The sequence below is a fragment of the Desulfatiglans anilini DSM 4660 genome (assembly GCF_000422285.1).
GTDB lineage: Bacteria > Desulfobacterota > DSM-4660 > Desulfatiglandales > Desulfatiglandaceae > Desulfatiglans > Desulfatiglans anilini.
The window spans coordinates 1-57,671 of record NZ_AULM01000001.1; the positions used below are offsets into that span (position 1 = coordinate 1).

The window sequence follows — 57,671 nt, forward strand, 5'->3', positions numbered from 1 at the left end:
TTGATTTCCTTGATATTGGCCAAACCGGGACCCGCCCCGCAGGGGTGGGACTGAGCACCCGAAGGGTGTGAAGAAACCGGGACCCGCCGCGAAGCGGTGGGACTGAGCACCCGAAGGGTGTGAAGAAATATCCTCATTTCCGGATTGGAAACCGGGTTCTACCGGGAAATCATTTCCGGATAGATACAAGTTAACGTCCGTAATATTTTTGCATAACCACCATGTAAAGGCGAAAATGCGCCGGCTTTTTCGATGCGATCCATAGATCCGATCGTGCAGGCCGTAAACGCAAGGCGTTTCATGAACCAAATTCGGTTGCGTAGTCTCCAGGCCTCCCATCCTGGATTGTCTGTCAACCCGTTAACTGAACCCCTTAGGAGTCTCTCATGTCGACCATCCTTCATCCCGCCGCATCCCATTACTTGGGGATACCGGGCGTCGTTTTCGGCTGGATCATCGTCGTTCTCGCCGTCGGTCTTTTCGGCTATACGATCTACAAACGCCTCGTCCTGCTGAAAAGCGCCCAGGCCGATCCACGTTTCTCGAACATCGGGGAGCGCCTCAAGGGCCTTTTGACGTTTGGGATCCTTCAGAAGCGGCAGCCTCGTTACCTCTGGGCGGGGATCCTGCACATCGTGATCTTCTGGGGATTCGTGGTCCTGGGGCTTCGATCCCTGGAACTGGTGATGCAGGCCCTGGGGATCCCCTTTTTGGATCCCTTGATGAAAGGACCTTTCGGCGGCTTTTACGGCTTCTTGAAAGACCTGTTCGAACTCCTGGTTCTGGCCGCCTGCATCTTTTCCATCCTGCGGCGCGCCATCGCACGGCCGGCCCGCTATGCCGGCAGCCATCAGTTCGAGGCCTACCTCGTCCTCGGGCTCATCTCTTTCCTGATGGTCACGGATATGCTCTACGAAGGGAGTCTGCTGCACATCGAATCCGATGCACGCGGCTGGCTGCCCGCTGCACAAATCGCCGCCGTGTTTCTGCCGCAAGGAAACCCCTCGGCGCTCAAGGCCATCCTGCAGTCCAGCTATTGGCTGCACATCCTGGCGCTTTTCTGCTTCCTGAACCTGCTGCCTCTCTCGAAGCACTTTCACATCATCACGGCCCTTCCGAATGTCTTTTTCCGCAAGCTCAAGAAGGGCGCGATCAAACCCCTCCGCTGGGATGTGGAAGACATCGACGAACTCGAAAGCTCAGGGGCCGGAAAACTCGAGGATTTCACCTGGAAGCACGTCCTCGATTTCTACACGTGCACCGAATGCGGCCGCTGCTCCGACAACTGCCCGGCCTACGCCGTCGGAAGGCCGCTCTCCCCCAAGATGATCACCATCAAACTGCGGGACTACGCCTACAGCCGCTATCCGGTTTTCGGCCCGGGTAGTCCGTCGGCGAACGACGCTGGCAAAGATGACAATGAATCCGGGGCCATCATCGGAGCGATCATCGAACCCGACGAGGTCTGGTCCTGCACAACCTGTGGGGCTTGCGAAGAAGAATGCCCGGTCTTCATCGAATATATCGACAAGATGATCGACATGCGCCGCTATATGGTCGAAACCGGACAGGCCCCCAAGACCTTCAATCAGATCCTGATGCAGTTTGAAAAGACCGGCAATCCCTTCGGGAAGCCGGCCGCCAAACGGGCGGAGTGGACCCAGGAGCTGGCGGACATCCCGGTGAAGATCCTGAAGGACGGCGATGAGGTGGATGTCCTGTATTTCGTGGACAGCTACGGCTCATACGACCCGCGGGTTCAGGAGATCACCCGGGCGATCGCCAGCGGGCTTCATCGGGCGGGGGTGTCCTTCGGGGTGCTCGGGCGCCGTGAGAAGGATTCGGGCCACCAGGTGCGCCGAATGGGCGAAGAAGGCCTTTTTCAGATGCTGCTGGAGGAAAACGTCGAGACCTTCCAGGGCGTGACGTTCCGGACCATGGTCACCACCGACCCGCATGCCTTCAACACCATCCTGAAGGACTATCCAGTGTCTTTCCCGGTGATACACTATTCCGCCTATGTCGAGTCTCTCGTTCGCACCGGACGTCTGCAGCCCGTCAAACCGGTCGAACCCCACGTCTACACCTATCACGACCCCTGCTACCTGGGGCGCCACAACGGTCTGTATGACCCCCCGCGGAACCTCCTGCGGTCCCTGCCGGGCATGCGGCTGGTGGAGATGGAGCGCTCGAGGGACCGCAGTTTCTGCTGCGGGGGAGGGGACATCATCCTCTGGCACGAGATCGAACAGGAAGAGGTCCGGATGGCCGCCAAGCGGATCGAGATGGCCCGAAGCGCAGGCGCCGACTGCCTGGTCACCGCCTGCCCCTTCTGCCTGATCCATTTCGAAGACGCCATCAAGACCGCAGGACTTGAAAATGAGATGAAGGTCATCGATCTCATGGAATTAACCTTATCAACCCTTTAGGAGGTCTGGCAGATGGATATCGTTGTCTGCATCAAAAGGGTCCCCCTCACCCAGGAGGTGGATCTGGTCATCGACGCTGGGAAAAAGGACATACGCAAGGACGACCTGGCATATATCCTGAATGACTGGGACAATTATGCCATCGAAGAGGCGGTGCAACTGAAGGAGACATTCGACGGGTCGGTTACGGTCGTGACGGTCGGGGACGAAGAGGACGAGGAGATCCTCCGGCGCGCGCTCGCGATGGGCGCCGACCGCGCTGTTCGGGTCGATCCGGGCAGCCGGTTGCTGGACGGCTTCGTGCTGTCCGGCATCCTGGCCTCCGTGGTGAAAACCATTCCCCATGACCTCGTGCTGACCGGGGTACAGGCCGATGACGACAACGCCGGGGTGGTGGGCGTGATGCTGGCTGAAAGGCTGGGGCTCTCCCATGCCGCCGTGGTGACCCGCATCGAGAAGGAAAACGGGACCGCGCGTCTGCACCTCGAACTCGAAGGCGGCATGGACGCAGTCTGTCAGATCCGGTTCCCGGCCCTTCTTACGATCCAGACGGGCATCAACGAACCCCGCTACGTCTCGATCATGGGCATTCGCAAGGCCGGTAAGAAAGAGCTGAAGGTCATCGAACTGGGTGAACTCGGGCTTTCCGACGCGGATCTCCTGCCGCAAACCCAGGTCGAAGAGCTTTATCTGCCGCCCGAAGCCGAAGGGGCCGAAATCATCGAGGGCGATCCCGGAGCCATCGCGGAGACGCTGCTGCGCATCATCAGGGAAAAGGGGGTGAACGTTTAAATGAGCGACATCTATGTGGTGGCGGAACACCGCCAGGGAGAATTGAGGGATATCACGTTCGAGATGCTCACCAAGGCCCGCGCATTGTGCGAGGCGGGCGGACACAGCCTGACCGCGGTGCTGCTGGCGGACGAGGCGGGCGCGCTGCTCCCGCCGCTTGCCGAACGCGCCGACAAGATCCTCTTTTTCCAGGATGCGCGCCTCAAGGTCTTCGACCCGGACCTTTACCGCGATGTCCTGGCACACGCCATCGGCCAAGGAAAACCACTGCTGATCCTCATGGGCCACACGCCGAGCGGGCTCGAGTATGTACCGGCCCTCTCGATCCGGACCGGACTGCCGATCGCAACCGACTGCGTGGACATCCAGCTCGAGGGGTCCAAGCCCAAACTCACCCGGCAGATTTACAGCGGAAAACTCTTTGCCAGGGTCGTCTGCCGCGATGCCGATAGCTATCTGATCACGGTGCGCCCGAGCGCCTTTCAACCCGAGGAGTCCGCACCGGTTCAGGCCGAGGTGGTTCAACAGCCGCTTCCGGGCGGGGTCGGCGAGCCGCGGAGGACCTTCATTGAATACGAGGACACCAGCGCCGGCGCGGTGGACATCGCCCAGGCACCGTTTCTGGTTTCGATCGGCCGCGGTGTCGGGGAGGAAGAGAACATCTCCGTCATCCAGGAACTTGCCGAGAAGCTTGGGGCGACCCTTTCCTGCTCCCGGCCGGTCGTCGACAAAAATTGGCTGCCGAGGTACCACCAGGTCGGAACCTCCGGCAAGTCCGTCAAGCCCAAGGTCTACCTGGCCCTGGGGATCAGCGGCGCCTTCCAGCACGTCGCCGGGATCGCCGGCGCCGGAACCGTCATCGCCATCAACAAGGACAAGAAGGCGCCCATTTTTCGGGTGGCCGACTATGGGGTCGTCGAGGATCTTTTCAAGATCGCCGAGGCTCTGAAGGAAAAAATTAAAGCGTGAACCGAGAGGACATAGAGAATGGATTTTCAACTGAACAAAGAACAGAAAGACATCCAGAAGGCGGCGCGCGAGTTCGCGGAAGGTGAATTCAGAGACATCGCCCGGGAGTGTGATCTCAACGAAAGCGTACCGCGATCCCTGCTCAAGAAAGGGGCCGACCTCGGGTTCGTCGGGGTCTTCATCCCCGAAGAGTACGGCGGCGCCGGGCTCGGGTTCCTCGAACACGCTATTATCCTCGAGGAATTCTGGCGCGTGGACCCCGGGATCGGCCAGATGTTCTGCAGCCTGACCTTCGGCTCCGAAGAGCTGATCCTCTTCGGCACAGAGGAGCAGAAGAAGACCTACCTCCCGCAGCTGGTCCAGAACGAGGCCATCATGGGGTTCGCCATCACGGAACCCGGGGCGGGCAGCGATGCTGCCGCCGGCACGACCCAGGCCGTGCTGGACGGCGACGAATGGGTCATCAACGGCAACAAGGTCATGATCGGCGGCGGTACAGTCGGGGATTTCCTGGTGGTCTTTTGCCTCACGGACCCGGAGGCACCCTCCAAGTCCAAGCGGCACAGCATCATCCTTGTCGAGACCAACCGCAAGGGCTATGACGCGCAGAAGATCACCGGCAAGATGGGCCTGCGGGCATCGGACACGGCCAACATCTTCTTTTCGGATGTGCGCGTCCCGAAAACAAACCTGATCGGCACCCGGGGCGCCGGGTTCTTTCAGCTCATGAATTTTTTCGACCGCTCGCGCAGCTACGTCTCCGCCCACGGGGTAGGCCTCTCCCAGGGCGCCTTAGACATGGCCATCAAACATGTCAAAACGCGTGAGCAGTTCGGTCAGAAGCTGGCGGCCTTTCAGGTGACGCAGTTCAAGATCGCAGAAATGGCCACCAAGGTGGAGCTTGCACGCACCCTGGCGCATCGCGCGGCATCGCTCCTCGACAGCGGCATCATCGATACCAAGCTGATCGCCATGGCCAAGTGGAATGCCGGGCGGACCGCGGTCGAGGTCGTGGACGAGGCCCTGCAGCTTCACGGCGGCTACGGTTACATGGATGACCACGACGTCGAGCGCTTTTACCGTGCGGCCAAAGTGCTTGAAATCTACGAAGGAACCAAAGAGGTGGAAAAGATCATCATCGGCCGCCGCCTGTTGGGCCGCTATTAGTATCCCCCCGGAATCGATCCTGCTGCAGCCCTTGCCCGCACTGGGAAGGTGCTGCCGCGGATCGTGCCGGTTTCTTCACCACACCGACCGCCTGCGGCGCATCGGCGTTGCAGGCCCGGTCTCTTTGGAGGGAAGGGGAAGACATGACGCATTTTCGGATTCACCCGATCGTCATGGGGACCAAGATCTTCGACAAGAGCATGATGACCTACCAGTACGGAGCAGGGGAACGGTACACCATCCCCATCTACTGCTGGTATCTGGAAGGGGGAGAGCAGAAGATCCTCGTGGACACCGGCGAGATGAATCCTATTCAATCAGCTGACCGCGAGGCGGCGATCGGCGGAAAGATCTATACCTTCGAAGAGGGGCTGGGTCGCTGGGGTCTCAAGCCTGAAGAGATCGATATCGTCATCCACACGCATCTTCACAATGACCATTGCGAAAATGACTACAAGTGCGTCAACGCGCGCTTTTTCGTCCATGCGAAGGAATTGGAGACCATTCACAACCCTCATCCGCTGGACTTTCGCTATCTCGAGGACTATATCGCCGAGATCGAAGAGAACGATCAGATCGAACCTGTCTCCCAAGACCGCGAGATCGTCCCGGGGATCGAGGTGATCCATACACCGGCGCATACGGCCGGCGGCCTGACCGTTATGGTCACGACTGCCGCGGGTCAGGCCGCCATCACGGGGTTTTGCGTCATTATGGAAAATTTCGAACCGCCGAAGGAGATCCGCGCGATGGAGATGGACGTCATTCCCCCGGGGACGCTTATGAACGCCTACGCGGCCTATGACTGGATGGTGCGAGTGAAAGAAAGGGCGGATATCCTGATTCCGCTCCATGAACCGTGCTTCGCTGGAGTGGATAGCATCCCTTAGAACATTTTCGGATGGAAAGATTGCGATCGGCCCCGGGAGCGGCCTTGTCCAACCGTTTTGCGGCCTGGCGTTTTCCGTAATTTTCCTTGCCTTGCTTCTCCGATTTGCTAAAGTTTGAGAGAGATCCGGGCCTGTGCCAAAAGCACGCTGCGAACGAATTGTGAATCGAAGGCCGGTGGTTTGCGCCGTTTGCCTCTTCGCATGTGCATTACAGACCTCCGGATCCGCTCCGATTCGCCCCGGCATCGATGGGCGGGCAAAGAAAAGGCGGCTGGCACGCAGATCTTCTCCCCTGGAGGTTTTCGGGCCGATCGCCGGGGATCATGCCATCACTCCCCCTTGGAAGGAACTTCAGCTGCCGCCCTCTTCATGCAGTCAGGAAAGGAAGCCATATGACCGCAAAAGCCCAGGGACCCTCGATCGTTGAACTGGCCGACTTCGCCATGGACATCGCCCGCAAGGCGGGGAACGAAGCCTTGCCTTTTTACGGGGAAGGCGCCCCGCAGATCAAGTTCGATGAAAGCCTCGTCACCAAAGCCGAACTGCATCTCGAAAGCCTTCTTCGCTCCACCATTATCAAACAGTTTCCGCAACATCGCATCTTCAAGGGAGGCGCACCGGAAGAAGCCTATACCCACGATGAAAAACGATATGTCTGGGTCTACGACGCGCTTGACGGGATTTCCAATTTTCAGGCCGGCATCCCGATCTGGGCCGTATCCATCGCACTCTTGGAGAATTTCTGGCCCGTGCTCGGCGTTTGTTTCCTTCCTGCGACCGGGGACCTCTTCCATGCCGTCGCCGGGCAGGAGGCCTACCTGGGAAATCGGGCCCTCTCGAAAACGAAACCCTCTGAACTCAACGACGAGAGTGTCCTTTTCACCTATTCCCGCTTCCATCAGCACTATGTTTCGAGCTTTCCCGGAAAAATCCGCAATCTGGGCTGTACGGTCGCCCATATGTGTTATGTGGCCAACGGGCGGGCGGATGCGGCGCTGATCGCGCATGAAACCTATGCCAATCTGGCAGCTGCCCGGGTCATCGTCGAAGCCGCCGGGAAGAAGATCTTTCACATGGACGGCAGTTCCTTCGTCTTTGACGGGGGCCCGAAAGAAGAGTTGATCGGATCCCACCTCCTCGTAGCAGACCCGGAGATCGCCGCCGAGGTGCTTCAGCACCTGCAAAACAAGGCGGCATGAGGCGAGGATTCAGCTGCTCATGCTCCTCGACGCCCACACACACGCCTACGAGGAACGCGACATCCGTCTGATTCGTGAGAGGACAGCCCTTCTGGATCAGGAGCTCCCCGATTCCGATCCAAACAAGTGGCGGCTCTGTCAAGAAGGATCCCTCGCTTCCCTGCTGCAGGAGGAAGAGGCGGCGGGGATCGACGGTTTCGTCCTTTTGCCGGTATCGGCCAATCCTGCAAGGATCTCGGAACTCAACCGCTGGACCGCCAATCAGGCCGAAAAGGAGAAACGCATCATCCCGTTCGGCACCCTCCTGGCACAATCCCGGCAGATTGAAGACGATCTCCAGGAGATCCTCGACCTGGGCCTCAAAGGTGTCAAGATCCACCCCTTTCTCCAAAAGCTCGACATCCTCTCGTCCGAAGCCGCCGCCCTCTGGTCGCTGCTCGAGAGAAGCGGCCTTCCAATCATGCTCGATACCATGCACCTGGCCGGGCTGCTGCAGCAAAAACCCCATCTGCAAGCGTTTGTCGATGCCGCTCATCCTTATGATTGCGGCCCATCTCAGATTGCGGCTCTGATCCAAAGATATCCCGGTCTGACCCTGATCGCCGCCCATCTGGGTTCACTCTACGGGTGGGAGCACCTTGACCCCCTTTTTTCTTTGGAGCAGGTCTATTTCGATCTTTCGTTCATCGCACCTTTGTTGCCGGAGGGTCAGGTGATGTCTGTCATCCGCAGGAAAGGGGCCGATCGAATCCTTTTCGGAACCGATGCACCCTGGCGCAGGCCGGCCGATATCCGGGCATGGTTCGATGCTCTTCCCCTGACCCATGAAGAAAGGGACCTGATCGGTTCCGAAAATCTGGTGCGGCTGATCGGTCCTTGAGCCTCGAATCTTCCTTTGCCACCTCGAGCGGGCGCTTCCCCGGGTCTAGTCCACACACGATCCATGCCCCGTCTGGTTTCCTATCCGGAAATGCGGATATTTCTTCACACCCTTCGGGTGCTCAGTCCCACCGCTTCGCGGCGGGTCCCGGTTTCTTCACACCCTTCGGGTGCTCAGTCCCACCGCTATGGGAGGCCGGTATAACCCTTGACAAGGCCGGACGGCGTAGCTACAGTCTCCCTCAAACGAAATTGGACGGGGGTTATTGTAGGTCGTGAACATTCTGGAAGATTTGCTGGGCTCCCTCGACTGGGATGCGCCCGTAAGGGATATTCGGCAAGGCGTTTTCCACACCGGGGTTTTGACCCGGTCATGCGGTTTGGCCGCAACCCTTCCGAAAGACGCCCTCAAGCAGAAGCCGCCTTTGGTCCGGAATCCGGGTGAACTGCTGCACTGTTCGGCCAAAGAGTTGGCGCATCTGGCCTATTCGGAAAGCATCCTCGAGGCCGCCATCGGAATGGCAACCATCAATTCTCTGCTGGAAATCGACGAGACGGACTGCATCGAACAAAACGCGGCCGAGTTGATCCTCCAGAAAGGGGAAAACCGCCGAGTGGCCATCATCGGGCACTTTCCATTCATACCCCGTCTCCGTGAACGGGTTCGAAACCTCTGGGTCATCGAAAAAAACCCGCAGGAAGGCGACCTGAAAGAGGCCGCTGCAGAACAGGTCCTGCCCATGGCCGACGTGGTGGCGATCACAGGAACCGCGCTCACCAACCATACCCTGGAAGGCCTGCTGCAGTTGAGCACCAAGGCCTTCACCCTGCTGCTCGGCGACACCGTGCCGATGTCCCCGATCCTGTTCGAATACGGGGTTGACGCCCTGTGCGGCAGCAAGGTCATGGACCCGGCCCTCGCGCTGACCTGTCTCAGCCAGGGAGCCAATTTCCGGCAGATCAAAGGGTTGAAGCGTTTGACCAAGCTCAGGGCTTGACGTCCGCCCCCGCCGGAGCTTCTCATCGCTTGATGTGCCTGCGGGACTGTGGCGGGGCCGCCTGTCATGAATCCGTCGCGTTCGGCAGCGGTTCGAGACCTCCTGAAAGAATATTTCGGGTGATTGGAGCAAACGCGTCCCCCGGAAAAGCAACTTCTGAGCCAGGCGGGAGGAGGCAGGCATCAAACGAGTTTCAAGGGAACAGCGCAGCCATGAAAAAGATTGTCCGCATGCGTGAAATGGCCGACAACCAGAAAGGCCTGATCCAGAAGGTTACCGCCAGGGGCGAAATGGGCAGGAGGATCCGCGAAATGGGCCTCGTGCCCGGCAACGAGATCCAAATCCAGGGCCGTGCGCCCCTCAAGGATCCTGTGGCCGTGAGAATCAAAGACTATGTGCTTACCCTGCGTAACAACGAATCGGACCGCATCCTGGTGGAGGTTGAGGTCCCTGACCCTTGATTCAGGAATCAGGAATGTCGAAAAAGATCACCATCGCCCTATCGGGAAACCCCAATGCCGGTAAAACGACGGTCTTCAACGCCCTTACCGGAGCTCGCCAGCACATCGCCAATTATCCTGGCGTAACCGTCGAAAAAAAATTCGGTATCGTCAAGCACGGTGACTACGAAATCGAAGTCGTCGACCTGCCAGGCACCTATTCCCTCACGGCCTATTCCCTCGAAGAGATCGTCGCCCGTGATTTTCTGATCAACGAGCGGCCCGACCTGGTGGTCGATATCGTCGACGCCTCCAATCTCGACCGCAACCTCTACCTAACGGTGCAGTTCAGAGAACTGGGCATTCCGCTCATCGTCGCCTTGAATATGGTCGATGTCGCTGAATCGAGAGGGATTCGAATCGACCATGCCGCCCTTTCGAAGCTTCTCGAAGCCCCCGTCGTACCCATGGTGGCGCGTTCCAATCGAGGAATCCGGGCCCTTCTCGACCAGATCGTGTCCTCCGCCGAGGCGAGTCGCGAGTGGAAACCGGCTGCCATTTCATACGGCCTGGACATCGACCAGAGCATCGTTCAGATCACCGCGTTGATCGAAAAATCCGAGATTTACGACAAGAAGTATCCTGCGCGCTGGAGGGCCCTGAAATGCCTTGAAGGGGACAGTCAAATCACCGGCCTGCTGCAAAGGGACCCGGCGATCGGGACAGAGGTCCTGGAGATCTGCAAAAACACCCACAAACACATGATGGCGACGCTCGAAGATGAACCGGAGGGGGTGATCGCCGACCACCGGTACGGCTATATCAACGGGATCACCAAGCAGGTCCTGAAGCGCAAGATCGATCTGCGCCTGAACCTTTCCGATCAAGTAGACAAGGTGCTTACCAACCGGGCGCTCGGTCCGCTCTTTATGATCGCCATTCTTTACGGCATCTATTCGTTCACCTTCTGGGCCAGCGAAGTCCCGCTGGCTCTCCTGGAATCATTCTTCGACTGGATCAAGACCTTTCTTTCGAACACCTTGCCGGCCGGCAACCTTCAGTCCTTGATCGTCTCCGGCATCATCGACGGTGTCGGGGGTGTACTCGGCTTCGTTCCGCTCATCATGTTCATGTTCTTCGCCATCGCCATCATGGAAGACAGCGGCTACATGGCCCGGGTGGCCTATATGCTCGATCGGGTCCTGAGGTGGTTCGGCCTGCACGGCAATTCCGTGATGGCGCTGATCATCAGCGGCGGCATTTCCGGAGGCTGCGCTGTTCCAGGGGTCTTCGCCACCCGCACATTGAGGGACCCGAAAGAGCGGATCGCCACCCTGCTGGTAGTCCCATTCATGAACTGCGGCGCCAAGCTGCCCGTCTATGCCATCATCATAGCGGCCTTCTTCGCCAAACGGCAGGCGCAGATGCTTTTTCTGTTGACGCTGTTATCCTGGGCCTTTGCACTCTTCGCGGCCAAATTCTTGCGGATGACCGTCCTCAAAGGCCCCAAAACGCCTTTTGTCATGGAACTCCCGCCATACCGCATCCCAACGGTCAAAGGCCTTTTGATCCACACCTGGGAGAGAACCTGGCAGTATATCAAGAAGGCGGGCACCGTCATCCTTGGGTTTTCCGTTCTTATCTGGGCCATGATGACCTTTCCGGGTCTCGATGAACACCAGCTTCGATCCTTTGAAGAACGCCGCAACCAGTTGGTCGAAGACACCCTGGCTTCCCACGCGTTGAAAACCATCGCCCCGAACGGGGAAGTCCTTATGGAACTCGATGCGCTTTACACCTCATACCGTGCCGCGATCGAAAACTCCGACTCCGCCACCCTGGAGAGCATTGCGGAAAGCCCCTACGTCACGCTTCTCGCTGCCGCCGCACACCTGGAGGAAAACGCCCCGCCGCCCCCGGGAGCAACCGTCAAAAACCAATTGGCGGCGGCCGCGTTGCTGGACTTCCGCCGGGGAATGCAATCTTCTCGTTTCGAAGAGCAGCAGGCTCGTCTCAAGCATACCGTCGCCGGATGGCTCGGGGTTAAGCTCGAGGCCGTCACCAGCCCCGTCGGGTTCGATTATCGTCTGAACATCGCGCTTCTCGCCGGATTCGCCGCAAAAGAGATGGTGGTCTCGACGCTTGGAACGGCTTATTCGCTGGGCGATGTAGACCCCGAAGAGGCCAAGTCCCTGACGGAGCGTCTGCAGCAGGATCCCCGCTGGAATCCCCTCATGGCCTTCACCGTCCTGGTGTTCACCATGCTCTACGTGCCATGCTTCGTCACCGTGATCAGCATCCAGAGGGAAAGCAACTGGCGTTGGGCCGCCTTTTCCGTCGGGTTCAACCTCCTGGTGGCTTACGGCGTCAGTTTGTTGATCTATCAGATCGGTTCAGCTCTGACCGCCTGAAAGCGTGCCGTTCCTCGAAGCGGCTGTTTTAGGCGCGGACCGTGAACTTGAGCTGGTCCAGAAGGCTGAGATCCTGTTCGAGCGTCCGTCCTTTGGTTGTCAGGTAATTCCCGGTCATGATCCCGCTCGCTCCGGCATGAAAGATCAGGGGATGGAGGTCCTGCAGGTTCGCCTCGCGCCCGCCGCAGATGAGGATCTCCTTGTCCGGCAGGACATACCGAAAAATGGCAATGATCTTCAGGCAGCGCAGGGGCGTCAGATGGTGAGCATCCTGGAGCCGGGTGCCGGGGATGGGTGTCAGGAAATTGAGGGGAACGGCATCCACATTCAGGGCCTTCAAGGTAAGCGCCAGTTCGAGCACCTGCTGATCGGTTTCCCCGATTCCGAAAAGCCCGCCGGCGCAAACAGAAAGCCCGGCCTCTTTGGCGACCTGAATGGTTTGGAAGCGCTCGCGGAAGGAATGGGTCGTGCAAATCTGGTTGTAAAAGCTTTCACTGGACTCGAGATTGTGATGATACCGGCTGACACCGGCCTGTTTGAGCTTTGCACAATCTTCACGGTCCAGCGTGCCGAGGGAGGCGCAAAACCGCAGGCGATTCCCGCCAAGCTCGCTCAACCCCTCGCAAAGAGAGCTTAGTTCGGCCTTTGAGAGACGCTTGCCGCTCGTCACGATGGAAAATCGGTGGACCGGAGTTCGAGCCACCTGCCGGGCCGACGCTTGGACATGTTCCTTCCCCACAAACGGATAGACCGGCGCCGAGGTCCGCGCGAAGGCCGATTGTGCGCAGAAGGCGCAGTCTTCCGAACATCTCCCTGATTTGGCATTCAGGATCGTACACAAATGGACCGTACGCCCCGAGTGCTTCTCACGGAGAATATCCGCCCCTGGCAAAACATGCATGACCTCTTCATCGGGCGAGGCCGCCAAGGCCTGGTAGGCTTCGGGCCCCGGGTTCTCCCCTGCAAGGATCCGCTCCGCCAAATCGATCGACTGTCGTGTTTGCATGCCTCCTTATACTGATCTTGGCATCGGCGGTCAAACGCTTTTTTGTGGGGAATATCCCGATTTCGATGGAAAATCGGTTCTGAAGGTGTTAAAAGAACACGTTTGGGTTATCTTTCGCCCAAAGGTTTTGGAGGCAACCATAACCGTGTCCATCCGGAAAGGTTTTCCCGGCACCATCCAGCTTTCGACCTGGAAACGAGATTTTTTCTTCTTTCAATGACATGGAGCGCTTGAACGAAGACGTTTTGAGGGTCGCCGCCCAAGCAAGCGGGCCGATTGATGCCGACATTGGCTAGAAACACCCTTTCCGGATAGAGACAATTAAAGCGTGAGGTCGTATCGTTTCATGGAGAAAGTTCCCTTTACCAAAGAAGGCCTGGCCAAACTGAAACAGGAGTTGACGCATCTCGTCAATGTAGAGCGCCCTCAGAATATCCGCGCCATAGCAGAAGCCCGGAGCCACGGTGACCTGAGTGAAAATGCTGAATATCACGCCGCAAAAGAGAAACAGTCCTTTCTGGAGGGGAAGATCAACGAACTGACCGATGTCATCGCCAAGGCGGAAGTCATTTCTGCAGACAGCCATTCGGGTGACCGGGTCGTCTTCGGCAACGCTGTGCTGCTTTACAACCTGCAAACCGATGAAGAAATCCGGTACCAGTTGGTCGGCCCATACGAATCGGATCCTGAAAATGGTCGTATTTCCGTCACCTCGCCGCTCGGCCAGGCGCTGATCGGCAAGCGCATCGGCGACGAGATCCGCGTTCAGGTCCCTCGGGGTGTCCAGGAATACGAGATCTTGGAGATATCCTGAAACAGGGTTTTTCCTCGGCATTTCAGATAAATGACTGATCGAGGTCCGTCTTATGGAGCGAATCGAGCCTGAATCCATGGTGACCATCCGGTACACGATGGTCAGCCATTTGCCCGACGGCACCGACAAACCCAGGGCGGAGGAAACCACGTCGTTCATTTACCGGGTCGAACGTCAGGTGCCGTCTCTCGAATCGGCTTTGAGCGGCCGCAGGACCGGAGACCAGTTCATCGTTCATGTACCTGCCGAGGAACTCTATGGCGACCGTGATCCAGCCCTGATCCGTGAAATCCCGACCGAGGGGCTGATCAAACAACGCCTTCGTGAGGGGCAATACTATCGTCAGATCAGGCGATCCTGCCTCGTCTCCTTCAAGGTGCTCGAGCTGCGGCCGGATACGGTTCTGGCGGATTTCAACAAACCGATGGCCGGGATCAGGGTAACGCTGGAAGTCGAGGTCATCGCTGTCCGCCGGGCCGAGAAGGAAGAGATCTCGGCCGCCCTGGAAGCCGAACATAAGAAATCGATCGGCTGCGGGTAACGAGAGGTTTTTTGTGCCGCACGCTATCTTCATTCACGGCCTGGAGAGCGGAAATCAGGGGACAAAGGCTGTCTATTTCCGCGAGCGCTTTCCGAAGCTGCTGACCCCACAGTTCGACGGGGCGCTGGTGGAACGTATGGAGGTGCTCGAAGACATCCTTGAGCCTCTGGAGCACCTCACGCTGGTGGGGTCGAGTTTCGGCGGCCTCATGGCGGCCCTTTTCGCCATGCTTCACCCTGAAAAGGTTTGCCAACTCATCCTTCTTGCCCCCGCCATTCATCTCATCTCAGCATCCACCTATCCCGTCCGGCCGATCCCCACCCCCGCCATCCTTTTCCACGGGATCCAGGATGAGGTCATTCCTATCGACAAGGTGGAACCTCTCAGTCGGGAGCTTTTTCAGCATCTCTCCTTTCATCTTGTCGAAGACGACCATTTTCTGCATCGCACCTTCAGATCCATCCCCTGGCCGCTTTATCTCGCTCCCTTCCGAAAATAGCCGTTTTAAATCCGGAAACGCTCATGTTGGGCGACCACGATGCCCATCTGAACCTTTGCTGATGCGCTGCGACCTGTCACAGGCATCTCCACGGATACGCCGGAGTTCCCAGATAGGGTTGAGCTGGGGCCCGCCGCGAAGCGGTGTGACTGAAGACGCGAAGGGTGTGAAGAAACTGGGACCCGCCCCGAAGGGGCGGGCCTGAGCACCCGAAGGCTGTGAAGAAAAATCTTCATTTCCGAAAGGGAAGCCAGGTTGAACCGGAAAATCATTTGCGAACGGACAATCGTTGGATCGATCCCGACCGGACAGATGTTCCACGTGCAACATGCACCGATGGAAGCGGGATGAGGAGAGACGGCAGGCCGATCAGGGCCGGTGCATAGAAAAGGGCCCGGTGCAGCCGAACCTCAGTCTTTAGCAATGCGGCTTCAAGGCCAGCATCCCCAGAGGCGGGAGGGTGAGAGCGAGCGAATAGGGCTGCCCGTGCCAAGGGTGCGAATCCGCCAGGACCTCCGTTTCCTGTATGAAGCCCGATCCGCCGAACCGCGGATCGTCGGAATCGATCAGAATCCTGTACGGGCCGGGCTTGGGAGCACCGATTCGATATCCGGCCCGCGGCACCGGCGTGAAATTGAAGACAAAAAGCAGCATCTCCTCCGGATCCAGCGCCCGCCGTATAAACGAAACCGCCGCGGCGTCCGCATCCTTGAAATCGATCCACTCGAACCCGGCCGGATCGACGTCCCTCTGGTGAAGCGCCGGTTCCGCGACGTAGAGGCGGTTCAGTTCCCTGACAAACCGCTGCAACCCCCTATGGGGGGCATACTGCAGGAGCTCCCACTGGAGCGCTCCGTCGTGGTCCCATTCTTTGCGCTGCCCGAACTCTCCGCCCATAAAAATGATCTTTTTGCCCGGCTCGGCATACATATACCCGAACAGGAGCCGCAGGTTGGCGAACTTCTGCCAATCATCACCCGGCATCTTTTCAAGGAGCGAGGCCTTTCCGTGCACCACCTCATCATGGGACAAAGGCAGCATGAAATTCTCGTGAAACGCATAGAGCAGGGCAAAGGTCAGGTTGTTCATGTGGTAACGCCGGAAAACGGGGTCCGTCTGCATGAAGCTCAGCATATCGTGCATCCAGCCCATATTCCATTTGAACAGAAACCCGAGCCCTCCCAGATGCACCGGGCGTGTAACCGCCGGCCAGGCCGTGGATTCCTCTGCTATGGTGACAGCCCCCGGAAAGCGCTCATAAAAAAGGGCGTTGAACTCTTTCAGAAAATCGATCGCCTCCAGGTTCTCACGCCCACCGTAGCGATTCGGAATCCATTCCCCTTCCGAACGGGAGTAGTCGAGGTAGAGCATCGAAGCTACGGCGTCCACCCTCAAGCCGTCGAAATGAAAACGATCGAGCCAAAAGAGGGCGTTGGCCACCAGGAAATTACGCACTTCATTGCGGCCGTAGTTGAAGATGAGCGTGTCCCAATCCCGGTGGTGGCCCTTGCGCGGGTCTGCGTGCTCGTATAGGTGCGAGCCATCGAAAAATTCCAGGGCATGAGGATCCTTGGGAAAATGAGCGGGAACCCAATCGAGTAAAACCCCTATCTCCGCCCTGTGGCAAGCATCGACCAGGAACATCAAGTCTTCGGGGGCACCAAAGCGGGAGGTAGCCCCATAATAACCCGTCACCTGATAACCCCACGAACCGTCGAACGGATGTTCGGCCAAGGGGAGAAACTCGATATGGGTAAACCCCATATCTTTGACATAAGGAATGAGCTCATCGGCCAGTTCACGATACGTGAGCCAGCGCCCCCCTTCATCCTCACGCCGCCGCCATGAACCGGCGTGCACCTCGTAGATCGCCATCGGCTGCACGAGGGACTGGCTCCTGGACCGCCTTTCCATCCACGCCTGGTCCGACCAGACGAAACCGCCCAAGTCATGCACCACAGAAGCGGTCTTCGGGCGCTGCTCGAACCGGAAGCCATAGGGGTCGGACTTGAGGAGAAGGACGTTGCCTGCGGTGAGGATCTCGAACTTGTATAGAGCCCCGGAATTCACATGCGGAACGAACAACTCCCAGACGCCTGAGCTCCCCCGGTTCCTCAGCCGGAGCCGCCGCCCATCCCACTGGTTGAAATCCCCTACCAGACCGACCCTTTTGGCCGCCGGCGCCCAGACAGCGAAAAACGTCCCCCTGACGCCCTGATGCTCCATAACCTGGGCACCGAGTCTCATGTAGATATCGTGATGTCTGCCTTCGCTGAAAAGATAGAGATCATACTCGGTCAATACCGGCCAGAAGCCATAGGCATCATAAAAGGTGGACTCCATCCCGCCGGGGAAAACCGCCCTGATCCGATAGGGGTTGAGCGGCTGCCGGCCCGGCGTGACAAGCTCGAAAAAGCCGCGCTTGTCGCGCATCGGGACGTCGATCTTCCCGTTTCCCCAGCCGCCAAGCAGGGCCACCCTTTCCGCACCGGGCATGAGCACCCGGATCGCTACGGCTGGATCAGCGCCGGAACGAACCTCATGGACACCCAGCCAGACAAACGGGTCCGCCACATCGCCATGAATCAGCGACTCCAGTTCCTCCGGGCTCAATCGGCCCTTTTCCCGCACGTTTTTCATCCTGCGCCTTCGTTACGCCCAGCTCACCAGTCCAAACACAAAACGGTTTTCCAGCCGATTCATACTGGGGGTCACCCGCACCGTGTAGCCGAAGCGGCCGGTCCCGTCCGCCGCTATCCGTCCACTATAGACGTAACGATCCTCTTGCGTCTCGGCCACATCCAGCGGAATCGTCTGCCGTTCCGCAAATTCCCCATTATGGTCCAGCTTGCCGTAATAGGCCTCCACCGTAACGTCTTCGGGGCTCAGACTCCCCAGCCGGATACGAGCGGATACCTCGATGAAGTCCCCCACCTTCATCTCCCGTCCATCGGCGGACAAGACCTCTTCCACCGCAACCTCATGCCACCCTGTCATGAGTTTCTGCCGCCAGACCGCCAGGTCTTTCGCCCCGGCAAAATCACTTTCGATGAGTTCGGTATGCCGCTTCGAGCAAGGCACGTAAAACCGGTTCAGGTAGTCCTGCACCATCCGGTGCGCATTGAAAACCGGCACCAGGCGACGCAGGCCCGAGCGCATCTTCTCGACCCAGGCCCTGGGGATACCGTCATCACCCCGGTGGTAAAAAATCGGGATGACCTCCTTTTCAAGCAGGTTGTAGAGATCACGGCTTTCGATGTCGTCCTGGGCTTCGTAATCGGTGTAAACCTCCCCATGCCCTATGGCCCACCCGCTGTCCCGATCGTAGCCCTCATCCCACCAACCATCCAACACGCTCAGATTCAAGGAGCCGTTGGCCAGAGCCTTCATACCGCTGGTTCCACAGGCCTCGAGGGGCCTCCTGGGCGTATTCAACCAGACGTCGCTGCCGGAGACCAGATGCTGGGCGACGTGCATGTTGTAGTCTTCCAGGAAAACGATCCTTTTCCTGAACCGCTCCTGCCGGCTCAGATGGATGATCCGCTTGATGAACTCCTTGCCGGCGTTGTCCTGTGGATGCGCCTTGCCGGCGATGATGACCTGCACGGGCCGCTCGGGGTCGTTGAGGATCCTGGCAAGCCGGTCAGGGTCGCGGAAGAGAAGGGTGGCGCGCTTATACGTAGCAAAACGACGGGCAAATCCGATCGTCAGCGCGTCAGGGGTCAGAATTTCGGCCGTGCGCAGCACCTCCGCCTCCGAGGCGCCCCGCCGCTTCAGCTGCTCCGCCAGGCGGCGGCGGGTGAAACCTACGAGGCGCTCCCGGCTGCGTTCATGGGTCCGCCAAAGCTCCGTAGCCGGAATCTGCTCCACCTGCGACCACACCCGCTCGTTGTCCCGCTCCTCAGGCCAGTTGGGCCCGAAATAACGGTCCAGGAGGAAGCCCATCTCCTCCGAAATCCAGGTCGGGACATGGATCCCGTTGGTGATGTGGTCGATCGGGATGTCTTCGACGGGGTTGTGGGGCCACACGCGCTGCCACATCTGCCGCGCGACCCGCCCATGAAGCCGGCTTACGCCATTGCTGTAAGCAGAAAGCCTCAACGCAAGCGTCGTCATGCCAAAGGGTTCGGCGTTGTCCCGAGGATCCAGGCGCCCGTATCCGAGAAGCACCTTGAAGTTCAATCCCAGCTCTTTCGTGTATTCTTCGAAATAGGCCCGCACGAGCTCCGGATCGAAGACATCGTTTCCTGCAGGCACGGGGGTGTGGGTGGTGAAAACCGAGCTGGCCAGAACTACCTCCCGGGCGGCGTCGAAGGTGAGGCCATGTTCTCTGCGCAGGATGTTGATCCGTTCGAGGGCCGAGAAGGCGGAGTGACCTTCGTTCATGTGGATCACCGTCGGCTCGATCCCCAAGGCCTTCAAGGCCCGTACCCCTCCGATCCCGAGTACGATCTCCTGCCGGATCCGCATTTCCCGGTCACCGCCGTAAAGCTGGGCCGTCGTCTGGCGGACGTCCGGCGGGTTGGTCTCCAGGTTCGTATCCAGCAAATACAGCGGCACACGACCCACGTCCGCGCGCCAGACCGCGACATCCACCGGCTGTCCCTTGAAGTGAACCTTCACGTTGACCGGACGGTTTTCGGCATCGAAAACCCGCTTAATGGGGATATTGCCGAAATCGTTGACAGGGTAGGTCTCCATCTGCCAGCCGTCCGAACTCAGATACTGGCTGAAATATCCTTCCTGGTAAAGCAGACCGATTGCGACCAGTGGCAGATTCAAATCACTCGCGGATTTCAGGTGATCACCGGCCAGGACGCCAAGGCCGCCGGAATAGATGGGCAGACACACCGCCAGACCGAATTCCGCGGAGAAATAAGCGACCTGTACAGGCCCCTCGGCGGAATAGTCCATGGCTTGCACCCGCGGCTGCGAGAGGTATCGTTCGAAGTCTCCGCTCACCCGCTCCAGCTGGGCCACAAACCCCTGATCCCGGGCCAATTCTTCCAGGCGATCCTGACTGACCAAACCCAGCATCAAGACAGGATTCTCGCCGCAGAATCTCCACAACGCAGGATCGATCCGCTGGAAAATCCCTCTGATATCATCCTTCCAGCTGAAACACAGATTATAAGCCAGGCGCCTGAGACTCTCGAGCCTGCCGGGGAAACGAGGAACAACCTGATATTTGATCTTCGGCCGCATCTAATCCCATCCTCATTCCTTAGGTGTCGTTAACATCGCCCGGTTGCACTGCCTCCGGGGAACAAACACTCGGGACAACCTCCGTGCCGAGCGGCAATGGATCCACGCACCGCCTTGCGCACATTCTTGTATACCGGCGAACGGATACCGCAAATGATCCCTTTCGCAGGAGGCTCGTCACCGCATCGCTTTTCCTGTTTGAAAAATCCCTGCTCTCGAGCGGCGGTCCGCCTTGGAACCATGGAGGATGGCCTTGCACGGCAGGCCACAGGCACCGGGATCACAGAGGACCCTCCTCGGATTCGAGCCGAAGCCCCATAAAGGCATCTACGGAACGCCCGACCCCCTGCATTCGTTGGTATTCTAAAGGCAGGACCCCCAAAACGCAAGGCTCTTCCCTCAAAACAATTTTGTTGACTAAAAATTTGCGGGGTGTGTATTATTGTAGTTTTCATCATAGGGGTTTTCGGCTGAGGGAGGACGTGAAAAATCTCACAACGTTCTGTGCCATCCCTTTCACGTTGGTCCACAGCCCTTCGCAGGGAAGCATCTTTACCCGTCTTTGACAGAACCGATCTCCAAACGGGCCGTCAACCTCTCAGGCCAAAGGGGCGCTCGCCGTCCCCAGCTTGCTGAATCGTTCAGGATGTTTTTCCAACATCGTGAACCTGAAAGGCACAGACTGCCAGACAGAAATGTGAGAAAGGAAAAATCATTATGACTGTGACAAAAAAGACTGTTGAAGGAAACGAAGCCGCGGCTCATGTGGCCTACGCTATGAGCGATGTGGCGGCCATTTACCCCATAACCCCTTCGAGCACCATGGGGGAGTACTGTGATGAATGGGCCGCGCACGGGCGCAAGAACATCTTCGGCCAAGTGCTCAAGGTCGTGGAGATGCAGTCGGAAGCCGGCGCCGCCGGCGCCGTTCACGGTGCACTCTCGGCCGGGGCGCTGGCCACGACGTTCACCGCCTCTCAAGGCCTGCTCTTGATGGTCCCCAACATGTACAAGATCGCAGGGGAACTCATGCCCGGCGTCTTTCACGTGTCCGCCCGCGCCGTGGCCACCCATGCCCTGTCCATTTTCGGTGATCATTCGGACATCAACGCCGTCAAACAGACGGGTTTCGCGCTCCTCTCGTCGTCGTCCGTGCAGGGGGTCATGGATCTGGCCCTTATAGCCCATTTGGCCTCGATCCGTTCGAGTGTGCCTTTTCTCCATTTCTTCGACGGCTTCAGGACCTCCATGGAGATCCAGAAGATCGATGTCATCAATTACGCTGACATGGCGAAACTCGTGGACTGGGATGCCATCGAGGAGTTCCGCCGCGGCGCCATGAACCCGGAATACCCCCAGTTGAGAGGGACCGCCCAAAACCCGGATATCTTCTTTCAAAACCGCGAAGCGTGCAATCCCTTCTACCAGCAGGTCCCCTATATCGTCCAGGAAGAGATGGACAAGGTCGCGGACATCACCGGCCGGCATTTCCATCTTTTCGATTACATCGGCGACCCGGAAGCCGACCGGATCATCGTGGCCATGGCCTCGAGCTGCGATGTGATCGAGCAGACGGTCAACTACATGAACAAGCTCGGTGAGCGCGTCGGGCTGGTGAAGGTCCGGCTCTATCTGCCCTTTTCGAGGGAGCATTTCCTGAGGACCGTTCCCGCCACCGTCAACCGGATCGCCGTTCTAGACCGGACGAAATCCCCCGGTGCAATCGGCGAACCTTTGTACCAGGATATCTGCACCGCTTTCTGGGCCGAGAGCAAACGTCCGCTCGTCGTCGGAGGACGCTATGGCCTCGGGAGCAAGGAATTTACTCCCACCATGGTCAAGGCCGTTTTCGACAACCTGAAAGGTCACACCCCCAAGAACCATTTCACGGTGGGCATCAAGGACGACGTCAGCCATACGTCCCTGCCTCTGGAGGAATACGTGGATACCGCTCCCGAGGGGACGGTCCGATGCAAATTCTGGGGTCTGGGCGCTGACGGGACGGTCGGGGCCAACAAGAATGCCATCAAGATCATCGGGGAGAACACGGATCTCTACGCCCAGGCCTATTTCGCCTACGATGCGAAGAAGTCCGGCGGGATCACCGTGAGCCACCTGCGGTTTTCGCCTGAGCGCATCCGCTCTCCGTACCAGTTGACCAAGGCGGATTTCATCGCCTGCCACAACCCTGGTTTCGTCAAGCAGTACGATCTTCTCGAGGGCATCGGGGACGGCGGTTCGTTTCTGCTCAACTCCCCCTGGTCCGCCGAGGAGATGGAAACCCAGCTGCCGAATGACATGAAACGGACAATCGCGCGGAAGAAACTGGATTTTTACAATATCGACGCCGTCAAGATCGCTTCTGAGCTCGGGCTCGGCGGCAGGATCAATATGATCATGCAGGCGGCTTTCTTCAAGATAGCCAACGTCATCCCGCCGGAGGAGGCCTTGGGATACATCAAGGATGCGGTCAAGAAGACTTACGGCAAAAAAGGCGAAAAGGTCGTCCAGATGAACATCGATGCCGTCGACAAGGCGATCGGCGCCCTTCAGAAGATCGATGTTCCAGCATCTTGGGCCAACGCCGGTCAGGAACATTACGAGAAGCGGGATGAACCCGAATTCGTCGAGAAGATCATGCGGCCCATGCTGGCCCAGCAGGGCGACCGGCTGCCGGTGAGCGCCCTGCCGCCCGACGGCGTTTTTCCGACCGCTACGACGCAATACGAAAAAAGAGGCATCGCGATCCTTGTGCCCGAATGGCAACCGGAAAACTGCATCCAATGCAACCAGTGCTCCTTTGTCTGCCCTCATGCCGTCATCCGGCCCCTGCTCGCCCGTCCCGAAGACCTCGAGGACGCGCCAGAGCACTTCGTCACCGTCGAAGCCAAAGGTAAGGAGCTTAAGGGGTACCGCTACCGCATTCAGATCAGTCCGCTCGACTGCACGGGCTGCGGGAACTGTGCCCAGGTCTGTCCCGCCAAAAAGAAGGCCCTGGTCATGAAGCCGCTTGAAACACAAAGGGAGCAGGAGGTTCGGAATCACGCCTTCGCCGACGATCTGCCGAACCCGGGAGAACTCATGCCGGCTACATCCGTCAAAGGCAGCCAGTTCCGCAAACCTCTCTTCGAATTTTCGGGGGCCTGCGCGGGCTGCGGTGAAACCCCTTATCTCAAACTGGTCACCCAGCTGTTCGGCGACCGTATGATGATCGCCAACGCGACGGGCTGCTCCTCGATCTACGGGGGATCCGCCCCGAGCTGCCCCTACACGGTCAACGAGGAAGGCCACGGGCCTGCCTGGGCCAATTCCCTGTTCGAGGACAATGCCGAGTACGGTTTCGGTATGGAACTCGGCGTTTCGCAGCGCCGTGAAAAGCTGGCGGACATTGTCCGGGAGGCCGTAAGCCGCGATATCAACCCTGATTTGAAGGAATCTTTGAAGAACTGGCTGGAAAATATGAATGACGGTGACCAATCCAAGCAGTACGGCCGCGCCGTCATCGAAGGGATCGAGCGCGCCATGCTCGATTCGGAGGAGGAATTCGATCCGATCCTGTTGGAGATCCTGGAGCGCCGCGACTATCTCACCAAGAAATCCATCTGGATCATCGGCGGGGACGGATGGGCCTATGATATCGGCTACGGTGGCCTGGATCACGTCGTCGCCATGGGTCACGATGTCAACCTTCTCGTTCTCGACACCGAGGTCTATTCCAACACGGGCGGGCAGTCTTCGAAGGCGACGCCCACCGCCGCCGTCGCCAAATTCGCCGCCGGGGGAAAACCCTTACGCAAAAAAGACCTCGGCCGGATGGTCATGACCTATGGCTATGTCTATGTGGCTTCGGTCGCTATGGGCGCCAACAAGAACCAACTGCTCAAGGCCGTGCTCGAGGCCGAATCCTACCAGGGCCCCTCGCTCATCATCGCCTATTCTCCCTGCATCAACCACGGCATCAATATGGGACTGAGCCAGGAGGAAGAAAAGAAGGCCGTAGAAACCGGATACTGGCCCCTTTACCGGTTCGACCCCCGTCTGAAGGAGGAGGGCAAGAATCCCTTTATCCTAGATTCCAAGGATCCCGAAGGCGACTTCAAGGCGTTCCTGATGGGTGAGGTTCGTTATTCGAGCCTTATGCGGACATTCCCCGAAAACGCGGAAAAACTTTTCGAGAAGGCTGAAGAGGATATGAGGGACCGGTACGAGGCCCTCAAAAAGATGGCCGCCGAAGTCTGTTCTTAAGACAGCGTTCTGAAGAGTCTACTCGGCACAGGTTCCCTGCCACTTCTCAAACGGCTGGGGGCCTGTGCTTTTCAGTCTTTCAAGCTCGCTGTGGCAGGTCAGGTCGTACTGGATCGGGGTAATGGTAATGTAGTTGTTCTTCAACGCCATGCCATCCGTATCGGGATTCCCGCTCTCTACCGGCGTTTCGCCCGTCAGCCAGTAATATGTATGCCCCCGTGGATCGGTTCGTTTTTCGAAACGCTCGATGAACCTCGAAACCCCCTGCCGAGTCAAAACCACTCCTCTGATTTGCGCCTCGGGAACAGCCGGTATATTGACGTTGAGCGCTGTCCCGACACGCAGCTCCGCACCTCGAAGAAACCCGATGACCCGCCGGCTGAATCTCGCCGCAAACCGATAATCCGGATTTCTGAGCGTCGCCAGGGAAAAAGCGGCCGACGGCACACCAAGGAAAGCCCCTTCGGTCGCAGCTGAAACCGTCCCGGAATAGAGGACGTTGACCCCAACGTTGGCGCCGAGATTGATTCCCGAAAGGACCACATCCGGAGGACGTTCCAACAACTCCTGAATGGCAATCTTGACGCAATCGGCAGGCGTGCCGTTCACCGCGTAGCCATAAAAGCGCCGTGCCTTGCGGATACGCCGGACCCGGAGCGGCGTTGACAGGGTTATGGCATGCCCTACAGCGCTCATCTCGACCTCCGGAGCGACGATGGTCAGGTCGAAATCCCGCTTGAGCGATTCATGCAGGGCGTAGAGGCCCGGGGCGTGAATCCCGTCATCATTCGTCAATAGGACGTGAAGACGCGGACCGTTCATGAGGAACTCCTTCTTATCTATTTTATTGCTTCTCCTGTCCCGCTTCTGTATTCTTTGTATGAATAGAGTAAAATAGATTCGGCTTTCGGACCAAACCGACTATATGTAGCGCTCCAAATTATAAAAGTCAAATCGCGGGGGGCAGGAATGCGCCACATCGAGGCACAGGCTGTCACTGAAGCAGTCAAGGCTGCGGTCGTCAAGGCCAATTATGAGCTCGGGGAAGACGTGATACAGTCGTTCGAAAAAGCGCGTATCGATGAAGAATCCCCGGTAGGCCGTGAAATCCTCGAACGGTTGATTGAAAACGCCCGGATCGCCCGCACCGAGCGGATCCCGATCTGCCAGGACACCGGCCTGGTTGTCGTGTTTGCAGACGTCGGGCAGGAAGTGGTCGTGTCGAACGGCGGTTTTGCAGAGGCCGTTGAACAGGGCGTCAGGGACGGGTACGAGGAGGGATACCTGCGGAAGAGCGTCTGCCATCCTTTTACGCGCAAGAATACCGGCGACAATACCCCGGTGATCATCCACTTCAATCTGGTGAAAGGTTCCGGGATTCGGATGTGGGTGGTGCCTAAGGGAGGCGGCAGTGAGAATATGAGTCGTCTGTTTATGCTACCGCCATCCGCCGGCTGGACCGGCGTGAAAGAAAAGATCGTCCTGACGGTTGAAGAGGCCGGCCCCAATCCTTGTCCCCCGACTATCGTGGGGGTAGGGATAGGCGGCAACTTCGAGCAAAGCGCACTTATGGCGAAGAGATCTCTTCTCCGCCCTCTGGGGGAACCCAACCCCGACGACGAGTTGGCCAGGATGGAGCAAGAGGTCCTGGAGGCCATCAACCGGACCGGCGTCGGGCCTCAAGGGCTTGGTGGACGGATCACTTCTCTGGCAGTGCACATCCTCATGATGCCTTGCCATATCGCGAGTCTGCCACTCGCCGTCAATATTCAATGCCACGCGAGCCGTCACCTGGAGGTCACCCTTTAACAACAGGAGCTGCCCATGGATCGATCCATCCATCTCAAAACTCCCCTGACAGCCTCCGATGTCGCTGCCCTTCGGGCGGGTGACCGGGTCATCCTGAGCGGTGTTCTCTACACGGCAAGAGACGCAGCCCACAGACGCCTGATCGACTTGATCGAAGCGAAAGAACCCCTTCCCATTCCATTGACAGGCCAGGTGCTCTATTATGTTGGGCCTTCGCCGGCACCCCCGGGGCGTCCTATCGGGGCGGCCGGCCCTACCACAAGTTACCGGATGGACCCCTACACACCACAGCTCCTGGAAAAAGGTTTGAAAGGCATCATTGGAAAGGGAAAACGGTCAGAGGCCGTCAAACAGGCCCTGATGACCTATGGCGCTGTCTATTTTGCAGCGATCGGCGGGGCGGGAGCGCTGATGTCCCAATCTATCCGCAAGGCGACCGTCGTTGCTTATCACGACCTCGGCCCGGAGGCCATTCGTGAACTGTACGTGGAAGGAATGCCTTTGGTCGTAGTGAACGATACGGAGGGAAACGATCTTTACGAAGAAGGCCGCAAGGCTTATCGCATTGCCTGAAACATCCCCACCCGGCAGCAATTCCGTGACGGTCCATCGATTCCGGGTGTGATGGATGGCGTATAGTACGTTAACAAGACACCCTTAAAGGCTCTTTTCCCCTTCAGAGCCAGTTTAGCGGATTCTGAGCTTTTTCAAAGGAAAACACCACTCCCTGGAAAGAATCAGATGAAAAAGGGTTTGCGGTCCCCATGGTTGACCATTCTTGCCCTGCTGGTGATAGGGCTTGGAGTCGGATACTATTTTTACTCGCACCAGCGACTCCCCAACCAGCATCGCGCCGTGATCGAGACGGCCGTGCAGGAGGAACAACCGCCTACGGAGGCGAAGCCGGAACAAGCCTCGGGTCCCGAGGAACGGGCAACGCCAGACGAACCCGGCGATGAGACCCCTGAATCACCGGAAACACAGAAGCCTCCGGCCGGCGATCCGGAGCCGGACCCCTGTGATATCCTGTTTTCACGCTTGCAGAATTATTGTGAATATCTCAACGGGACGCAATACTTTCAGCGCTTGAGTCCACAGACCGATGCCTACGAGCGTTTCCAAGCCGTCCTCAAGCAACTGGCGGACCACCCCCCTGTGCCTGCCGGAGAAACCGGCAATCCACGGATTTTACTTGCCAATCTGTATCATTTCTTCAGGACTCTCAAGGCCCAGGACTTGCGCCTCGCGAAGGAGATCCTGGCAAACGAACCGGATAGCATCGAAGACACGTTCGATATGCTGTTCAGTTGGCTGATGTTGGATCCGCCTTGCGGAGACCCGGACGGCATCAGACCCCCTTTCGAAGCGACCTATACCTATGCGGTGTTCTTTGTCAACACGGTGGGAGGAAGAGCCTATCTTTTCCGGCGCCCGCCCAGCGTTCGGCTGGTTGTCCAGTATTATGCGCTCATGGTGATTTATGAAGCCGATCAAAGAAAGGCCAACTCATTTGGTGTGGATCTTCTGCCCTTGCTCGCACCTCTTCGCAATGAGATCAGCCGTTTTAACGATTTGATTTTCCAGCAGCAATACCTGACAAACCTGGATCGTATCGAATACGAATATCAGCGCTTACGATAGCTTGTGCCCCCTGAATCCGAGGGTGCGCAGGCTTTTACCATTGACCTTCGACATCCGCTTCGTCCGCCACAGGCAAACGCCCATCCAGATAAGCCTGAACAGCTTTTCTGACCGTACCCTCGGCCTCTGCGTTGTTGGCTACAAGGACGTGCCCGGCCTTGAGTGCCTTGAAGGCGTTCGGACCGCAGTGCCCGGTCAGCAGGACATCCACGCCCTTCCCGCCGATGTTTGCGGCGGCCTGGATACCGGCCCCTTTCAGGGCGTTCAGGTTTTCGCTGTTGTCCAGCACCTCGACTTCCCATGTATCGGAATCCACGATCAGGATGTAGGACGCCCGCCCGAACCTGGGATCCACATCGGCATCCAGATCCCTTCCTCTCGCACTCACAGCAATTTTCATCTTCAGAGCCTCCGCATCGGCAGGGATATCAGCCGACTGCGCCCGTTTCGACGGCCTTTTCCTCATACTCTTTGATGGCTTTCTGCAGCGTTTTCAAAGCCAGTCGCGCACAATGCACCTTTTGATCCGGAAGCTTTTCCAATTCCTTGTAAAGCGTGTCGAGGTCCAGCTTTGCAGCCTCATCCAATCGCTTTCCTTTCGCCAAACCGGTCAAGGCGCATCCCGATGCAACAGCCCCGGGGCAGCCAAGGATCTGTATCTTGGCATCTCGAATCACACCCTCCTCGATTTTGAGGGTAAGCTTCATCGAATCGCCGCAAGGTCCCGTCAGGTCCGTCACCTGGTCGGCCTCTTCCAAAATGCCCATATTGGCCTGAGTTCTGAAATATTCAATAGCCTTGTCGGAATAACCGGATTCCGAAAGCATTTTGTAGACATCATCTGTCAGTGTCTTGTTTTCCATGTCCCCCAAATCCTCTTTTTCGTTGGACTGCCAGCTAGCGGCCGCCGCCGCCGCCGCACACCTGATCCTCACCGATGAGAGGCAGCCGGCCGGCGATCAGATCCTCAACTACGGGCCTGATGGCAGGTCTTTCCACGTCGTAATACACCTCGATTCCCATCTGCCTGAAACCCATCAGCGGGCGCATGCCTATCCCCCCGACGATGAGTGCATTCACCCCATGCTCGGCCAGCAAGTTGACGGGGACCATACATCCACCCTGCACGTGGGATTGATTGGGGACGGTGGCCACTTCTTTAATCCGCCCCTCCTCGACATCGATCAGCGTGAACACATCGCAATGACCGAAATGTCCGGATCGCTGACCATCCATTCCCCCGGAACCCATTGACGGAACGGCAATTCTTCCTTTCTCCATACCCAAAAACCTCCTCAGGCATTTCCTTTTAAAACGGCGTCTATCAGCCGATCATAGGCGTGGTTGACTTCCAATTCATCCATGGCAAGGAGCGCATCCAACTTCCCGTTATCGGCCAGCTCAACCATCTTCGGCTCGATGGGGATCTGACCGAGAAGAGGCACCTTCATCGTCTTGCTCAGTCGCTCGCCTCCGCCCTCTCCGAAAAGATTGATCTTTTTTCCACAATGCGGGCAATTGAAGCCGCTCATATTTTCGACGACACCAAGGATCTTCATCCCAACCTGACGGCAGAAATTAATCGATTTTCGCACATCCGCCAAGCTGATCTCCTGGGGTGTAGTCACAACGAGCGCCTCGGCCTCCGGAATCGTCTGCGCGACCGTGAGCGGTTCGTCACCGGTGCCCGGCGGAGAGTCGGCAATCAGAAAATCCAGCTCCCCCCAGGTAATATCCGATATGAACTGCCGTATAGCGCTGATTTTGAGCGGACCGCGCCAGATGACCGCCGCGTCCCGATCCCCCACTAACATCTCCAGAGACGCCACCCGCAGATTTTCAGAGAAGGCGCAAGGTCGGACGACACCCTCGCCCTCCATTTCAAATCCCCCCTGTAGGTCCATCAAGTGAGGGATGCTCGGCCCGTGGAGATCTACGTCCAAAAGGCCGACGCGATGCCCCCGGGCACTCAGGCGGAGGGCCAGATAGGCGGCGACCGTACTTTTTCCTACGCCCCCCTTGCCGCTCATCACGAGGATCTTTCTGCCGATTTTTCGCAGGTTCTCCCCGATCAACCGGTCCTGCTCCAACCGTTCGAAATCAGCAGGGGTGCTTGGTTTATCATCGTTGCTCAAAGAGTTCAAATCATCTCCTCTCGCTTCCAGGTCAAATCAGGCGTCCAATCGTGGATGGCCGCGCTTACGCCGCCCTGCCTGCGTGGATGCCCCGATCGGTCATCAGAAAAGAGCGCCCGCGGCCGACGGCCAAAAAAGAGAACCTCTCCATTCCTCGTCCGCAGACCAGGAATGGAGAGGCTCTTCTCTGAGCCAGAAACCTGATGGGTTTTCAGCCGGGAATGGCTTTTTGCCCATCTCGTCGTCAATCTATACGCTTGCCTGTGCCGGCGAATTCCAAGGCATCGCCCGCTCGCAACCGCTGGTGCAAAACCACCTTCTTCAGGCGGGATACGCTGAAATCTCATCCAGCCTGAAAATCACTCCTAGATCTCAAGCCAAGAATCAGAATACAGCGAGTGACCCAGAATGACTCTCGCAGTCTTCACGTAATCCTGAAGCTCTTTCGAGAGGCTGTTCATGTCAATGTTTTCCTCGTCCATGACCTTGTGGATGACTTCCACGATATCAGGGCGCTTTCCACGGGCGATCGCGACCAGACCGTCATCGTATGCATCGGCGATACAGGAGTACATGCCTTTCCGCTCGAGCATAACCATATAAGTCTGGTTCAGGATCGGCCGCAGGTGATCCGGCGGCCCGTTGGAAACATTCGAAAGCCCACAAGTCGACTTGCATCCCGGAGCGATATCCTGAAGCATTTCCTGGAAGGCCAAAAGGCTCATCAACTGAGGCTGCTGGATGTTGACGGGCGTCACAATGCCATCCACAAAAATATCTTCGTTCGGCACACCAGCCTCGTTGGCGGCATAGATCAATTCGACTGCTAGAGCGGCCCGCTCGTTCTCATCCCGAGGCAACCCATCAGGCCCCCACATCAAGGCGATCATGTTAGCCTTGTATTTAACGGCCAGAGGAATCATCTTCTCGTAACGCTCGGCCCGGCACATGATGGAATTGATGATCGCCTTGCCTTTGTGCGCCGCCAATCCGGCTTCCATAGCCTCGACGTTGGACGTGTCCAGACACAGGGGAGGGCTGTCTCCAATGGCGTCCTGAACTGTCTTGACAACAAACTCCATCAGTTCGGGGCCACCTTTCCTGGCAGGACCCAGATTGATATCGATCCAGTCCATGCCTTTTTCCTTCTGCCGCATCGCTTCCTCGACGATCGGACGCGGGTCTTTTTCCTTGAAGGCTTTCCCGATCTGGCGGTTGATGACGTTCAGGTTTTCTCCAATCAATAACATTGGTCTACTCCGTCGTTTGAGATTAGAAACAAAGCCGGTTCGTGCCTTACTTAGCCATTTCCTTCAGGAACTTAGGAATCAGGGAAGCGTCCCGGGGTCCAATCAGAATCTCCCAGCCGGGCAGCTCTTCTTCCATATCCCCGCTGATGGAAGCCGCATAACCTGGAATGATGATCTTCTTGTGTTTCACCTTGTCCGCAATACCGCACTTCTTGACGAACATCCCCACGGCATCCCCGGAGAATTTGCCTGCAGCCCAAGCGGTCATGACGGACAAGCCTTCGGTATCCATAATCAGCAGCCAGCTGGGAACCCGGCTTCCTTCGATCTCGCCGCTGACAATAAAGTACGTCAGCGAAAAATTGGTCGTGATCAGAACTGGAGAGTTCTCATCGGGCGAACCAATCTCGTAGATCCCCTGGGTAACCGTCATCGGCCGCTGCGGGTCGGTATAGATATTGAGGCGCTCGAGCAGCAGCGGGAAGAGGCTCGCGCCCGTGAAGTCCGAAAGCACGACGATGCCCGCATACTTGGCGATCAAAAGCGCACCGAACAGGGTCTCCATATGGAGATTGCCGGCCATCTCACAGGGAAAAGCGATCGTCGGAAAACCAAGCGACCGGTTCCCGGCCTTGAGCGCAGCCCTCCGGATCGCCACCTGGTCCTGCAAAACCTGTTTGGATTCCCGTGCACCGGAATCGAGAACCAGGTCCTTCAGGCCCATGCCAGTCAGTTTGTTGGTCAGGCTGATCAGGCCGTCTACATTCTCGGCCTTGACAGCCAACGGAAGGCTCTTTTCCTTCGCAAGAGCCCCCATGGCGTCTGCGTTCTCAGCTGTGGCGGCATAGAGAAGGGGCTTCTTGAAGCCGCAGGCATCAACGCCGGCCTTCATGACATCCTCTTTTTCCGTCATGAGGATGAGGTTGAACTCGCTTTCTTCGGCGATCTTCTTTGCTGCAGCCGCGAAGGCGCCGGCATCGCCGTTCACGTCCTTCAGGGCCACCAGTTCGGGTCTGAGGTTCAAACCAACACGTTCATACTGGAGGGCATTCCAGGCCTTGAGCTTGGTATCCAGCGCGGCGGCATCGATATCGGACGGAACCAGCGCGGCAAGGGCGGTTGGATTATAAAAGGTTTTTTCGTGCCTGAACATAACGGTCTCGCCGCCCGTCTTGAAGGCACGAACGCCGGCGCCGATCGCCACCGGCCGAATCGGAGGTGCGGAGGCCTCGGCCAACTGCTCTCGCGCCTCATCGGACACGTAAGGGCAGGCGTCCAGTTCCGCCTTGCCTGAGGCCAGATTCATGGCAAAGGCAAGGCATGTAGGGACCCCGCATTCTCCACAATTGGTCTTCGGCAACAACTTGAATATCTGAATTCCAGTTAATCCCATGATTTTCTCCTGATCACGATTGAGAGGGCCAGGGCCGCGGCGCGGCCCTGGCACCGGGTTGTTTAGATATAGCCAATCATTGACTAGCCGACGATGGGCTCCATCTTCAATGCCGGATGGTCCTTCTCTTTCAGGAAGGGCATGATCTCATCTTCGGTGATCCCGACCGTTTCATCCGCAATCCTGTCCACCAGATCGGGAATTCCCAACTCTTCGCCGCGTTTCACCAGCCGGTCGCGAATCTCTTCCTTGAGCGACTTGGGCAGCCACACGATTCTTTGCAGTCCGCCGTCCCCGACAATGAACTTCCGCTGCGTGATGTTGTACTTGGAATGTCCGACGAACCCCGGCGAAGACTGACCGCCGCCCATGACACCAGCGAGGGTCGTAAATTTCATTCCGCACGGCGTCTCGCCCGTGTAGTCGCGGTGCACCGTCATGACGCCGTTGCAGCCGGGCAATACCGCCGCAATACACTCGCAGCAGCCGCAAGTCGTCATCGGATCATTGACCAGGCTGTAAAAGTTGTAATGGGTGATGGCCTGGCGGGAAGCCTTGAATACGAAATCGTTGACGCCCTTCCACTGTCCCAGTTTCGGGTCGATGCATTCGCCCTTCTCGACAGGCTGGTTGGGTCCGGTAGGGTTGATCTCAAAGGACGCTTTGCAGTCCATCCAGTTGTATGCGCCGCAAAGGCCGGTCCGTTCGGGGCTGACCATGCAGACATGGCTCGGAGCAAAAGACTGGCAGAGGGTGCAGGAGTAATACGTCTCGACACTCTCGTCCGTCATCTTCTCGACGCGGTCATCACGGAGCTTGTATTCCTTGCGAGCCCGCTCGGTCAGTTTGTCGACGTCTTCCTTTTTCGTATAAAGGGTTACAGCGACCTTATCGAGGATGCTGCCGAAATCCTGATGCAGTTTCGCGTGCAGGATCTTGCCGATATCCTTGATGGTGAAGCCCTTTTCGACCGCCTGCTGGCCGACGCGGACCCAGGAGATGTCCCTCTGTCCGATATGCATGATGCCTTGGGCGTAGTTGATCAGATGGTGAATCTGCCGCTCCAGAATGGGCTCGAAATCGGGCTGCATCTTGCGGCCCGCGACCTGGACGTAAATGCCGAGGGGCAGACGGTCGCCCTTCTTGATGTCAGTGACGTCGGGCCCGATGACATCGACGTGTCCATCCTCGATCTCGTTCATCTCAGCCATCTTGACGAGCTCGGTGCACTGGGTCTTACCGCCGCCCATCTCGAGGTACAGATCATCCTTCCGGACGCGTTCCCCCTCGAAGGCAGGGCCGTAAGCCAGCGGGATGTCGATCTTCGAGATCGTGACCTTCAGACCGCGGACTTCGATGGACTTCTGGCTCATCTCTTCGATCGGCACATTCGCCACGACGTGCTCGTACGTACACACGCCGGTCGGGAGGATTTCAGGAATGTCCGTATCGGCCAGCGTGGGGAAGCCCCAGTTGACGCATCCAGCGGCATTGGCGGCCCACTCCGCATTCACTTCGCCTAGGGCATTGACGAACGCGAAAACGCGGTTCTTCTGATAGGCCAGCATCTTCTTGTAGTCGCCAGGCTGGATACCGCCAAAAGACATCCCGGCGCGGTTCGCGAAACCGAGCGCGAAGACGGCCGCGGAGATGTCCGGACCAAACGGAACCAGACGGGTGTTCCACCCGATCTGGACGCCTTCCTGGATCAGCTGTTCAGCGAAGGTAGTCCCGTTCTGGTTGGCCGCCATAAACACATAGATGCTCTTGAGCTGATATTCTTCTGCAAGCTTCTTGGCCATCGCCGAATCGGGGGCGGCGCCCACGATGGCTGCAAAGCCGGGGGCTGTTCCATCAACGAATTCGACGCCGCGCTTTCGCATGATCGCATCGTCCGCAGCCCCAAGCCAGATCTTCCCGTTTTCGACATCCGGGTCTTCGACCTCGGGCTGATAGAAGCCGGGGTCTTCGACATAGCGGATCGCCTCGGAGATCTCCTCGGCGAACAGGGCGGCCATGCCGGCGTCCAGCAGGGGTCCGAGGTAGGGCAGATGGCAGTCCTTCTTCACGTGGGGGGGCAGAAGCTTGCGCGCAAACTCCAGCGGCCTCTTGGCTGAATCCAGGTCGGTCACTTTGATGCCGGTCAAGGAGTAGATGATCGGCAGGAAGTAGGCCGTGTTGGGAAACTCGAGTTTCTGGCTGCCGCCATAGGTCTCCAGGGCCCTCTTATACTTCCCTTCAGCCTTGGAAACGATGTTGTAGGCACCTTGGATTGCTGCAAATGCTACTAACTTAGACATAAGAACTTCCTCCCTTCTTAAGAGGCATTATTTCAGTTCGCGTTCGATTAAGCGGCTTCCAAATCACGGCGTGCCGCCATATCAAAGAGGACACGCTCCCTGGCCTTGTCAATGCCAAGGGCCTTACGTTTCTTGTCGATGTGAGCGATCATCTTGTGGGCGTGCTCATAGGGGTCGGCGACCAGGTCCCACATACCGCCATAGATGTCCTCGAGCTCTTTATAGAGGTAATTCTCGAAGACCGGCGCACCGCTCACGGGAAGGGTCACGCCAAAGACCGTGTAGACGCCTGATACCACGAAATAATGGCCGATGCTGATGGCCTTTTCACTCATCCACTCCGGTGCAGAGCCGGCTGCCGGGAGGTCGCTGATGTCGTTGCCCAGGCCGCCGGCCTTCACCACTTCGGCTGCAGCCATCAGGATGCGGCTGTTGTCGACACAGGAGCCCATGTGCAGGACGGGCGGGATGCCGACGGTCTCGCAGACTTCGGCAAGACCCGGACCACAGAACACCTTGGCGGATTCAGGGGTCAGGAGGCCGGCCTTCGCGCAGGCGATGGCATTGCAGCCGGTCGTCAAAACGATGACGTCGTGTTTGATCAGCTCCTTGACAACGGTCAGGTGACCCTCGTTGTGAACGGTGCGCGCGTTGTTGCAACCGACGACACCACCGATTCCGCGGATCCGGCCGTTGATGATGTTGTCGTTCAACGGGGTATAAGAAGCGCGGAAGGTTCCTCCCAGATGGTAGTTGATCGCCTCGTAGCTGAAGCCTGCGACCAGGTCGGATTTTTGGTCGGGGATGATGACCGGCTTCGACCGATTGGGGAAATTCTCGATGGCTGTCCGGACGATTTTCTTGGCATCCTCAAAAGCGGTGTGCTCGTCGAATTCGATGTGAATCGTGTCACCGGAAGCGATCTTGGCCCTCGGGTTCGTCGTGATCACTTTGGTGTGGAAGCACTGTGCGACGTTGGCGATGTTTTCCATGATGCATTGCACGTCCACGACCATGGCGTCGACCGCCCCGGTCACGATGGCGAGTTCCTGCTGCAGAAAGTCGCCGCAAAGCGGAACGCCGTGGCGCATGAGGATCTCATTCGCCGTACAGCATATCCCACCCAGTTGGATGCCATGAGCTCCCTTTTCTTTGGCCAGCTGCACCATTTCGGGAAGCTCGGCCGCCTGGACGATCATTTCGCTCAGCAGGGGTTCATGCCCGTGGATGACGATGTTGACATGATCTGCTTTCAGAATGCCAAGATTGGCTGAACTCTTGATTGGATAGGGGCAACCGAAAAGAACGTCCTGCAGGTCCGTGGCGATCATGGATCCGCCCCAGCCGTCACCGATGGCGGCCCGGCTGCACTGCTCGACGATATTCTCGTAATGCTGGTCCACACCGATGTGGGTCCGATGCATGATCTCCACGATTTCCCGGTCGATGCCGCGGGGCACCACACCGAGTTTCTTCCACAGTTCGTAGCGGGGCACCGGGGCCCGCTTTACAGTACAAACCTCACCCTGCTGCTGGCCCCACTGGCCGAGGGCGGCCTCGCCGACTTCCACGGCGATCTCGTCGATGTCCCGGTCGAGGACCTCGCCGTTCTCGCCCTCTACGGTGATGTCGACCCCGAAGTCAGGCGCGATCTCGAGAAGCTTTTTCGTATCGCGAATGTGATAGTCGTGCGTTTCTTTCCGCGCGGCTGCTAGGAAGGTCTCGGCGACACCCCGCCCATGGTCCGAGTGGGCTGCCGCGCCGGCGGCGACCATCCGGGCGAAATTTCGTGCGGCGATCGTTTCCGCGGTGGCACCGCAGAGGCCTTTGCGGGTGTCCTTTCCTTCGACTCCGCCCTTGGGGAGCGGCAGGCGGCAGGGGCCCTGAGCGCAGTTCTTGCAGCAGGTCCCCTGAACCCCGATATTACAGGGCTTCATGCTCTGGGCGCGGTCGAAAATGGTCTCGATCTCGAGGTCCCAGGCCCTCTCGATCATTTGGGCGCTCGCCGGGTCAACCGTCAGGTCCTGTGCCCTTACCGGGGCTTTTTCTTTCTTGACTGCCTTCTTGACTTCTTCAGTCGTCATTTCGGGGTTCCTCCCTTTATTTTCGGAATAATCCGTGGCATTTAAGGTTGGTTAGCAGTTAAATACGCTTATGAATCCTGTCAATATTGGCCATCATGCGGTCAACCATGCCCGGCTGCTCCTTGGCAGCCGTCTTGCTGGTTACGGTGCTGACCTTTCGCTCCCCAGCGGCCTTTTCGCGCTCCAAGGTCCGCTTGTACCTCAGGGCCTGCAGTTCCTCTTTTTCCTTCGCTTTCTGCTCGTCAGCGGCTTTGGCTTCGGCCTCGGCCTTTTTCTTTGCCTCGGCTTCAGCCTTCGCCTTGGCTTCCGCCTCAGCCTTCGCTTTGGCTTCTGCGTCCGCTTTCGCTTTCGCCTCCGCTTTGGCTTCTGCATCGGCTTTGGCCTTGGCCTCAGCCTCAGCTTTGGCCTTGGCCTCGGCTTCGGCCTTCGCCTTATCTTCGGCAGGGGGCGCTGCAGGCGCGGCCTTCGGTGCCGCAGCGGCGGGCGCTTCCTTTGTCTCTTTTTTCTCCACAGCGGGTTTCGCTTCCTTCTTTTCCGGCGCCGCCGCCTTCGCGGGCTTTTCTTTTGCAGGGGCTGCGCCTTCACCGAGTTCAAGATTCGGCTCGGGGGACAAAGCCAGCAGGTCGGCTTCCTGCAGTTCAAGCTTTTTCGCGATGGGCTGGACGTCCATCGCCATACCGCCGTTCAATGTCAGATCGATGAAAGAACGGACAAGGCGGACGGACTCGGGGTGACGGAGAATAACAATATCCGACCCCGCAAGCAGGTAGCAGACAGCAGCGACCGATTCCATCAGGATCGCACGGTTTTCCGGATCCCCCAAAGTGGGGGCGTCCTGGATGGTCTGCCCGGCTTCTTTGCATTTCCAAACTTCGTTGCCGATGTTGTTGATCAGGGGCAGCTGGAGCTTATCGTCTTCCTGAGTCAGAGCCGCCATGCGGATACGCTCCATGACTGAATAACTGTACTCCAGCCCGTACCCGAGACCACCGGTGGTCGGATCGATCAAGATCTTCTCGCTGGAAACGCCAAGGTTGCCCAGAAGAATATTGAGCTGCTTGGCAAGGTTCACGTCAATGGGGGAGGAAGCTACAATGCATTGGCCATATCCGAGAGCGCTTGCCCCCACTCCCTTGTAGTTGCCTTCCTCTATGGGCGAAAGCGCAACATTCTTGCCTTCGCACAGCTCGGAAATCTTTTTGAGAACCGCTTCATCCTTCTGATTATTGGCGGTTCCCCAGACTACCAGAGGCACGTCAACGGCGTCGGCTACTTTTTTGGCCACCTGTGCGGCCTCTTCCGGACTGCGGTCCATGCCGTTCGGGTCCGTGCTCTTGAGCTGCAGAACGATCAGGTCGGCTCCATACTCCGTAACGCACTTTTTTGCCCATGCTTCTGCGGAGGCGATGACATCCTTAAACGGTTCCACCGCTGCAGCCGGCCACTCCTTGCTGGGATCATAGTCCCAGATCTCCATGGCGATCTTGGGCGGGTTGGGCGCACTGCCTTCAAAGGTGTAAAATGGATAGCTATCCTGCCCACCAAACTTGAGTGCGCCGGAACCGGTTCCAACGGTCGTTACCCCTATCTTTCCTGAGTAGGGTTGCTTGGGAATTTCAAAGGCCAATTTTCTCTACCTCCTTCTTGGATTTAATCACAAAACCTGTGACTGCCCGTTAACGTGGTTTCCATTCCGAGAGAAAGCAATTCTCACTCAGCGGTACATCTCTAAACCGATTTCACATTCCGACAGAGTCGGCGCGATGTTCGAGGGGGCGCTCCGAATAATTCGTAGAACGAGGACGGCAGGGTCTTTTGCCATGCTTTTCCATGAACTCCGAGGGCGCATGATCGGTACCACTGGGTGAAAATGGCTCTTTCTCGATCAGACCGGCTTTTATTTCACGATATAATCCCTGGGAAGGCCTCCACGCTTATGGAGGAGGATGAGGCAGGCCGAAAGATCTGCACTTTGTTGCCTTACGTCTCATTCAGCTTCCTTTCCCAAGATCATTGTGAAAAATAGAACAAAACAGGTCAAAAAAATATGTCTCCGCCAGCATGAGAGAGAGACCTTCGGGGCTGTAAAGTATGATGAAGATAGCCAGCTTGTCAAGTCATTTTTGCTGTAATTCAAAGGGCTTCGTCCCTGGACCTTGATCCAATATATAGTGTTTTTCTGATCTTTAATACAATATATTGTTTCAAAGCCAGGGACTTGCGTACACATCTCTTCCTGCGGTTTTGGCTTCCGGAAAAAGCCGACCGTTCCCAACGGACATCGGAAAAACGAAATTGGGGATGTCATGCATCCATTCACGACCGGCAGCCTCCCTCTCGAACCCCCAGCTCGGCACTGAGCCGGTTCAACGGCGAGCAAAATCCCGTACCCCATCCTCCGGGAGCAAGCTGATTGCAGGCTGCACTTTCCGGACTGTCCAGGAACTGCGGCAAGGTTTGCAGCCGCAAGATGGGAACCATCCGCTGCCTGCCCCGGAGAAAATATCCCGAGTGAAGAGAAACGGCCTTCTCAGATCAGTCCCACCGCTTCGCGGCGGATCCCGGTTTAACTAATATCAATGAAACCAAGCGCTTGCGCGGAGGCGGCCTGGTGGTCGCCACACAAGCAAACGTGCAGATGGACGCCGAGATTGGCCAAAAAGACCATTTCAGGATGGATCTAAACTATTTTTTCAAAGATCGCGTAGGAGGCCTGCAAGGCCTTGCTGTCCCGGCCTAAATCGAATGTTGGCCGTCCTTGAAGGTCGAAGGCTTGAACCAGCGGATCCTCCGGAACAATACCCAAAAGCTCGAGATTGTAGCTCTTCACGGCCTCTGCAACCGCCTGCTCTTGACCTTCCCGCGCCTGGTTGACCACCAGGCATTTTCGTCCGATCCTCAAATGCAATTCCTCAGCGAGTTCAATAATTCTGGCTGCTGCCTGGATCCCCCTTCGTGTACTGTCCGAAACAGCCAGAAGCACGTCGATATTATTCGTTGTTAGACGGCTCAGGTGCTCCATGCCGGCCTCATTGTCAATCACCACATAGGGGTAGTTGTCCACCAACTTTTCGAGATACTGGGTCAGAAGCGTATTGGCCGCGCAGTAGCAGCCGGCTCCCTCCGGCCGGCCCATGACAACCAGGTCGAAACCCTTGGCTTCGACAACCGCCTCCTGAAGCTTCATCTCCATGAAAACATCCTTCGTCATACCCGAAGCCACACCTTTTTTCATCTCTTCCCGTGCTTCCCCGAGCGTACCCTCGATTTTCAGTCCCAATACCTCGTTCAGATTGGCATTGGCATCGGCATCAACGGCGAGAACCGGTGTGCGGCCGGTCTCAACCAGAAATTTGATCAGCCAGCCAGCCATGGTTGTCTTGCCTGTTCCACCCTTTCCAGCCATTGCAATCGAATAACTCATGCGCCTTCCCCTCTCCAAAAAAATATTTGATTTTATAGCAGAATTTTGGTAAAAAGTAAAGATGTCAAGAACTTCTGGAACAGCATTGAAATCACCTCGGAAACCGTTGACTGCCCTATGTGGAACCACGTTTACCAAGCCCTGCGACAGGAAATCGATCCAGATGAATTTCATACCTGGCTTGGTCAAGTAACCTTGAGAAGCCTCAAGAAAGATCGTCTGATTCTCTCAGCGCCGAACAAATTTGTGGCAAGCTGGATAGCAGACCATTATATTCGACAAATCCAGGATACATTCAAGAGGATTTTCGATCTCACCCCCAAGATTGAGATCGAACAACGATCCTGCCCTGCTTTGGAAAAGCCCTCTCCCGCCGCTCTATTCGAACTCCCTCAGGGCCGCAGGGTCGCGGCTGCCGACCAGATGTACACCTTCGAAACATTCATCGAAGCCGAAGAAAACCGATTTGCACGCACCCTTTCCATCCAGATCTGCGAAGACCCGGGGAAGGATTACAACCCCCTTTATATATTTTCCGCTCTGAGCGCAGGAAAATCCCATCTTCTTCGTGCCATCGCCCACAGACTGCTTACGAAGGCGCCTAAAACCCGGTGTCCGTACCTGACCGCAGACGCATTCACTGATTCCATGGTGCATGCTTCCAGAAATCACCGCCTCCCTGAGTGGAGGGCGCAACACGAAGCATTTGATGCGCTTTTACTCGACGACATTCACTGTTTCGAAGGAAGGGAAGCCTCTCAAAAGGAATTCTTGCGACTCTTCGACGACTACCAGCAAACGAACCGTCAAATCGTTCTAGCCGCGAACCAGCCCCCCAACCATCTGACCAAGATCATCCCGGAGCTCCGATCCCGGTTACAGTGGGGTTTATTTGCCGAGATTCTTTCCCCGAGCCAAACCTTGAAAATGAACATTTTGAAAGCGAGCCCCCACCTGGGCCTATTCGAAATTCCCGAGGACGTGCTATTTTTTCTCGCCGGAGATACGCAAGATCTCAAGACATTAGTCGAGCGCTCCATTGCTCTTGCAACTCATCTTTCTCTTCAAAAGGGCCCCGTAGACCTGGCTACCATACGCACCGTCATCAAGCGACCCCACGAAAAATCGATTTCCGTCGCCCATATCCAGGAAATCACCTCTGGTCACTTCAGGATACCGGTCTCCGAACTCGTTTCCGCCAGCAAGACCAGGCGCACGGTCTATCCAAGACAAATAGCCATGTTTCTTGCGAGAAAATGGACCAGCCTCTCTTTCAAAGACATTGGCAAAGCATTTGGAAATAAAGATCATTCGACCGTTGTCTATGCTGTACAACGAATTGAAAAACTGAAATTGTCCGAAACCGCTGTGCTCGATGATATCCGAAAAATCGAAACCTCGCTGGTCTAAGAACCCAGCACGCCGGGCTCTATGGAACACTTGCATATTCAACTACATCCTGGGAAAAAGGGGCATTTTTGCCAATCTCGATATGAATCTGCACGCTTGTTGATGGGTAATTTACAGCTTTCATCACTACAAGCGCTTTATTATAAATTATTTCCAAAAAAACTCATTTCAGGGCTGAAACCTTTGCCTGCTAGCTGCTCTTTTCCCGATGATCATCAACAAAGTGGAAATTTTGGAGACATTTTTTCAGTATGGGTGGCAAAACCTTTCATAACTGTTTCGCCTTTCTGAAACCGACACCGTTTTTGTCGAGACTGTTCTGAGAATCAAAAAATGTGGTCAATCTATATTTTCTGAAATATCAAACTTTTATAACATTTTTCAACAATTTAACCTTTTGTATTTATCTTTATAAGTTGTAAATATATAAAACAATAATAATCAGACCACCCACAGAAAAAGCGACCGGAGGGAAAGGCATGGATATCAGTATTGACAGGGATGAACTTTACAAATCGATTGCCAGGGCGCAGAGTATTATAGAACGAAAAAGCAATATGCCGATCCTGTCAAATATTCTTCTGACCGCTAGAAATGGAACATTGTTTATTTCTGCCACAGATCTTGAATTAGGATTTCAAAACGAAATTCCGGTTCAGATAAACACTGAAGGAAATATCACTATTTCTGGCAGAAAGTTGTTTGAAATATTGAAGGAAGGAAAAAATAACAATATAAAAATACAGAAAAAAGAAAATAACTGGGTGTTTATTACAGATGGTTTTACGCGGTTCAACCTCGCTACATATCCTGCTGATGAATATCCTGTATTTTTCGAACCGGATGAGATTGAACTGGTCGATATACCTGGTGCTTTGCTTTCTGAAATGATCGAAAAGACGGTATACGCCGTTAGTACGGATGAGGCAGGGTATAAGCTTTCGGGGATTTTTATCCAACGGGTGTCGAGACAGGGCAAAGTTTTTTTGAGAATGGTAGCTACCGATGGACATCGCCTTTCCCTGATTGACAAGCCTTTTTTGGCGGCCGAGAATCTCGGTTTGGGTAATGGACTGATGGTTCCCAAAAAAGGGATGCTTGAACTTGGGAAAATGGGGCAGGATGGTGGATCCGTCCTGCTGGGCTTCAAGGATAAAAATTGTGTAGCGAGGAAGGAAAAGGCGTTACTGGTGATTCGCTTGCTGGAATCCAAGTTTCCCGATTATGATGCGGTCATTCCGAAAGAAGCGGTTTCGTCGGTCGAGGTGGCCAGGGCTGATCTTCTTGACGCGATGAAGCGGATGGTGATTTTGAGCAACGAAAGATATAGGGCTGTAAAGATCGCCTTTGAAAACAACCGAATGGAACTCGTATCGACGAATCCTGACCTGGGCGACGCCCAGGAGGCTTTGGATGTGGTTTTTCAAGGGGAACGCGTGGAGGCGGGATTCAATCCACGTTATTTTATCGATATTTTGCAAAGTATGGAGAGTGAGAGGGTTTCGTTGGGATTTTCGGACGAATCGAAGCCTTGTACGTTGAAAGGCGAAGCTGATAAAGGATTTCTTGGTTTAATCATGCCAATGAGGCTGTAAGAATGAACAAGCAGATGAATTCGTATGGCGCCTCCGATATCAAAGTTTTGGAGGGATTGAAGGCGGTCAGAAAACGGCCGTCGATGTACATCGGTAATACTGGACCGGAGGGGCTCCATCACCTCGTATATGAAGTTGTCGACAACAGTATTGACGAAGCGCTCGCCGGCTATTGCGATCAAATCGATGTACATCTTTTTTCAGACGGCACGGTAGAGGTAGTCGACAATGGACGCGGGATACCGGTCGAGATGCATGAGGGCGAGCATTTGCCTGCGCTCGAAGTGGTCATGACAAAACTCCATGCGGGGGGAAAATTCGACAACAAGACCTATACTGTTTCTGGTGGTTTGCACGGTGTCGGAGTCTCCGTTGTCAATGCGTTGTCAGAGTTTCTCGAAGTGGAGGTCTACCGGAATGGCCATGTCTACCATCAACGTTATGAAAGAGGAGAGACAAAGAGCACACTGAAGGAACTGGGAGATACGGAGCGTACAGGAACGAAAATATGGTTTCGCCCCGACTCGACTATTTTTGATAATATTGATTTTGATTTTGAAACATTATCGAAGAGAATGCGAGAACTCTCATTTTTGACAAGCGGTGTTCGCATTAGAATAGCGGATGAAAGGATTGGTAAAAAGAAGGAATTTCATTACCAGGGAGGGATAAAAAGCTTTGTCGAGTATTTGAACAAGAATCGCGAAGTTTTGCATCCAAAGCCTGTTTATATCACTGGTACGAAAAGTTCAATTATCGTTGATGTGGCATTTCAATATAATAATTCATATAAGGAAAATATATTCACATTTGCAAACAATATTAATACACGTGAAGGTGGAAGTCATCTGAGCGGGTTCAAGGCGGCACTTACGCGTAGTATTAACTTGTATCTGCAGAATTCGCCTTTGTCAAAAAATTTCAAAGAAAAGCTGTCTGGAGATGATGTCAGAGAAGGTTTGACGGCGGTCATCAGCGTGAAACTCCCAAACCCCCAATTCGAGGGACAAACCAAGACGAAGCTGGGAAACAGCGATGTAAAGGGATACGTTGAGACACTGGTGAATGAGGGTCTTGCGGTATTTTTTGAAGAGAATCCGTCTGTGATCAAGGCGATTCTAGGAAAGGTGATAGACGCCGCCAGGGCGAGGGAGGCGGCGCGAAAGGCGAGGGATCTCGCGCGTCGCAAGGGCATCCTGGCGGACCATTCGCTGCCTGGCAAATTGGCGGATTGTCAGGAGAGGGACCCGGGAAAAAGCGAGATATTCATTGTGGAGGGTGATTCTGCCGGAGGTTCTGCAAAACAGGGGCGGGACAGACGCTTTCAGGCGATTTTGCCACTGAAGGGAAAAATCCTGAATGTCGAAAAGGCAAGATTCGACCGCATGATTTCGAGCGAAGAGATCCGAACCATGATCGCTGCGCTCGGAACGGGTATCGGCGAAAAGGATTTCAAGGTGGAATCCCTTCGTTATCACAAGGTGATCATTATGACAGACGCGGATGTAGACGGGGCGCATATTCGAACGTTGCTGCTAACGTTTTTTTTCAGGCAGATGCCGGACGTACTGGAGCATGGATACCTCTATGTAGCGCAGCCGCCCCTCTATAGAGTCGTCGATGGAAAGGTTGAAACTTTTCTGAAAACGGAAGTTGATCTGCATCGTCTGCTGTCAAGAAGAATTGCTGAAAGGGAAGCCTTGGTCGCGGAGGATGGAGAAAAAATCAGGGGTGAGCGGCTGCGGGCACTGCTGGAAGGTCTGGCAAAATTCTACGACGGTGTTCGGAGTTTGACGCGCAAGGGGTACAGTGTGAGGTTTGTCGAGTTTCTGGCTGAACATGATGGAGAGGACAAGCGCCAGTTCAAGGAACCGGATGCGATGCTCGCCCTTGTTGAAAAACTAGGGGAGAGGGGATTTCAGGTCGATGATTTGAGGCAGGATGAGGAAACCGGTTATTACCATTTTACGGTCAGGGAAGCGGGAAATGGGGGTCAGCCTTTCACTGTTGACTGGGAGTTCCTGTCGTCGCCTGACCTCCGCAAAGTGCTGAGTGAAGCGAGGCAATTCAGGTTTGTGAGCGGAAAAAGATTCAAATTGGAGGGAAGCGATGAGCAGAAAGTAATAGATAGCCCGAAGGATCTGCTGGACGAATTGACGGACCGTGGAAAAAAGGGTTTGAGCATACAAAGGTACAAAGGGCTTGGTGAAATGAACCCTGAACAGTTGTGGATAACGACGATGAATCCCGAAAAAAGAACTCTATTACAAGTAAAAATTGAAGACTTTGTTGAAAGTGATGATATTTTTACCATATTGATGGGTGACAAGGTAGAGCCAAGGCGGGATTTTATTCTGAGGCATGCAGGAGAAGTGTCGGATCTCGATATTTAGATCATACGGAAATGATCTTTTTGGCCAATCTCGGCTTCAATCTGCGCGTTTGCTTGCGCGGCGACCGCCAGGTCGTCTCCGCGCAAACGCTTGATTTTCCTTATATTGGCCAAACCGGGACCCGCCGCGAAGCGGAGGGACTGAGCACCCGAAGGGTGTGAAGAAAAATTCTCATTTCTGGATCGAAAATTGGATTCTACCGGGAAAGCATTTCCGTTTAGCGCGTCCAGCATTCTGTTATCTTGAGGATAGGTTATCTTGTCAAAATTTAGCTATAAGGTAAGATATGGATCTTGATGTTAATATCGGTGCTGTAAATATCGAAGAGGAGATGAAGCGCTCATATCTTGAATATTCAATGAGCGTTATTGTTGGCAGGGCCTTGCCGGATATTCGAGATGGTTTGAAGCCTGTTCATCGTCGTGTTCTTTACAGCATGCACGAATTAAGAAATTATTTCAATAGAGCGTTCAAAAAATCCGCTCGTGTAGTAGGAGATGTAATCGGTAAATACCATCCCCACGGTGATGCTGCTGTTTATGATACGATCGTTCGCATGGCGCAGACATTTTCAATGCGCTATGTATTGGTCGACGGGCAGGGTAATTTTGGTTCGGTAGATGGTGATCCGGCTGCCGCGATGCGTTATACCGAAGTGAGAATGACGCAGCTCGCCCAAGAATTTCTTTCCGACATTGATAAGGAAACGGTTGATTTCACCGAAAACTATGATGGCTCGTTGCTGGAGCCTGTTGTTTTGCCGACGACGGTGCCCAATCTCTTAGTGAACGGCTCTTCGGGTATTGCCGTGGGGATGGCGACCAATATCCCTCCCCACAATCTCTCCGAGGTGTGTGAAGCCCTGGTAAAGCTGATCGATCATCCGGAAATGGAGGTGAGGGATCTCATGCGATGGCTCCCTGGACCTGATTTTCCGACCGGGGCATTCATTCTTGGCCGAGCCGGTATCCTGGAAGCCTATGGCACAGGACGCGGGATCATTCGAATTCGGGCGCGGGCCTTTATCGAAAAGGCAGGAAACGGCCGAGAGAAGATCGTCATCTCTGAGATCCCGTATCAGGTCAATAAAGGGAAGCTGCTCGAGAAGATGGCTGAACTTGTGAAAGAGCGAAAAATAGAGGGCATCTCCGAGATCCGTGACGAATCGGACCGGGAAGGCATGCGGGTGGTCATAGAGGTGAAAAGGGACGGCAACCCCATGGTCGTACTCAACCGGCTCTATAAGTTTACCCAGATGGAAGTGTCGCTCGGAATCATTATGCTGGCCATTGTCAACGGCCAGCCTGAAGTCCTCACTTTGAAGAAAGTGCTCGAATATTTTATCGCGTTTCGCAGAGAGATTATTATTCGACGAACGATTTTCGATCTCCGCAAAGCCGAGGAGCGGGCGCACATCCTGGAAGGCCTCAGGAAAGCACTGGATTTTTTGGATCAGGTGATCGAAATGATTCGATCTGCGTCGGATCCGAAGGAAGCGAAGGAACGTTTGATAGGTGAATTGGAACTTTCGGAAAGACAGGCACAGGCCATTCTGGATATGCGGCTCCAACGGTTGACGGGTCTCGAGCGTGAAAAAATCAACAATGAATACGAAGAGCTTATCAAGAACATCGAGCGATTCAGGGCGATATTGGGCAATGAGCAACTGGTGCGAGAGATCATCAAGGAAGAGCTGGAAGGGATTCGGGCCAGGCATGGTGACAGGCGCAGGACGGAGATCCTCGAAGACGTCGAGGATCTGGATATTGAAGATTTGATCGCTGATGAAGAGATGGTGGTCACGATCAGCCATACGGGGTATGTAAAGAGAAGCCCTGCCAGCTTGTACCGGGCGCAGAAACGTGGTGGAAAAGGAATGACGGGCGTCAAGACAAAGGCTGAAGATTTCGTCGAACTGCTTTTTGTCGCCTCCTCGCACGACTATCTTCTGTTTTTCACGAATAAGGCGCGGGTGTACTGGCGCAAGGTGCACGAGATTCCGGAGGCAGGCCGGGCATCTCAGGGGAAGGCGATTGTCAATCTGCTGGATCTGCAGAAAGATGAAAAAGTGGCCACGATTCTGCCCGTCAGGGATTTTGAGCAGGGAAAATATGTGGTAATGGCGACGTGCCAGGGGTTTGTCAAGAAAACCGATTTGACGGCCTACAGCCGGCCACGGACGGGCGGTATTGTTGGATTGAAGATCAGGGAGGAGGACGAACTGATCGGTGTGCGTTTGACGAATGGAAATCAGGACATCTTTTTGACCACGCAGTTCGGGAAATCGATCCGTTTCTCGGAGGAAGAACTGCGGCCGATGGGCCGGGTTGCCGCCGGGGTTACGGGGATCCGTATGGACCCCGAAGATCGAGTGGTCGGGATGGATGCTCTGGACGAAGGCGCAACGATCTTGACGGTCACAGAAAATGGGTACGGGAAGAGAACCAAAACAGAGGAATACCGTCGTCAGAGCAGGGGCGGCAAAGGTATTCTGACCATTAAGACTACAGAAAGAAATGGTTTGGTGGTTTTTGCGTATCAGGTGAGTAATCAGGATCAGTTGATGCTTATGACAGGGCAGGGAAAGATCATTCGACTCCGTGTTGCCGATATTTCGACTATCGGTAGGAATACCCAGGGTGTCAAGCTCATTGATTTGGCTGAGGATGAAAAGGTTGCAGGGGTTGCCAAGGTAATGGAGGATTGATTAAAACACGCAAGCTTGCGCTGTTTTTCAAGATACATTGTATTTTTAGGATTTAGCTGGTTTCCATCCAGAAATGAGGATTTTTTTCACACCCTTCGGGTGCTCGGTCCCACCGCTTTGCGACGGGTCGCGGCTTCTTGACGCGCTGCGTCTGCTTAGCCCCATCGCTGCGGGGCGGGTCCCAGTTTGGCCAATATCAAGAAAATCAAGCGATTGCGCGGAGGCGACCTGGTGGTCGCCGGACCAGCAAACGTGCAGATTGACGACGAGATTGGGCCAAAAGACCACTTCGGGATGGAAAATAGCTAGATGGATTATCTATCGGCTTTTTTATGCTGCTTGGAATTAAGGGAGGGGCTTGCCGGGATGTCTGATATTTCCAAGGTTGCTGTTATTGGTGCTGGAAGCTGGGGAACGGCGCTCGCGAACTTGTTGGCTGAAAAGGGATGTGATGTAAAGTTATGGGTGAGGGAAGAAGAGGTCTGTGAGCAGATCCGTGTCAATCGTGTCAATCGTGTCTTTTTGCCTGATATCACGCTCTCGGACCGGCTCGAGCCGGTCCGTTCCCTGGCGGAAGCGGTGAGAGACAGGAAGGTTGTGCTGCTCGTGGTTCCTTCGCATGTTTTTCGGGAAGTCCTCCACCGACTGAAGGAGTATCTCGCCTCTGATGTGATATTGATCGCCGCCACGAAAGGAATCGAGAACGAGACCCTGATGCTGATGTCCGAAGTTGCCGAAGAGGTCTTGGGAGAAGAATGGCGGGATCGATTCGCTTGTCTGGCAGGACCGAGTTTTGCCAAAGAGGTGGCACGCCACTTGCCGACAGCGGTTACCATCGGGGCCCGTCAACTGGATTGCGCACAAAAACTGCAGCCTCTCTTCAATACGGAGTGGTTGCGCGTCTATGGCACCGCCGACCTGATCGGCGTACAGCTGGGAGGGGCCCTCAAGAACGTGATTGCAATAGCGGCCGGTGCGGCCGACGGATTGCATTTCGGTCACAATGCCAGAGCGGCGCTGATCACCCGGGGGCTGGCTGAGATGACAAGGCTCGGTGTCAGGCTGGGCGCAAATCCCCATACGTTTGCGGGTCTTGCCGGGATTGGTGATCTGGTGTTGACATGCACCGGTGATTTGAGCAGAAACCGGACAGTCGGGCTGGAAATAGGGCGCGGCCGGAAGATCGGAGAAATCACTGCAGGGATGCAGATGGTGGCGGAGGGAGTCAAGACCGCGCGTTCCGCTTATACACTTGCAGAAAAAATGAATGTGGAGATGCCGATTACGGCCCAGGTCTACGAGATCCTTTATGAGGACAAGGATCCGCACTCGGCTGTACGCGAGTTGATGAGTCGGCAGCTCAAGGTGGAGCTCGAGCACTGAAGGTGGAGGGAAACGAGATCGAATCTGGAAGTCTCCTGAATGTTGGAGCGGTCCTCGAAAAGCTTCGCGGCTCGAGCCTGTACAAACAGTTTCATTGGCTTGGGACCGTGCCGTCGACACAGGCGCTGGCCAAGCAAATGGGAGAGGAGAATGCTCCGCATGGGACCTTGGTCTGGGCGGAATATCAGACTGGGGGGCGCGGCCGGAGGGGTCGGATTTGGGAGGCGGCGAAGGGTGAGAACCTCATTTTTTCGCTTCTTCTCAGAAGCTCTTTTCCGGCAGATGATCTTTTTTGGGTCACTGCCTGCTTGGGGTTGGCGGTCTGCCAAGGCCTCGAGGCGGTGGCGAGTTTGGCGGGGATGATCAAATGGCCCAACGATATCTTCCTCGAGGGCAACAAGGTCGGAGGGATTCTCACCGAGGCGCGCTTTGACGGAAGTCTAACGCGCTATATCGTTTCTGGGCTCGGCCTCAATGTAAACTGGAATCCGCAGAAGGCCAAGGAAATGCCCTACCCGGTGACCAGCGTCAGCCGAGAAGCGCGCGCATCTATAAAGCGTGAAGATCTGCTTGGAGAGATTCTGCAGGGATTCGAACGAGAATTTTCGTTTCTCGAATGCGGGAAACGGCGTCATATCGAAGAAGCTTGGCTGAGCCGTTTCATCCTTTTCGGTAAACGCGTGATTGTAATACGGGATGACGGTGAATTCGAAGGCATTGTTACAGGCCTGAGAAAAGACGGGGCTCTTTTGATTCAACGGTCAAACGGCATAGAAGAGCCTGTTTTTGCGGGAGATGTATCCTTGCGAATGTAAATGGAGCTTCGACCGCCAAAAAGCTTATTCGCGCATCCTGGCGTAAATCTCGAGTTCTACTAAAGCGGCGACCTGCCGGGCACCTCCGCAAAAACATTAAATTTCGAGGATATCACCATTTTTTAAACATTTTTATTGCATATCGAGGGGAGGAGCATGTCTACAATTCAATTGAAGGGGGAAGATGTAAGGCAAGCAGTAAAATGGATTTCGGAAATTCTCAAGACCGAACCTGGGAGATCTCCGGCCAGGTTGATCGAGGAGGCGTCCATGAGATTTAATTTATCTCCTAAAGATGAACAGTCTTTAAGAAAGTTTTACGAAGAAGAATTCATTTAACGGTGATCAATTCTGCTCGGAAGAAAACGGATCGGAAGAAAAAGGGGAAGCGGCCCCTGATCTACGAAACTTATCGATGAAACGGAAGACAAGGGCGGAGAACAGTGCTGTAAAAAAGAATACACCCACTATTCCGGCAACCATTGGCAGCCAGAATCCCGATCGATCCATTTGTACGATGCCAAACCAAATGGAGATCACAGAAAGGGCAAGTAGATACAGCAAAGCAAAAGACAATGCCCCCGCGAGAAGTACCAAGGAATATTTAGCAAGGACTGAACGATTCACGATTTAGTAAGCTCTTCGAGTCTTTCGCTGATAAAGGCAATCTGCTTTCGAACGGTGTTATCGGTCTTCATTTTTTTCTCTACCAGCTCGGAAGCGTAAAGGACTGTGGAGTGGCTGCGGTTGATCCGTTTTGCAATACATTCAAGCGTTTCATCAGTAAATTTCCTACAGAGATACGCATAAACATTTCGTGGAAATGCAAAAACCTTTTTGCGCGATTTAGACTGTAACATTTCAGAGTCTATTTTGTAGTAGTGACATACCATCTTTTCTATATCTTTAGAGGACAATGATCGGTTTATTGTAACCAGTGATGAGAGAATTTCGCGAACAAGTTGCTGGTCAATCTTGACATTCAGCAGTTCTGATTTTGCTCTAATACACTTAAGGGCACTCTCCATCTGCCGTATGTCCCTTTTCAGCGCATCTGCCAGCATATTTATAATTTCTTTGTCGAGTTTGAGCCGATGTTGGTCAGCTTTCCTGGTGAGAATCCTTGTGCGCGTTTCGAAATCGGGTCGGCCGATAGTCGTGACGAGGCCTGAGGTGAGGCGCGAGGACAGCTCTTTCGACATGCTGGGGATATCTTTTGGGGGCATAGCACTGGTGAAGATGATTTTCTTTTTGTCGTTGGCAAGAGCATCCAAAGTGTGTCCCAATTCCGCCTGAGTTTTCTCCTTTCCACCAAGAAAATGAATCTCTTCAAGTAATAAAACATCGCAGCTTCGCCGGTATTTCTGTTTGAATTGATCTATCTGATTATTTTTCAACGCGACAACCATCTCGTTCGTGAAGTCTTCGGCAGTGACATAATTGACGCGCAAACCGGGATTCCCACGGAGCAGTTGACATCCGACCGCCTTCGCTAGATGCGTTTTACCCAGGCCGGTATTAGCCAGCATCAGAAGGGAGTGGTAATCCCAGCGCTCGTTCAAGGCCATGGCTTTTGAAGCGGAGTAGGCAAACTCGTTACAGGGACCCACTACGAAAGAATCGAAGGTAAAATCACCCAGACGACTAAGTGGCTTTGGACCAGTGGGGACCCCTATAGCGGGCAATGGGAGTTGCAGGGGTTCGTCTTCAGTTCTCGCGGGAGTTGAGCAAGTTCCGGCTGGTTGCACGCGAAGCTGGATCTCAGGTATTGCACCCCCGATTTCATGAAATTTCTTCTGTATGAGCGGAAGATAATTTTCGCTCACCCATTTTCGGGAAAACTTGTTCGGACAACCAAGGACCAGTTGCGTAGCATGATGGTTCAGACAAGTAAGCGGATTGATCCAGAGGGTAAAATGGTTATTCGGAAGTTCAGATTTGAGCAAATTCTTGACCTCCTCCCAAGTGGACTTCATGCGCTACTCCCGGAAAGTAAAATGTTTTGGAATATTCAAGAGGCGAGATGACGATGACAATCGAAAGCGTGGACACTGTTCTAGAAGAAACCCGCTTGCCTGTCAAAGGATGTCGGAGCCGGAGAGGATTTATGGTGCCCCCTGTTTTGAACAAAAAGTAACCCTCCCTTTTCTATAGAAGAATTTCGGGCAAACGTGGTAACTGGCCGGTTCACAAGGGGAAATCTGGTTTTATGATAATTATGTAAAATCAATCTGTTAGCGTATTGTTCAGGTTTGTTGATCCAATTTTTCACATTCTAGAACTCTTTTTTGCTTTGGTTTTCTTTGTTTTTCTTCGAATTTCTTTTTTTACGGTTCGCGAATCTGGACGTATGTCCAAGGACCTGGGCAAATGGTAGCCTGGTCTCGAAAAGCTGAAGGAGAATCCTGGCTCAGGGCGGTTGTAGTCGCGCGGGCTCCCTTTTGAGGCCGCCATTTCACCGCTGGGGAGGCTCCCGCCTTCGTGAAGAGAGAAGGGTGAAGATGGCGGTGCTGATGTTGGAGTCAAAGGGAGCGGACATCGGCAATCCATGATCGGGTGGGGAGCCAGGCTTTCATTCATTCATTCATTAGGTTGAAATGAAAATCAAAAATGGTTCTAAAATTTTTTCGCACTTTGTTTCCAGGATGTTATATTCAGGATTCATCGGAAAACGGTCTTTTTTGCCGATCGTGCCGCTGATCTACGTTTTTGATTGTGTGCGGGCTACACGCGGCCTATGCAGAAGCGTTGGCTTTCCTCGATATGGGCTGAATCGGGACCCGCCTCGCAGGGGTGCGGCCGAGCACCCGAAGGTTGTGAGGAAAATCTGTTGTTTCGATTTGGAAACGGGCATATAGCGAAGAGACGGCTTGGACGATCAGACGGCTCCTGGCGGAAGGATTCGTCGGCAGGGCGTGAGCGGCGTCTCATGAGTTCTGCCGGCTTGACGGATCTGCCAGCGCGCTGCACGGATGCCGGCGGGCGGAGAAGGCCTCCGAGGTCTTCCTCTTTCGATATCGGAATACGGTCGTACTTCCTGCAGAACGATGAGCGGGTGCATGCGGTTTGCTGGCTAGAGGCGGGTATTCTTTGTTTTAGGTCCAGTTCCTGGACTGAAGGACAGACGGTGTGAATGGAGGCTAAGCATAAGAATATGCAGAAGATACGAGTGGCCTTACTGGCTGGGGGGTGGTCAAGGGAGCGGGAAGTGTCGATGGCGAGCGGTGACGCGGTTTATGAGGCGTTTGACAAGGGCAAATATGACGTCGAAAGGATCGACCCCGCCCGGAATCTGCAGACCCTGGTTGGCGGCCCCGGTAATTTCGATGTTGTATTCAGTGTGCTGCACGGGAAGAGGGGCGAGGATGGTTGCATGCAGGGGCTTGTGGAGATCCTCGGTATTCCCATGGTGGGATCAGGCGTTCTAGGCAGCGCCGTTTCGATGAATAAACAGATTGCCAAGGATGTCTATTGCCGGGCGGGATTGAAGGTTGCGCCATATAGCGTTCTCTCGAAGGACGGACCAGTCAAAGTCGGGGAACTTATCGAAAAGCTTGGGCTGCCCCTGGTTGTGAAACCCGTCGAGGAAGGGTCGAGCATCGGGATGTCATTGTGCCGGGACGAAAAAGAAGTCCTGAAAGGGATAGAGCTTGCCTTCGAGCATGGAGAGGAGATCATGGTGGAGGTCTTCCTGGACGGGCGCGAGATCACGTGTTGCGTAATCGGAGGCCAATCGCTCGAGACGCTGCCGTTGATCGAGATCTTCTCGAGATCCGGTGCCGGATTTTTCGACTATGCCGCCAAATACTCACCCGGCGGAGCCGCAGAAATCTGTCCGGCCGTTCTTGCGGACAGCACAGCCGAACGGCTTTCTGTTGCGGCGAAAACCGCGCATCGGGCGCTTCACTGCGGCGTGTGGAGCCGGACCGATATGATCCTCCAGGGAGACGACATCTTTGTTCTCGAAACAAACACCTTGCCAGGCATGACCCGAAGAAGCCTTTTTCCTTTAGCGGCCCGGACAGCCGGATTGAATTTGAGCGATTTGCTGGACAGACTTGTGCGGGTTGCCCTTGAATCAGCAGATGCGGGGGAGTTGTTGGCCGCTCAGCATGGGTAGGATACGAGTGCCTCCAACCCGGGTCTGCAGGAGAACCTTGCCGGGCAATTCATCCGTCACCTCCCCGATCAACCGGGCGTCGCGGCTCTCGGGAACCAGACGGAGGGATGCGAGGGCGGCATCGGCGGCATCGGGTGCCGTGATGACAAGGGCGATGCCTTCATTTGCGGCATAGAGCGGATCGATCCCTAGGATTTCAGCGGCTGAAAGGACGCCCGATTTAAAAGGGAGTGCGTCCTCGTGCAGCCGGATGCCGGCAGCAGAGCGCTGTGCGATCTCATTCAGGGCCGTCGCGACACCGCCGCGGGTCGGATCGCGCAGCACATGGAGCTGTGGGCCGAGAGGGGAGAGGGCCTCCACCAGCTTGTTGAGGGGAGCGGAATCGCTCCTGAGCGGTGTCTGGAGGCGAAGCCCTTCGCGCTGCGTCAGGATAGTGAGCCCGTGATCCCCGATGGAACCGCTTACGAGGACACAGTCCCCGGGTCGGGCGTTTTCCACGCCGACATGGATGCCGGGGGGGATCAAGCCCAGACCGGCGGTGTTGATGAAAATCTTGTCTGCGTGACCTCTGGGCACCACTTTCGTATCGCCGGCGACGATCTTGACCCCCGCGAGGTCGGCGGTCGCCGCAATGCTTTCGAGGATTGCCGAAAGCTGTTCCATGGGAAGACCTTCCTCGAGGATGAAAGCCAGCGTAAGAAAAAGCGGCCGGGCCCCTTGCATAGACAGGTCATTCACGGTTCCGTTGACCGATAATGAGCCGATGTCCCCCCCCGGGAAAAAGATCGGATCGACCACATAGGAATCGGTCGTAAAAGCCCATCTTTCGCCTTCGATGATCAGCTCCGCGCTGTCATCCATTTTTTCCAGAAAAGGATTGGACAAAAATTTCAGGACGAATTCCTTGACAAAGCGTTGTGAGGCCTCTCCGCCGCTTCCGTGGTCGAGCAGAATATGATGATTCGATCCCATGCGTTTCTCCGTCGCGATAGAGGGGGGCGCCGGCGATGGTGAGAGCCGGTCTGGGGGTGCAGGGCCGCTTTGAATACGTTTCCGTCCTGCGGGGGGGCGGCCTTTAAACGGTTTGCTCGTTGGGGCAACCCTTCCACATTTGGAACGATCACAGCAACTCTTGGATATTTATGATAAATAATCTGGTCTCCCGGCTTCTAATATAGGGCGTGCAACCGGGTTGAGGATGGGTGATAAGACCTCCTTCCGAGAATAGTGCACGATACGCGCCATCCCTGCTGCATGTCAAGGAACAAGGCTGCGGGAACCAAGGTTTTCCGCCGTTTACCGCTCCGTTCCACTTTGGTGTTAACAACGCCGGGGGCGGTTGTTTCACGTGAAACCGGCTTTGGTCTTTTCAAGGAATTCGGTTTGTGTTATCAAACAATAAAGCCTCGAATCCGGCCATGAGACACTCACATTTTTCCCTCTGGTTGGAGGAGGCCGGGATCGAGTGATGCTGTGCAGAAAGGTAGGCGGACATGGGAGTGGTCATTGCCATTGTCAACCAGAAGGGCGGGGTAGGAAAGACGACCACGGCCGTCAACCTTTCCGCGTCCCTGGCTGCAGTCGACAAAACGTGCCTTCTGATCGACTGCGATCCGCAGGGGAATGCCACCACCGGACTGGGATTCGACAGAAGGCAGATGGGAAAGGGGCTTTACGATCTCCTCACCGAGGCGGGGAGTACGGAGGGTGTCGTCACGGCCACCGGAATGCCGAAGCTCCATCTGATGGCGGCCACCAGCCTTCTCATCGGCGCCGAGGTCGAGATCGCTGGGATGCCCGATAAGGAATACCGCCTGCGGGAGAGGCTTTCCCTGGTCCGTGGGGGCTTCGATTATATCTTTCTCGACTGCCCGCCGTCACTGGGGTATTTGACCGTCAATGCCTTGACCGCCGCCGATGCGGTGCTGGTCCCGTTGCAGTGCGAATATTATGCCCTCGAAGGACTTTCCCAGCTTCTGCACACCATCCGAGCCGTGAAACAGACGCTGAATCCCACCCTTGCGATCGCCGGGATCTTGTTGACCATGTACGATCAGCGCAATAACCTTTCCCAGCAGGTCGCCGGGGAGGTCAGAGAGCATTTCGGGGGGAGCGTCCTGCAGACCGTCATTCCCCGCAACGTCCGTTTGAGTGAGGCCCCGAGCCACGGCAAGCCTATTCTCCTGTATGATATCCGCTGCAAAGGTGCCCAGAGCTATCTCGAACTTGCAAAGGAACTGATCCAGAAAGGAATCGGCGACAATGGTAAAAAGAAAGGCGCTCGGTAAGGGATTGGCGGCCCTCATACCGGAGGCCGAGAACCTCGAAGGCGGGCGAGGGCAGCACTTTTTTCTGTGCCCGATTGCCGCTATCGAGCCGAGCCCCTATCAGCCACGCCAGGCATTTTCCGAACCCGAACTCCAGTCCATGGCCGAATCCGTGCGCGAAAATGGGATCTTGACACCCCTGCTGGTGACAAAAACAGATCAGGGTTATCAATTGATTGCCGGCGAGAGACGATGGCGGGCGGCGCAACGAGCGGGGCTCGACCGGGTGCCGGTTGTCATCCGGGACGTCAGCGGGGCCGAGGCCCTGCAGCTCGCCCTGATCGAAAACATCCACCGCAAGGACCTGAATGCCATCGAAGAGGCCCTGGCCTGCAAACGCCTGCTCGAAGAGACAGGGCTTACCCAGGAAGCTCTAGCCAAGCGGCTGGGGAAGGATAGGA

At 55.7% G+C, this 57,671-nt stretch carries 47 protein-coding genes (1 of these 47 running past the window's edge); 29 read left to right on the top strand and 18 right to left on the bottom strand.

Annotated elements, in window-relative coordinates; all coding sequences use genetic code 11:
* Positions 1–386: 386 nt before the first annotated feature.
* The 10 genes from H567_RS0100005 to feoB all read left to right on the top strand — a co-directional run bounded on the left by H567_RS0100005 (position 387) and on the right by feoB (position 12,174).
* Entirely contained in the window at positions 387–2,429 is a 2,043-nt protein-coding gene (locus H567_RS0100005; protein ID WP_028319803.1) for a (Fe-S)-binding protein, read from the top strand.
* Positions 2,430–2,441: 12 nt separating this feature from the next.
* On the top strand, positions 2,442–3,221 hold the full coding sequence (locus H567_RS0100010; RefSeq protein WP_028319804.1) for an electron transfer flavoprotein subunit beta/FixA family protein: 780 nt from the start codon (positions 2,442–2,444) through the stop codon (positions 3,219–3,221).
* Positions 3,222–4,190, top strand: coding sequence for an electron transfer flavoprotein subunit alpha/FixB family protein (locus H567_RS0100015; RefSeq protein ID WP_028319805.1), 969 nt, complete (start codon positions 3,222–3,224; stop codon positions 4,188–4,190).
* 18 nt (positions 4,191–4,208) lie between these two features.
* Entirely contained in the window at positions 4,209–5,357 is a 1,149-nt protein-coding gene (locus H567_RS0100020) for an acyl-CoA dehydrogenase family protein (RefSeq protein ID WP_028319806.1), read from the top strand.
* 143 nt (positions 5,358–5,500) lie between these two features.
* Entirely contained in the window at positions 5,501–6,247 is a 747-nt protein-coding gene (locus tag H567_RS0100025; RefSeq protein ID WP_028319807.1) for an N-acyl homoserine lactonase family protein, read from the top strand.
* 392 nt (positions 6,248–6,639) lie between these two features.
* A complete protein-coding gene (locus H567_RS22210) occupies positions 6,640–7,446 on the top strand; it encodes an inositol monophosphatase family protein (protein ID WP_035252917.1) in 807 nt (268 codons plus the stop codon).
* A 19-nt stretch (positions 7,447–7,465) separates the two neighbouring features.
* Positions 7,466–8,326, top strand: coding sequence for an amidohydrolase family protein (locus H567_RS0100035; protein WP_028319808.1), 861 nt, complete (start codon positions 7,466–7,468; stop codon positions 8,324–8,326).
* Between the two features lie 274 nt (positions 8,327–8,600).
* On the top strand, positions 8,601–9,323 hold the full coding sequence (locus H567_RS0100040; protein ID WP_028319809.1) for a DUF364 domain-containing protein: 723 nt from the start codon (positions 8,601–8,603) through the stop codon (positions 9,321–9,323).
* A gap of 212 nt (positions 9,324–9,535) precedes the next feature.
* Entirely contained in the window at positions 9,536–9,784 is a 249-nt protein-coding gene (locus tag H567_RS0100045; RefSeq protein ID WP_028319810.1) for a FeoA family protein, read from the top strand.
* A 14-nt stretch (positions 9,785–9,798) separates the two neighbouring features.
* Positions 9,799–12,174, top strand: a complete 2,376-nt coding sequence (gene feoB, locus H567_RS0100050; protein ID WP_028319811.1) for a ferrous iron transport protein B — start codon at positions 9,799–9,801, stop codon at positions 12,172–12,174.
* Positions 12,175–12,202: 28 nt separating this feature from the next.
* Here feoB and bioB read toward each other — a convergent pair whose 3' ends face one another.
* Positions 12,203–13,180, bottom strand: coding sequence for a biotin synthase BioB (bioB, locus tag H567_RS0100055; RefSeq protein WP_028319812.1), 978 nt, complete (start codon positions 13,178–13,180; stop codon positions 12,203–12,205).
* Positions 13,181–13,526: 346 nt separating this feature from the next.
* Between bioB and greA the strand changes: the two genes are divergently transcribed.
* The 3 genes from greA to H567_RS0100075 are packed head-to-tail and all read left to right on the top strand — an operon-like array spanning position 13,527 to position 15,034.
* Positions 13,527–13,994 (top strand): transcription elongation factor GreA, encoded by a 468-nt coding sequence (greA, locus tag H567_RS0100065; protein WP_028319814.1) that lies wholly within the window; start codon positions 13,527–13,529, stop codon positions 13,992–13,994.
* A 52-nt stretch (positions 13,995–14,046) separates the two neighbouring features.
* The gene (locus H567_RS0100070) at positions 14,047–14,535 is read left to right on the top strand and encodes an FKBP-type peptidyl-prolyl cis-trans isomerase (protein WP_028319815.1); all 489 of its coding nucleotides are present in this window, start codon (positions 14,047–14,049) and stop codon (positions 14,533–14,535) included.
* Positions 14,536–14,548: 13 nt separating this feature from the next.
* Positions 14,549–15,034: an alpha/beta fold hydrolase gene (locus H567_RS0100075; protein WP_028319816.1), complete on the top strand. Its 486-nt coding sequence runs from the start codon at positions 14,549–14,551 to the stop codon at positions 15,032–15,034.
* A gap of 417 nt (positions 15,035–15,451) precedes the next feature.
* Here H567_RS0100075 and glgB read toward each other — a convergent pair whose 3' ends face one another.
* Positions 15,452–17,674: a 1,4-alpha-glucan branching protein GlgB gene (gene glgB / locus H567_RS0100080; protein WP_035252920.1), complete on the bottom strand. Its 2,223-nt coding sequence runs from the start codon at positions 17,672–17,674 to the stop codon at positions 15,452–15,454.
* A 12-nt stretch (positions 17,675–17,686) separates the two neighbouring features.
* Complete coding sequence (gene glgP, locus H567_RS0100085) at positions 17,687–20,239, bottom strand: alpha-glucan family phosphorylase (RefSeq protein WP_028319818.1); 2,553 nt, start codon at positions 20,237–20,239, stop codon at positions 17,687–17,689.
* 717 nt (positions 20,240–20,956) lie between these two features.
* On the opposite strand from glgP, the gene nifJ reads away from it, so the two are divergent.
* Complete coding sequence (gene nifJ, locus H567_RS0100090) at positions 20,957–24,484, top strand: pyruvate:ferredoxin (flavodoxin) oxidoreductase (protein ID WP_028319819.1); 3,528 nt, start codon at positions 20,957–20,959, stop codon at positions 24,482–24,484.
* An 18-nt stretch (positions 24,485–24,502) separates the two neighbouring features.
* Here the strand turns inward: nifJ and surE are convergent, their stop codons facing one another.
* Entirely contained in the window at positions 24,503–25,306 is an 804-nt protein-coding gene (surE, locus tag H567_RS22215) for a 5'/3'-nucleotidase SurE (RefSeq protein WP_051184332.1), read from the bottom strand.
* Between the two features lie 147 nt (positions 25,307–25,453).
* Here surE and H567_RS0100100 point away from each other — a divergent pair, with 147 nt between their 5' ends.
* The 3 genes from H567_RS0100100 to H567_RS0100110 all read left to right on the top strand — a co-directional run bounded on the left by H567_RS0100100 (position 25,454) and on the right by H567_RS0100110 (position 27,934).
* Complete coding sequence (locus tag H567_RS0100100; protein ID WP_028319820.1) at positions 25,454–26,293, top strand: fumarate hydratase; 840 nt, start codon at positions 25,454–25,456, stop codon at positions 26,291–26,293.
* Positions 26,294–26,308: 15 nt separating this feature from the next.
* Positions 26,309–26,866 (top strand): Fe-S-containing hydro-lyase, encoded by a 558-nt coding sequence (locus H567_RS0100105; RefSeq protein ID WP_028319821.1) that lies wholly within the window; start codon positions 26,309–26,311, stop codon positions 26,864–26,866.
* Between the two features lie 195 nt (positions 26,867–27,061).
* Positions 27,062–27,934, top strand: coding sequence for a hypothetical protein (locus H567_RS0100110; RefSeq protein ID WP_153305991.1), 873 nt, complete (start codon positions 27,062–27,064; stop codon positions 27,932–27,934).
* 34 nt (positions 27,935–27,968) lie between these two features.
* Here H567_RS0100110 and H567_RS0100115 read toward each other — a convergent pair whose 3' ends face one another.
* From H567_RS0100115 to H567_RS0100165, 10 genes are all read right to left on the bottom strand, one after another.
* A complete protein-coding gene (locus H567_RS0100115) occupies positions 27,969–28,334 on the bottom strand; it encodes a NifB/NifX family molybdenum-iron cluster-binding protein (RefSeq protein ID WP_028319823.1) in 366 nt (121 codons plus the stop codon).
* 28 nt (positions 28,335–28,362) lie between these two features.
* Entirely contained in the window at positions 28,363–28,797 is a 435-nt protein-coding gene (locus H567_RS0100120) for an iron-sulfur cluster assembly scaffold protein (protein ID WP_028319824.1), read from the bottom strand.
* 34 nt (positions 28,798–28,831) lie between these two features.
* Positions 28,832–29,215, bottom strand: a complete 384-nt coding sequence (locus tag H567_RS0100125) for a NifB/NifX family molybdenum-iron cluster-binding protein (protein WP_028319825.1) — start codon at positions 29,213–29,215, stop codon at positions 28,832–28,834.
* A 14-nt stretch (positions 29,216–29,229) separates the two neighbouring features.
* Positions 29,230–30,069, bottom strand: coding sequence for an Mrp/NBP35 family ATP-binding protein (locus H567_RS0100130; protein ID WP_035253043.1), 840 nt, complete (start codon positions 30,067–30,069; stop codon positions 29,230–29,232).
* A 365-nt stretch (positions 30,070–30,434) separates the two neighbouring features.
* On the bottom strand, positions 30,435–31,319 hold the full coding sequence (locus H567_RS0100140) for a dihydropteroate synthase (RefSeq protein WP_028319827.1): 885 nt from the start codon (positions 31,317–31,319) through the stop codon (positions 30,435–30,437).
* A 46-nt stretch (positions 31,320–31,365) separates the two neighbouring features.
* A complete protein-coding gene (gene acsC / locus H567_RS0100145) occupies positions 31,366–32,712 on the bottom strand; it encodes an acetyl-CoA decarbonylase/synthase complex subunit gamma (RefSeq protein ID WP_028319828.1) in 1,347 nt (448 codons plus the stop codon).
* An 83-nt stretch (positions 32,713–32,795) separates the two neighbouring features.
* Complete coding sequence (acsB, locus tag H567_RS0100150; protein WP_028319829.1) at positions 32,796–35,012, bottom strand: acetyl-CoA decarbonylase/synthase complex subunit alpha/beta; 2,217 nt, start codon at positions 35,010–35,012, stop codon at positions 32,796–32,798.
* A gap of 47 nt (positions 35,013–35,059) precedes the next feature.
* Positions 35,060–37,096 (bottom strand): anaerobic carbon-monoxide dehydrogenase catalytic subunit, encoded by a 2,037-nt coding sequence (gene cooS / locus H567_RS0100155; protein WP_028319830.1) that lies wholly within the window; start codon positions 37,094–37,096, stop codon positions 35,060–35,062.
* 58 nt (positions 37,097–37,154) lie between these two features.
* On the bottom strand, positions 37,155–38,723 hold the full coding sequence (locus tag H567_RS0100160) for an acetyl-CoA decarbonylase/synthase complex subunit delta (RefSeq protein ID WP_028319831.1): 1,569 nt from the start codon (positions 38,721–38,723) through the stop codon (positions 37,155–37,157).
* A 1,053-nt stretch (positions 38,724–39,776) separates the two neighbouring features.
* Positions 39,777–40,520, bottom strand: coding sequence for an ATP-binding protein (locus H567_RS0100165; RefSeq protein WP_028319832.1), 744 nt, complete (start codon positions 40,518–40,520; stop codon positions 39,777–39,779).
* 117 nt (positions 40,521–40,637) lie between these two features.
* Between H567_RS0100165 and dnaA (H567_RS0100170) the strand changes: the two genes are divergently transcribed.
* The 4 genes from dnaA (H567_RS0100170) (at position 40,638) to gyrB (ending at position 45,918) form a co-directional block, all read left to right on the top strand.
* A complete protein-coding gene (dnaA, locus tag H567_RS0100170) occupies positions 40,638–41,930 on the top strand; it encodes a chromosomal replication initiator protein DnaA (RefSeq protein ID WP_153305992.1) in 1,293 nt (430 codons plus the stop codon).
* 21 nt (positions 41,931–41,951) lie between these two features.
* Positions 41,952–42,221, top strand: a complete 270-nt coding sequence (locus tag H567_RS28295; RefSeq protein ID WP_153305993.1) for a hypothetical protein — start codon at positions 41,952–41,954, stop codon at positions 42,219–42,221.
* Positions 42,222–42,409: 188 nt separating this feature from the next.
* Positions 42,410–43,525 carry a DNA polymerase III subunit beta gene (gene dnaN, locus H567_RS0100175; RefSeq protein WP_028319834.1) on the top strand — a complete coding sequence of 372 codons (1,116 nt, stop codon included), beginning with the start codon at positions 42,410–42,412 and terminating at the stop codon, positions 43,523–43,525.
* A 2-nt stretch (positions 43,526–43,527) separates the two neighbouring features.
* The gene (gene gyrB / locus H567_RS0100180; protein ID WP_028319835.1) at positions 43,528–45,918 is read left to right on the top strand and encodes a DNA topoisomerase (ATP-hydrolyzing) subunit B; all 2,391 of its coding nucleotides are present in this window, start codon (positions 43,528–43,530) and stop codon (positions 45,916–45,918) included.
* Here the strand turns inward: gyrB and H567_RS28300 are convergent.
* A complete protein-coding gene (locus H567_RS28300) occupies positions 45,915–46,151 on the bottom strand; it encodes a hypothetical protein (RefSeq protein WP_153305994.1) in 237 nt (78 codons plus the stop codon). The two genes, gyrB and H567_RS28300, sit on opposite strands and share 4 nt — an antisense overlap.
* A gap of 53 nt (positions 46,152–46,204) precedes the next feature.
* On the opposite strand from H567_RS28300, the gene gyrA reads away from it, so the two are divergent.
* The 5 genes from gyrA to H567_RS0100210 all read left to right on the top strand — a co-directional run bounded on the left by gyrA (position 46,205) and on the right by H567_RS0100210 (position 51,162).
* Positions 46,205–48,625, top strand: a complete 2,421-nt coding sequence (gene gyrA, locus H567_RS22220) for a DNA gyrase subunit A (RefSeq protein ID WP_035252923.1) — start codon at positions 46,205–46,207, stop codon at positions 48,623–48,625.
* A gap of 186 nt (positions 48,626–48,811) precedes the next feature.
* Complete coding sequence (locus tag H567_RS29745; protein ID WP_279614957.1) at positions 48,812–48,934, top strand: hypothetical protein; 123 nt, start codon at positions 48,812–48,814, stop codon at positions 48,932–48,934.
* Positions 48,935–48,991: 57 nt separating this feature from the next.
* Positions 48,992–50,008: an NAD(P)H-dependent glycerol-3-phosphate dehydrogenase gene (locus H567_RS0100200; protein WP_028319836.1), complete on the top strand. Its 1,017-nt coding sequence runs from the start codon at positions 48,992–48,994 to the stop codon at positions 50,006–50,008.
* Positions 50,009–50,010: 2 nt separating this feature from the next.
* Positions 50,011–50,823, top strand: coding sequence for a biotin--[acetyl-CoA-carboxylase] ligase (locus H567_RS0100205; protein WP_028319837.1), 813 nt, complete (start codon positions 50,011–50,013; stop codon positions 50,821–50,823).
* 156 nt (positions 50,824–50,979) lie between these two features.
* Positions 50,980–51,162: a hypothetical protein gene (locus H567_RS0100210; protein WP_028319838.1), complete on the top strand. Its 183-nt coding sequence runs from the start codon at positions 50,980–50,982 to the stop codon at positions 51,160–51,162.
* 6 nt (positions 51,163–51,168) lie between these two features.
* Here H567_RS0100210 and H567_RS28305 read toward each other — a convergent pair whose 3' ends face one another.
* Together H567_RS28305 and dnaA (H567_RS22225) are read right to left on the bottom strand one after the other, a co-directional pair.
* The gene (locus H567_RS28305) at positions 51,169–51,450 is read right to left on the bottom strand and encodes a hypothetical protein (protein ID WP_153305995.1); all 282 of its coding nucleotides are present in this window, start codon (positions 51,448–51,450) and stop codon (positions 51,169–51,171) included.
* Positions 51,447–52,799 (bottom strand): chromosomal replication initiator protein DnaA, encoded by a 1,353-nt coding sequence (dnaA, locus tag H567_RS22225; protein ID WP_035252926.1) that lies wholly within the window; start codon positions 52,797–52,799, stop codon positions 51,447–51,449. The genes H567_RS28305 and dnaA (H567_RS22225) overlap by 4 nt, the downstream gene beginning before the upstream one ends.
* 1,178 nt (positions 52,800–53,977) lie before the next feature.
* Here dnaA (H567_RS22225) and H567_RS22230 point away from each other — a divergent pair.
* Positions 53,978–54,943 (top strand): D-alanine--D-alanine ligase family protein, encoded by a 966-nt coding sequence (locus H567_RS22230; RefSeq protein WP_051184393.1) that lies wholly within the window; start codon positions 53,978–53,980, stop codon positions 54,941–54,943.
* Here H567_RS22230 and hypE read toward each other — a convergent pair.
* Complete coding sequence (gene hypE, locus H567_RS0100230; RefSeq protein WP_028319840.1) at positions 54,902–55,915, bottom strand: hydrogenase expression/formation protein HypE; 1,014 nt, start codon at positions 55,913–55,915, stop codon at positions 54,902–54,904. The two genes, H567_RS22230 and hypE, sit on opposite strands and share 42 nt — an antisense overlap.
* Before the next feature lie 521 nt (positions 55,916–56,436).
* Between hypE and H567_RS0100235 the strand changes: the two genes are divergently transcribed.
* Both H567_RS0100235 and H567_RS0100240 read left to right on the top strand, forming a co-directional pair.
* Positions 56,437–57,231, top strand: coding sequence for a ParA family protein (locus H567_RS0100235; protein ID WP_028319841.1), 795 nt, complete (start codon positions 56,437–56,439; stop codon positions 57,229–57,231).
* On the top strand, positions 57,206–57,671 hold the 5' portion of the coding sequence (locus H567_RS0100240; RefSeq protein ID WP_028319842.1) for a ParB/RepB/Spo0J family partition protein. Its footprint extends 371 nt past the window's final position; 466 of the gene's 837 nt are visible here — the first part of the coding sequence; it begins with the start codon at positions 57,206–57,208; its stop codon lies beyond the right edge, outside the window. The genes H567_RS0100235 and H567_RS0100240 overlap by 26 nt, the downstream gene beginning before the upstream one ends.

What these genes read in the sequence shown, in the direction of transcription:
- surE (WP_051184332.1), bottom strand. Translation starts at nt 25,306, where the DNA reads ATGAACGGTCCGCGTCTTCACGTCCTATTGACGAATGATGACGGGATT.
- acsC (WP_028319828.1), bottom strand. Translation starts at nt 32,712, where the DNA reads ATGGGATTAACTGGAATTCAGATATTCAAGTTGTTGCCGAAGACCAAT.
- H567_RS0100015 (WP_028319805.1), top strand. Translation starts at nt 3,222, where the DNA reads ATGAGCGACATCTATGTGGTGGCGGAACACCGCCAGGGAGAATTGAGG.
- H567_RS0100035 (WP_028319808.1), top strand. Translation starts at nt 7,466, where the DNA reads ATGCTCCTCGACGCCCACACACACGCCTACGAGGAACGCGACATCCGT.
- feoB (WP_028319811.1), top strand. Translation starts at nt 9,799, where the DNA reads ATGTCGAAAAAGATCACCATCGCCCTATCGGGAAACCCCAATGCCGGT.
- H567_RS0100105 (WP_028319821.1), top strand. Translation starts at nt 26,309, where the DNA reads ATGGATCGATCCATCCATCTCAAAACTCCCCTGACAGCCTCCGATGTC.
- H567_RS0100115 (WP_028319823.1), bottom strand. Translation starts at nt 28,334, where the DNA reads ATGAAAATTGCTGTGAGTGCGAGAGGAAGGGATCTGGATGCCGATGTG.
- hypE (WP_028319840.1), bottom strand. Translation starts at nt 55,915, where the DNA reads ATGGGATCGAATCATCATATTCTGCTCGACCACGGAAGCGGCGGAGAG.
- gyrB (WP_028319835.1), top strand. Translation starts at nt 43,528, where the DNA reads ATGAACAAGCAGATGAATTCGTATGGCGCCTCCGATATCAAAGTTTTG.
- H567_RS0100200 (WP_028319836.1), top strand. Translation starts at nt 48,992, where the DNA reads ATGTCTGATATTTCCAAGGTTGCTGTTATTGGTGCTGGAAGCTGGGGA.
- H567_RS0100235 (WP_028319841.1), top strand. Translation starts at nt 56,437, where the DNA reads ATGGGAGTGGTCATTGCCATTGTCAACCAGAAGGGCGGGGTAGGAAAG.
- H567_RS22210 (WP_035252917.1), top strand. Translation starts at nt 6,640, where the DNA reads ATGACCGCAAAAGCCCAGGGACCCTCGATCGTTGAACTGGCCGACTTC.
- dnaN (WP_028319834.1), top strand. Translation starts at nt 42,410, where the DNA reads ATGGATATCAGTATTGACAGGGATGAACTTTACAAATCGATTGCCAGG.
- greA (WP_028319814.1), top strand. Translation starts at nt 13,527, where the DNA reads ATGGAGAAAGTTCCCTTTACCAAAGAAGGCCTGGCCAAACTGAAACAG.
- dnaA (WP_035252926.1), bottom strand. Translation starts at nt 52,799, where the DNA reads ATGAAGTCCACTTGGGAGGAGGTCAAGAATTTGCTCAAATCTGAACTT.
- H567_RS0100070 (WP_028319815.1), top strand. Translation starts at nt 14,047, where the DNA reads ATGGAGCGAATCGAGCCTGAATCCATGGTGACCATCCGGTACACGATG.
- H567_RS0100210 (WP_028319838.1), top strand. Translation starts at nt 50,980, where the DNA reads ATGTCTACAATTCAATTGAAGGGGGAAGATGTAAGGCAAGCAGTAAAA.
- H567_RS0100025 (WP_028319807.1), top strand. Translation starts at nt 5,501, where the DNA reads ATGACGCATTTTCGGATTCACCCGATCGTCATGGGGACCAAGATCTTC.
- H567_RS28300 (WP_153305994.1), bottom strand. Translation starts at nt 46,151, where the DNA reads ATGCTGGACGCGCTAAACGGAAATGCTTTCCCGGTAGAATCCAATTTT.
- glgP (WP_028319818.1), bottom strand. Translation starts at nt 20,239, where the DNA reads ATGCGGCCGAAGATCAAATATCAGGTTGTTCCTCGTTTCCCCGGCAGG.
- H567_RS0100010 (WP_028319804.1), top strand. Translation starts at nt 2,442, where the DNA reads ATGGATATCGTTGTCTGCATCAAAAGGGTCCCCCTCACCCAGGAGGTG.
- bioB (WP_028319812.1), bottom strand. Translation starts at nt 13,180, where the DNA reads ATGCAAACACGACAGTCGATCGATTTGGCGGAGCGGATCCTTGCAGGG.
- H567_RS0100020 (WP_028319806.1), top strand. Translation starts at nt 4,209, where the DNA reads ATGGATTTTCAACTGAACAAAGAACAGAAAGACATCCAGAAGGCGGCG.
- H567_RS0100140 (WP_028319827.1), bottom strand. Translation starts at nt 31,319, where the DNA reads ATGTTATTGATTGGAGAAAACCTGAACGTCATCAACCGCCAGATCGGG.
- glgB (WP_035252920.1), bottom strand. Translation starts at nt 17,674, where the DNA reads ATGAAAAACGTGCGGGAAAAGGGCCGATTGAGCCCGGAGGAACTGGAG.
- gyrA (WP_035252923.1), top strand. Translation starts at nt 46,205, where the DNA reads ATGGATCTTGATGTTAATATCGGTGCTGTAAATATCGAAGAGGAGATG.
- H567_RS0100005 (WP_028319803.1), top strand. Translation starts at nt 387, where the DNA reads ATGTCGACCATCCTTCATCCCGCCGCATCCCATTACTTGGGGATACCG.
- acsB (WP_028319829.1), bottom strand. Translation starts at nt 35,012, where the DNA reads ATGTCTAAGTTAGTAGCATTTGCAGCAATCCAAGGTGCCTACAACATC.
- dnaA (WP_153305992.1), top strand. Translation starts at nt 40,638, where the DNA reads ATGTGGAACCACGTTTACCAAGCCCTGCGACAGGAAATCGATCCAGAT.
- H567_RS22230 (WP_051184393.1), top strand. Translation starts at nt 53,978, where the DNA reads ATGCAGAAGATACGAGTGGCCTTACTGGCTGGGGGGTGGTCAAGGGAG.
- H567_RS0100165 (WP_028319832.1), bottom strand. Translation starts at nt 40,520, where the DNA reads ATGAGTTATTCGATTGCAATGGCTGGAAAGGGTGGAACAGGCAAGACA.
- H567_RS0100120 (WP_028319824.1), bottom strand. Translation starts at nt 28,797, where the DNA reads ATGGAAAACAAGACACTGACAGATGATGTCTACAAAATGCTTTCGGAA.
- cooS (WP_028319830.1), bottom strand. Translation starts at nt 37,096, where the DNA reads ATGACGACTGAAGAAGTCAAGAAGGCAGTCAAGAAAGAAAAAGCCCCG.
- nifJ (WP_028319819.1), top strand. Translation starts at nt 20,957, where the DNA reads ATGACTGTGACAAAAAAGACTGTTGAAGGAAACGAAGCCGCGGCTCAT.
- H567_RS0100100 (WP_028319820.1), top strand. Translation starts at nt 25,454, where the DNA reads ATGCGCCACATCGAGGCACAGGCTGTCACTGAAGCAGTCAAGGCTGCG.
- H567_RS28295 (WP_153305993.1), top strand. Translation starts at nt 41,952, where the DNA reads ATGGAACACTTGCATATTCAACTACATCCTGGGAAAAAGGGGCATTTT.
- H567_RS0100045 (WP_028319810.1), top strand. Translation starts at nt 9,536, where the DNA reads ATGAAAAAGATTGTCCGCATGCGTGAAATGGCCGACAACCAGAAAGGC.
- H567_RS0100125 (WP_028319825.1), bottom strand. Translation starts at nt 29,215, where the DNA reads ATGGAGAAAGGAAGAATTGCCGTTCCGTCAATGGGTTCCGGGGGAATG.